The organism is Bacillus sp. NMCC4 (genome assembly GCF_002998555.1).
GTDB lineage: Bacteria > Bacillota > Bacilli > Bacillales > Bacillaceae > Bacillus.
On the sequence record NZ_PVRA01000001.1, the window covers coordinates 112,203 to 169,873 of the forward strand.

Consider the following 57,671-nt stretch of genomic DNA (forward strand, 5'->3'; position numbering starts at 1 on the left):
TTCACTTTCGCTCGCTCCCATATCTTCATTGACCACAGCAATATTACGTGTGGCATTCTTTTTCTGTTTTGCCGGGTCATCTCCAATGAGGTGGAAAAATAAAACCGGCAGAACAAGAATCAATATCATGGTCGATACGATTTTGATGGAGCTTTTTTGCTGCTCTGTCATTGAACACTCTTCCTTTCTACCGCACATAAAGGAACCTGGATTTTCTTCTCTTTCCCGTTTTCAACCAAATACCCGAACCCTGGCTGAATATCTGGTTCTTGTCTTGCATATGGAAGCGGTATGATGTTTTGCTCTGATTTTTTCATGAGTAACATGGCATGACGAACTTGTTTGATTTCGTTTGTGAGTGCATCATAGCCTTTACTGAATTCGGTATGATTCCCTGATGCGATCAGGCTAAAGCCTAGGTGTGCATATGACTTCATGAAATCAGCCAATTGATCTTGAAGACGCGGATCGATCGTCTGCTGAAAACGCGTAATGCCATCAATCACAAGCACAATTTGAGGGAACGACAACTGATCGGTCTCTCCCCTGCGTACAGCTTCGACGTACATCTCTTCCCGCACCTTGAATAAACGGTCTATTTCCTCTGCCCATTCGGTAATATCATCCTTTGTTTCAAGGTAATCGATATTCTCTTCCTTTGCATAATGGGAAAGACCCCGATCAATCGAATCAAACACGGCCAGTTTCTCAGGTTTTGCTGCTAAAAGCTGGTCAAGCATCAGTTTTGTCACATTTGTTTTCCCTCGCTGCGTTTGACCGATGATGAGGCAGTGTTTATTCTTTTTCAAGTCAAAGTAAACAGGTGCAACAGATTCCTCATCTAGTCCGACTGGAATGTCATACGGCTGTTTTTGTTCTTCTAAACGACTCTCTAGCTCCCAAATGGTCAGTTTATCAGGAAGCATTGGCACAGGCTTTGGTTTTTCAGCTGATTCAAAGCGATCATGAAGAAACTGTATCTCTTCTTTCAAATGCTCAAACAGTTCGAGATCGTTCTCTCCTTCAACTGGCAGGAACATTTGCGCAAAGTAAAGCTCTTCTTTATTGATAATGACTCGTCCTGGAATCGGCTCTAAGCTGAATTTCGGTCTGCCAATAATCGAGTACGCCTCTCCTTGATCCATTAAGTAATGGACGACCTTTGTTTTTAAGTTGTTCATAAGAGATTGGCGGACTGCGTTTACCCGAGTCGCTGTAATCAAGAAGTAAATTCCTAATGATTGTCCATCACGGCTCAGCTGGATAAATTCAGATTCAAGTTCATGCATTTCGTCTTTGACAATGTCAAAGTTGTCGATCACGATGAAAATGAACGGGAGCTTTTTCTCATTTAAGGCGTTGTACATTTTGATATGACTCATTTCTTGTTGCCTGAATAACCGCTTGCGGTATTCAACCTCTTCCCGCAAACGCGTCATTGACTTTTGAATCTTTCTCATTTGATCCATTAAGAAATAATCCGCCGTGTGCGGCAGCTTGGCTAACGGAAGCAATGTCCCGTTTCCGAAGTCATAAATATACGCATGCCATTCTTCAGGTGAATATCTCTCCGCAAAGCTCATGAGCAGTGTTGTCGCAGCAAGTGATTTGCCGTAGCCGGAGGAACCAAAGATGCCAATGTTCCCATCTTCCATCATTTGATAAGAAAGTGGATGCTGGCTTTGCTGATCTGGCTCATCGACAAGCGCAAAATGGAAGACATGCTCTTCACTCGACGCATAACGTGTTTTTGGAATCCGTTCTTCAAGCGGTGGAAGCCATGGACTTGGAAGCTTCTCAATCCCAAGCTCCTGCTGCATACGTTCAATTTCATCCACAACAGCAGAAATCTCCGATACTGTCTCTTTCTTCACTGCCGGCTCTGTGCTTACCCCTGATAACGGAATGAGTCCAGTATCTGTCACAATGGCAATGTCATCTTCTGATCCGTAGCCATCTTCCATATATGGCGCACCGCTCCAAGCTGATTGGAACAATTCATAAATTTCATTGTTCCCCACTTGTAAGTAGCCGCGGCCTGTAACGGTAATGGACGCCGCATCACTATTTTTCAAAATTTCCTTACTGTCTGACGCATCTTGTACTTTTAGTGCCACCTTAAAGCGGGAGTTACTCCAAATCTGATCATCGATGACCCCGCCTGGCTTTTGTGTAGCCAAAATGAGATGGACCCCGAGGCTTCGGCCGATACGTGCAGCACTGACAAGCTCTCTGATAAAGTCCGGCTCTTCACTTTTTAATTCAGCAAACTCATCAGAGATTAAGAATAAATGAGGCATTGCCTGTTCAGCCTTTTTCTCCTTATAGAGCTTCGTATAATCATTGATGTGATTCACATGATATTGATCAAACAACCGTTGTCTTTTCTTCAATTCACTTTTAATTGAGGCAAGCGCTCTTTCACTAAAGTTCTTACTGCCTTCAATATTGGTGATGGTGCCAAGTAAATGAGGAATATTTCGGAACGGCTGCGCCATTCCGCCTCCTTTATAGTCAATCAATAGGAAAGCGACTTCATGTGGATGAAAGTTTACAGCGAGCGATAAAATGTACGTCTGTAAAAATTCACTTTTCCCTGATCCTGTTGTTCCCGCCAACAGGCCGTGCGGACCGTGTGCTTTTTCATGCAGATTCAGATCCACAATGTCATTTTTCCCTTTATAACCGATTGGCACAGATAGTGATTTGGCCGTTTCCGATGTGAGCCATTTTTCACGAATGCCAATGTCGTCTACCTGTTTGGCATGAAAAAGATCAAGGAAGGAGACCGTTTCAGGAATCGAGTTGGTCATTCCAACTTGATGATCTAATGTTCTCAGTGTTCTGGCAAACAGCTCATTGTCCCCGCGCTCATGTGTATCAAGCTGAAATGGGATTCGGACGGCTTTCTTGTGCTGAATGAGAATATCTCCTTCTTCTTCGTTAATATAACGGACAAGCGTCGAGATATTTTCAGCTAAGCTTTCCTTTGTTTCAGCAGCAAAGATAATTGAGATGCCAAGGTCAGTCCGGCTGCCTTCTAAATATTCTAAAATCACATGTTCAGCAATAAGCTCGTGATTTGTCACGATAAACACAAAGTGAGGCGTAAAGATTTTTTTCTCTTTTTCTTCTTCTAAATCACGCTCACGTAAAATTTCATAAATCGAGGACAACAGCTGATCGCGTGTTTGTTCGTTGTAAATAAACCCTTTGCCGTATGTATGAGGCAGCTGGAAATGCGGAAGCCATTTCATCCATTCCCAATTCTCATACTCCTGCTCATGAAAAATAAAGACAAATCTCAAATCGTGATAGCTGTGCGAGAAAGCAAGCTGTCCGACAAGTTGATGAAGCTCCTTTTTCACAATGGCTGGCTTTCCAATCAAGCCTGTTGGGCCATCTGCAAGACCAAATGTAATGGGTACATCCTTCACTTCACGATAGACCTGTTGCATGTGCTGCGTTTGTTCCATTAAGTCATCCATGTCACGATTGGCCATATCGCCACCGCTCATCGATAATTCATAGCTTGATGGGACTGCACCCGTCCCAAGACGCAGCTGCAAGAAATCGTCACTCACAAGTGTTTTTTCCCAAATCCGGCCGCTAATTTCTGACGTTAAGTACTTCATTTGTTCAAATGACGGATAATGATACGTCAAAATATATTGCTGGCGGTCGTAGAGCTCTTGCAGCTCTTTTCGTTTATTTTCTAAGTATAGAGAATAGACTCGCTGCCGTTTCTCTTCCCGTCTTTTGCGTTGTGATTTCTCTTTAAAGTATTGAACGGACGATGTGATTAAGGTCATGATAAACATCGCCATCGACACGACAATAAAGATCCCGCGCGGCTGGACAAGAGCGACAATTCCCATCACAAGGAGCATCACAAGCGGCGGAAGGACAACAAGCCAAAGCCCTCTGCTGTTATTTTCACTCTCCTGCGAAGGAAAGCTAAAGGATACCCGGTCATCTGGCAGGTCATAAATTAAACGAGGTGTTCGTCTATATAAAGGATATTTTTGTTTTGTTTCTGTGCTTGGTGCTTTTGTTTTTTCCAAACGTGTTTGAAATGGTTCATATGCAGTCACCTGCAATAAATCATCATCTTTCAATGTCACCGTTAGAAAGTTCCAGAACAGTTCATCTCCAGCATCAATTGTCTCTGGACCGTGAATTTTTTTCCCGTTCACATAAATCGTTTCGTCCTGAGGCATGACATACCAAGATCCTTCGATTTTCTCTAAAGTAAATTGGCTCGCATCTTGAAACATGGAATGCACTTGTTCTTTCCACACATCGATCTCATCTTTGTTCTCACGTGAAAAAGACAGCTCGACTCTATTTCCTAGGTAATAAATGTGTTGATCATGATGTGCTTCCATTAAAATAAGTGTCAGTGTACCAAGCTTATATGGTTCATGTAGAAGTAATGTGCCTTTCTTCCCTTCACCCTGATAAATGGAAAAGCCATCATTCGGTTCATCGGGAGATAAACGGATGACCCCTTCATCAAACGAAAGTGTAGGGATTGTCACCGTATGCTCTATTTCAGGTCCAATCACAGCTTCTCGATTGAACTGCTCGTCTAAACGGACGGTTTGATAATCCTCCTCATAAAAAACCCAAAGAAGACTCAAACGCTCCACCTCCTCATGGGACAGCAGCAACTGTCAGTTGTATCGAAAGAATTATTTTTTCTCATCTTTTTTCGTCTGAGAGGTTTTCTTTTTCGCTTCAGATTCTTTCTCTTTTTTCTCTTGATCGGCTTTTGACTGCTCTTTTTGTTCAGCTGTTTCATCTGTTTGGCTTGCGCCCGAGGAGTCGTTGGTGCTTGTCTCCGTTGTTTCTTTTTCTTCATATTTCGCCATTTCCTTAATAATCGGGTCTAGCTGTTTTTGTTTTTCTTCTGCAGTAAGACTGTCATCGTTTTGAATGTCATTGCGGTAGGCGACGAGTGCCGTGAATATGTACCGGTCGTCTCCAAGTACACGTGCAATATCAAGTGCTTCCTTGCTATTGCCTTGTCCAATATGAATCCAGAAAAGGAAATATTGCGGATCAGTCTGTAATGTGTATGTATCTGTGATTTCTTTTTTATGCTGATCGAGTAACAGGTTGCCTTGATTCGTTTGTACATACGAAATGGCCAGTTCATATTGAAGAGAGACCGGCATTTGATTGGCTGAATATTTTTCTAACGTATCCACCACTTGGCTGTACTGTTTGTTGAGATAATATTTGTTTGCCTCGACATACGCTTCTTGTTTCGGCATCGCAAAAAAGAAGGTGTAAATGGTGTACACCAATGCCGGGATTAATAGGACAAGCAGACCTAGTCCGATATATCGTTCGATCTTCCATTTCTTTTTCGGAATGGTTAATAGCGTTTTCTCTTTCGTTTCAATCGCTTCGATTTTTTGCTGAGTGAGGGCAGACAATTCTTCCAAAGACTGCGTTTCGCTGATCTCTTTTGCCAGTTCAGATAGTTTCAGCGTTTCGCTGTAAGCCACATATTCTTGAAACTGATATTCATGGTCCACCACTCGAAGAATGACGGCTTTGACTTCTTTTAATAAACGATGTTCATCCGTTTCATATGGCGGGATGCTTTCTTTGACCCCGTAATGCAAAAATGCAGGAGCTAAGCCTTGATGAAAAACAATGTTTTCAGGAGAAACAATAGGATGCAGCCGCTTCACGTCGTGTTTGCAAACTGCATCGACAAGCTGGTATGAAAAAATCCATTTGCTTTTTTCATCCTTTGCATGGATGAAACGAAATTCCTGATAGGCAGGAGGCGGTTGAATAGAAATGATGACCTCATCTTCAGTTAATTGAATCTCTTTTTTGAATGAAGGATTGATGTCTTTGATCGGTGCCGCTTCTAAACCGTCTAAGAGTTTAATTGTCTCTCTTTGAAAAATGAAGCTGTAGGTGCCACCCTCTTTTTTCATCACTGCTTCTAATTGTTCTTCTAAATAGGAACTCTTTTTATCTGCCATTTACAAAAGTCCTTTCATAGTATTTCCAGCCTGTCTCCTGTGGTGATTCCACAGTCTGACAGCTTATATTCGCCTGAAAACACAGCTTTCTTATTGACTACTCGCACCCAGCCGCCTTCTCGCTTAGGAAGTGAGATTTGTTTTGCCTGCCAGGCGATATGGATGACTTGTTTAATATGTAAATAATTTGATAGTCTCAAATCAAACACACTGCCATCATAATTTTTTAAGTCGATGGTAATATCGATATACACAAATTTCCACCTCACAAAATAGAAAGAGCGCCGGCATCCATTGACACACTCGGCGCTTTTTCTGCTTTTCACACTTAGAAAGGAAATCCCTTTGATTAGCCGCGGATTTGGCTTGCGATGTCTTGGTCAGTGCTTTCAAGTGTATTTGCCGTTTGATCAAGCTGATTGCTGACATCTGTTAATAGATCAGACATTTTGATGAATGAAGGCTTTAACTGCTCGTATTGATCAGCAAATGCTTCACTAGAAGCACCTTCCCACATTCCTTTTAAATCAGAGATCATTCTATTTAGACGATCAACTTGGTTTAACACTTCTTGACTTTCAACACCATATTGCTTAGCGGTCGCTCTTAGTTCTTCTGGGGTTACGCGAATAATTCCTGACATATTCCTCATTACCTCCCGTGCATAGCCGCCATATAATGGGCTAATCCACTTATTTTTTGACGTTATTATTATAAAAACAGAAATGATACACAGTCAAACAAATCTGTTTTTATTTTACAAAATGAGTCTATGGAATTACTGTTTTTTCGCTTTTTATCTAGTATTTAACATTTTTTTGGTCATATATTCTTAATAAGTGTAGACACACTTCACTGAATCTTTCCGCCTATTGATTTATTACTACGTTATTATTGTACTATTTCTTTTTCGCCTACTTTTAGCATCGATGCGCTCGCTTCTCAGAGCGATCTCTTTTTTAAATTTATGGCATTTTGTTATTGATTTACGTACCTCTTTCTCTTCATAATGTAAGTACGTGAAATATTCGAAAAAGCAGGGGTTTTTATGACAAAAAAGACAGATCCATTTAAGTACAGCCTTGATCGTTTAGAGGATGTGGCAGACCAAATTAGTGATGTGCTCAATTGCCCTATTACTATAGAAGATACGCATCATCGATTGTTGGCTTATAGCACACATAATGATTTTACTGATCCCGCCAGAACTTCAACCATTATCTCCCGCCGGGTACCGGAAAAAGTCATTAATCGGCTTTGGAAGGACGGCATCATTCCTACACTCCTTAAAACAGACGAACCGCTTCGTGTCCCTCAAATTGCAGAGGTGGGTTTATCTAGCAGGGTTGCCATTTCAATCTGGAAGGACAAAGAAGTACTCGGTTTTATCTGGGCGATTGAGTCCACACAGCCTTTTTCAGAAGAAGAAATGGACCTTCTGAAGATGGCAGCACATGCTGTTAAAAACAAATTACTTAACTTACAAATTCGCAAAACGAAAACAGAAGAACGCAATCAGGAGCTTTTCTGGAAGATGCTCACAGGTCATATTCATGAAAAGGATGAGATGCTAGACCTATTTTTAAGACTTGGCATCAGATGTCCAGACACGTATGCCATCATCATCTTCCGCCTTCGTGACGAACTCACAGAAGACACAGAAAAAAAGCTATCTTACCTGCTTGAAACAACGCAGCAAGTCCAAGTGCTGTTAACAACTGTTGATTTTCACGAATTCATTATTCTTGTCTCACCCAAAACGGAACACCCGCTGCACGATATTAAACAATTCACAAGCGGCATGCTGCAGCAGCTGTCTGACCGTTATCATATCCATCACGTTCAAGCAGCGATTGGTGGAATTTACGATAACATCTCTTATATTCAGCCTTCCTATAAAGAAGCACTGGCTGTATTAAAAACAAAAGAGCGCTTTCCTGTTGAAACCGAACGTTTACACAGTTTTTCTGAACTTGGTATTTATCAATATTTAGATGTCCTCGCTGAAAAACGAAGGGGCTCATCTTACTCCAGTTACTCTTTATCAAAGCTGGAAGATTACGACCTGAGGCATCATTCCAACCTAGTCGAAACCCTTGAACGATTTATTGACTGTGACAGCAATGCCAATATTGCCGCAAAGCAATTAAACATCCACATCAATACCTTGAATTACAGATTAAAACGTATTACAGACATTGCAGAAATAGATTTAAAAAACATGAATGAGAAAATGACCATATACCTTGATATGAAGCTTAAAAACGTCCATTTGTGAAATTTCACAAAGAGGCGTTTTTTTATTTTTTATTTCAACCGAAGCATTTTTTAAACATTCAGGATACACTAGACATACAATATGAATAGATAAGCATGGGAGGAATAAACATGATCATCGGCATTCCGAAAGAGATTAAGAACAATGAAAACCGAGTGGCATTAACACCAGGAGCAGCTTCTCAATTACTTTCAGCTGGACATCAGATTTTAATTGAAACAAACGCTGGTTTTGGAAGCGGATTCACTGATGACGATTATGTATCTGTTGGTGCAGAAATTCTTGATCAAGCGAAAGATGTGTGGGCATCTTCTGATATGATCATGAAGGTAAAAGAACCATTACCTGAGGAATATTCATATTTCAGAGAAGGACTCATCTTATTTACGTACCTGCATCTTGCCGCAGAGCCCTCCTTGGCTGAAGCTTTAAAACAAAAAGGCGTCACAGCTATTGCTTATGAAACAGTAACGGACGGAACATCACTCCCTCTCTTAACACCAATGTCTGAAGTGGCAGGCAGAATGGCCGCTCAAATCGGTGCACAATTTTTAGAAAAGCCAAAAGGCGGTAAAGGCATCTTGCTCGCAGGCGTACCAGGGGTATCAAGAGGGAAAGTCACAATTATAGGCGGCGGTGTTGTTGGAACAAACGCAGCGAAAATGGCGATTGGGCTTGGCGCAGATGTCACTCTTATTGACGTAAACGCAGAACGCTTACGTCAGCTGGACGATCAATTTGGTCATCAAATGAAAACGTTAATGTCTAACCCTGTCAACATCGCCGATTCAGTCAGTGAGGCAGACCTTCTCATTTGTGCGGTACTGATCCCAGGTGCCAAAGCACCAACGCTTGTGACGGAAGAAATGGTGAAGCAAATGAAGCCCGGTTCCGTCATCGTAGACGTAGCCATTGACCAAGGCGGAATTGTTGAAACAATCGATCATATCACAACACATGATCAGCCTACTTATGAAAAACACGGTATTTTACATTATGCTGTCGCCAATATGCCTGGAGCCGTTCCACGGACATCGACTGTTGCTTTAACGAATGTCACCGTTCCATATGCGCTGCAAATTGCTAATAAAGGCGCTGCAAAAGCCATTCAAGAAAACAAAGCCATCGCAGAAGGTGTCAATGTCATGAACGGACATATCACATATGAAGCCGTCGCTCGTGATCTCGGCTATGATTATGTGCCTGTTCATCAAGCGATCGATGCGTCTTCTATGACAGAAGCTTAATACAGACCCGCCCTTTTCATGGGTGGTTTTTTTGTTAACCAATAATAAAAACAGGTTGACAAACACTTCTCATCCCCTTAATCTATTTGTACAGATAAGACAGGGGGAAACATCATGCAACAGAAAACAAGAACCGCTGATTTTGTGCTAGTCGGAATGTTTGCTGCACTCATGGCTATTGGAGCCAATATCACATCCATTGTGCCGTTTTTGCAGGTCGGCGGAATTCCACTTACGATGCAGCCGTTTTTTTGTGTACTTGCTGGTCTCTTGCTCGGCAGACGGCTTGGCGCATTGGCTATGATTGTATATGCCTTAGTTGGAATTGCTGGTGCACCTGTATTCGCACAGTTCTCAGCGGGCTTTGGGGTTATTTTAGGCAAAAGCGGTGGTTTTGTATTATCGTATATTCCTGCTGCCTGGCTAGCTGGATTTATTTTAGAAAAAAGAAAAAATCCTGGCTTTGGCCGCTTTTTGCTTGCAGCTATTGCAGGTACGACCGTCATGTATGTGATCGGAACGACTTATACGTACCTCGCATTAAATGTGTGGCTGAATGCCCCAATTTCTTATCAAACCACGTGGTTTTTTATGATCTGGTTTATGGTGAAAGATTACGCATTGACGATATTACTTGCGATGCTCGCACCTAAAATTTATCGCTCTGTTTCAAAAGCCACGTCCTTTCGAAAACAACAAGCCGCATCATAAGGGCAGACATCATCTACAAGTCGCATAGAAAAGAGCCTGTCTCCATTCAGGCTCTTTTTCCATCATTTATTCAGCGTATTGATCGATGATTCCTTCTAGCATTCCCTCAAGCACTTCTACATCTTCAAGATCTGCTGGACTGAAGCGGTAGCGTACCAGCTGTTCTCCATCGTTATACATCTCCTCAAGCCACCCTCTGAGGCCTCTTGCTCTGCGGTCGACTTCAAACACAATGTCTAAGCCGCCTTCATCTATCAGAAAAATCAGCTCTAGCTCATCAAGCATATAGCGATAGTCGTCTGATGTCGGAATAAACTCAAATTCTTGAACAAATGGCAGACGGCGCTGGAAGTAAGGCGCTTGTTCACAGTCTGCTTCGTTCAGGTGGAAGCCAAGATTTCTAGTGGCCTCCAGTACATTTCTCACCCAAGGATGTGCTTCAACGAAAATGCGGTCATAGTCAGATTTATCGATTCCTCCTTGGATATCAAGGTCTGTCATTACTGCAATTTCTACTTTTCCGATCGTCATCGGGGTATCGATAGGAAGAATAAATGAAAACGGAAATTCATGCTTTTCTCCAGGCTGGATGGTAAAAGAATCCGTCACCCGTAAAGTAAAGATATTCACATATTTTCTATGCTCTTCATCATCTTTCACAATCACATACTGTGTTTGAATCTTGACATTGATATAGCGGATGTCCTGAGAGATTTTCCCGCCCTTTACATGGACGGTTCCCCTTACCTCTTGTCCTGGATAATAGGCGTTTTTCTCCAAAATAGTATCTACTTTCGCTGCACCAATCCCAGCACTTGCCGCTAGCTTTTTAAAAAATGACATCTCTCATCTTCCCCTTTTCATTTTTATCAGCATATATACGTAAGAAAGAGAAAGAAAGATTCATTTAATTCATACTTTAGACCTAATTATTTTTCACCTTCAGAAAGTGAACAAATGGATAAAACATCACAAAAAAAGCTTATAGAAAAAACAACGTTTTCTCTACAAGCTTTCATGTTAAAGAATAATTGCCGCAAGCCAGCCGAACAGGACAAGCGGAACATTATAAAATACGAAGGTTGGAACACAAGTACCCCAAATGTGGTGATGCTGTCCATCCATATTCAACCCAGATGTCGGTCCAAGCGTACTGTCACTTGCAGGTGAACCTGCATCCCCAACAGCCGCAGCTGAACCAATAATGGCAATGGTGGCTAGTGGGCTAAATCCTAAGTGCATACATAACGGAACAAAAATGGTTGTAATGATTGGAATCGTCGCAAAGGATGAACCGATCCCCATTGTCACAAGTAAACCAACTAATAGCATTAAAATGGCCGCTACGCTTTGATTGTTTCCAATGAACTGAGAAGATGCTTTCACTAGTTGTTCAATATCTCCTGTTTTCGTTAATACGTTGGCAAATCCAGCCGCTACAAGCATGACAAAGCCGATAAATGCCATCATATTCATACCGGAAGTAATCAGCGCATCCGCTTCATCTCGTTTCATCATGCCTGTGGCAAACAGAACAAGAAGGCCTGCCAGTGCACCGAAGATCATTCCTTCCACGCCAAGGCTTTGAGATAAATAAAGCTGGACAATGAGTGATACTAAGATAGCCAGCACTGCGAACAATAAGCTCTTTTTTGTATAAGCTGATTTTTCTACGTCCGTGATATCTCGATCCTCATATACTCTTGGCTTCCGATACACAAAAAGGGAAACAAGCAACCCGAGCATCATGCCCCCTACAGGGATAAGCATGGCCAATGGAACATCTGTTAATTGAACAGTCAATCCTGCTTCTTTCATGTTATCACGGAGCATTCCGTGGAAAATCTGTCCAAAACCGACTGGAAGTAAAATATATGGTGCAGTGAGTCCGAAGGTCATGACACACGCTAGCAGTCTGCGGTCAATTTGAAGCTCGTTAAACACTTTTAATAATGGCGGAATTAAGACCGGAATAAAGGCAATGTGAACAGGAACGACGTTTTGTGAAAAACAAGATACGATCAAAATCACAAGAATGATCAGTACTTTTGATAATGTTTTTCTTCTTGAGTCGCCTTCTTTTCCTAGAAGCTTCACTGCTCCTTCAACCATGGCATCTGGAAGACCCGTTTTTGTCAGCGCCGCAGCAAATGCCCCTAAAAGTGCATAGCTAATGGCAACTGTCGCATTTCCTCCGAGCCCGTCAGTAAAGGCTTCCACTGTTCCTCCCAGGCCTAATCCACCTACAAGTCCGCCAGCTAAAGCACCGAGTGCCAGCGCAATCACGACATTGACCCGCAGCAAGCTTAATATCAACATTAAAACAACCGCTAAAACAACTGCATTCATGGTGAAACCCCCGAAATCCTTTAGTTTACTAATGTAGTAGATAATTAAAGTACCAACGTATGTTACCATAGAAAATTTTCTTCGTCAAATGGCGTATGTCCTACATAAAAAAAGCTCCGCCATTTGGCAGAGCCTGATCCTTTATTTCTTTCCTTCAAATCGTTCCACAAATGTGGCCAATGACCGTACCATCACACCTGTCGCCCCTGTTGGCCCAAAGCATGAAGGCTTTTCTGTTGTTGCTGTTCCTGCAATATCTAAGTGAACCCAAGGCGTATCCTCAGCGAATTCACCAATGAATGCTCCTGCCATGATCGCATGACCATCGCGGCCTGGTGAGTTATTGAGATCCGCCATTTTGCTGTTTCGTACGCGCTTTTTATCTTTTTCAGTGATTGGCAGCTGCCAAATCATTTCACCGCATTCTTCTGATGCCTCTTTAAACTGAGCATATAGTTCATCGTTATTCGTCATGACACCTGTTGTCTCATTTCCAAGTGCCACAATGACCCCGCCTGTTAATGTGGCCACGTCTACAAGGACAGAGGCACCGTGCTGCTTCGCATATGTCACACCATCTGCTAAAACAAGACGTCCTTCTGCATCCGTATTCAGCACTTCGATTGTTTTACCGCTAAGTGACACAATGACGTCATCCGGTTTCATGGCGTCAGCTGAGATCATATTGTCTGTCGAGGCAATGACAGCAATGACATTTTGCTCTGGGCGCAGTTCACCAATGATTTCCATGGCGCCTAAAACAGAGGCAGAGCCGCCCATATCTGTTTTCATCCCAACCATACTGGCTCTTGGCTTTAAAGAATAGCCACCAGTATCATACGTGATGCCTTTACCAACAAGCCCGATAACGTCTGTCCATTCTTCCTTGCCTTGATATTTCAGAACGATCAGCTTTGGTGGTTCTGTTGAGCCTCTATTGACAGCTAGAATCCCGCCCATGCCGAGCTCTTCCATCTGTTCTTTATCTAAAATTTCAATCTCAAATTCGTATTTATACGCAAGCTCTGCCGCGTACGAAGCCAGATCAGAGGATGTGAGCATGTTCGGCGGCATATTCACAAGGGTACGGGCCGAATTGACGGACTGTCCGTAGACCTCGCCCACTTTCAGACTTGCCTGAATTTCAGCTGTATCATGATCCGTCGTTGCATAAACAAACTCGATGAAGCGATCCGGTTCATTTGTTTTATGTTTAAAATCTTGTAATTCATATGTAGCTAAAAGGCAGCTTTCAGAAAGGGCATGGGCTGCATCTTGGGCAGGCAGATTCTTTCCAATAAACGTATCCAGCAAGACCGAAACCGCTTGCTTTTTATCTTGATGGAGCTTTTTAAATAAATGGGCAAACCCTTCTTTTGCCTCTTCAAACGTGTAATCTGATTCCTTCCCAAGTCCGACAAAATAAATGCGTTTGATGCCTGTCTCAGGGGATGGGAAAAACTTCGAAAGCTGATTTCGTTTAGAAGAGATATCGCCTTCTTTTAATAATTCAGTGATTCGTCCTTCAAGTAATTCATCCATTTCTTTTGCTTTTCCTGATAATTGGCTCTTTTGAAAAAGTCCAATCGCCAGTGTATCTTTATGTTGCAATTCATTTGTCGAGAAAAACATATTTATCACACGCTCCTTCAATGAACTCCATTTTTCACATTGGAACTTCTATTATATCAAAATTTGCGGGTCTATACGATCATTGCCAATCTGTCTTTTCTTGATGAACATTTATATTTTCACACGCGGAAGGGCATCATGAAAAAGCGATGAAAACTTGTACAGCCCGCCTGCACTCTCCTCGTTCCACATCTACTTTCTTTAATGTTATAATTGAACATGGACTTGGCAGCTTTTGAATCTGCTATCATTTTTTCATCATACTAGGGTACACAGTCCATCATTTTGCACGATATTTTTTCTTAGAGAGGATGTTTCTTGTTCATGAGCGTACTGACGAATTTTCCGCTGCTTGCCAGCCTTGCAGCCATCTTTTTTGCTCAATTTGTAAAAGTACCGATTCAATTTATCATTTCTAGACGACTAGATTGGTCGCTCATTACAAGCACAGGCGGAATGCCAAGTTCACACTCCGCAGCCGTAACAGCACTCTCAACAGCAGTGGCTTTAGAGCACGGGCTAAATACATCGATCTTTGCGATTTCCGCCATCTTTGCGATTATTACCATGTTCGATGCGACAGGTGTACGCAGACAGGCAGGAGAACAGGCGACTGTACTGAACAAGCTCGTAACAGATTTTAACCGATTTGTTTCTGAAGCAAAGAATTTCCCGAGTGCGGAAGAAAAAGAAAAGCAAAAGAAATTGAAAGAGCTTCTTGGTCATAAGCCGATTGAAGTCTTCTTTGGAGGCTTAACAGGGATCTTACTGACACTCATCTTAGACTATTACTTCATGTAGAAGCGAAAAAAGCTTTGGACATAAAACTTGTCCAAAGCTTTTTTTATTCTTTATTGGCTTGAAACTGCTGACGGAATACTTGCATTGATTTTGCTTCATTCAGCTGGTTAAGGTCTTTTTCCGTTAACGTTCCTTCGCCCTTTTTGATGATATACACATCGAGCACTTTTTTACCCCATTCTCTATACACATCATCTACGGTTTCATAGTATAAATCAAGCTTATGACCTTTAATGGCTTTTCCCGTATCTGCGACCACTCCGTAGCCATAGTTTGGGATAAAGAGAACAGTTCCAATTGGAAAGACTGATGGATCTGCAGCCACAGTTGAATATAAATCACGTTTCACTTTGACCCCTGAATATGTAATGCCATATGCATGGTGTTCCTTCGTTTTACCTGTTGATTCCACACCTGCTGTATAACCTGTGGCAACAACCTTTTGCTTCGGGTAATCATTCCAATTAAACGCTTCTTCGAGAGAATTAGCCCGCAAATCATCACTTTTGAGTGCCATCGTTTCCCTTTTTTGCTGTTGGAAAAAAGAAGATACTTGCTTGCCAGGGTCAGTCTCTTTCACCCAGACAGCTACATCACTTGGTTCAACTCCAGATATGCCCGTAAAGCTTGTCAAGAGAGCAAGCATGAAAAGGGCTGTCATGAACAATCGTTTCATCCATGTTTTCATCTTTATTTGTCACTCCTCTACCCATCTATTTGTTTCCAAACAAAATGGAAACTATGCAAAGGAGAAACAAAAAAACCCACTTGCATGTCTACAAGTGAGTTAAAACATTTGATACCCTCTTTTTCGAAGTGCATTGATGACAAAACCTGATGCAATTGCACCAATCAGACCGCTTAACAAGATAATGATATCTGCCGCAGCGAGAGAGACAATGCGTTCTCCTATCCCTGAAAAAGCAATGCCCGGTTCTCTGACATAAGCGATCATCTTTTGATTATTGATAATGAAAAGGCATACAATTGGATATAAAATAGCCATAATCCATGACATTCTGAGCAGCATATTGAGCAAAAAGCCAATGCCGAAGAATAACACGAAAAATAAAATAACAGAAATGATAACGACTGGTAAACTGATCACTTCATCTCCACCCCCAAATATCCCATCATTAGTTTAACTTGGAAATAGAGATGAAGTCAATCAATGGAAAAAGCAGATGGATTAAAGCTTCTTTCCTGTCCCTTTACATTCCTCACATGTTTCAGATCCGCCGAGCAATAGCTGAAAATATCCTTTCCCCGAACAATATTGACAGGTAGACTTCTTTTCTTTTGTCTGTGCATTCATATTGCTCACTCCCTTAATCTAAATTTTCTGATAATTTATCATACCATACTTTACTGCCGATGACCAAGTAAGAAAATATGCCATATATCATAAAAAAACGTGTATCACGAGGATACACGTTTTTGTCTATTAAAGTTTAGAAGAACTTGAATTTTCCTTTTTTCAGAACAAGTCCTGGGCCGCCAACCATGAATAAAGAACGGTTGTCGATGATTTTCTTCATTGCAGAAGCTTTTGTTCCTTGAAGTTTTTTACCAAACGCAACACCTACAGCGTCGTGTTCACCAAGAGAAGCAACTGTTCCTTTGATGTCTGGCTTAAAGCTTTCAAGAGAACCACCTTTAACTAGTGCTGCAAGGTTTTTCGCTACTGTTTCACCTTGCTGCATCGCGATTTGTGCAGTTGGTGGGTATGGACGGTTGATTTCTTCATTGATGATCAATGAACAGTCACCGATGATGAATACATCATCATTTTCTGGTACACGAAGATCTGGAGACACTTTTACGCGGCCGCGCATGTTTTCAAATCCAGCTTCTTCAACGATTGGGTTACCGCGTACACCAGCAGCCCAAACAACAGTTTCAGCTTTGATTTCTTCTGTATCATCGTCTTTTCCAACAATGATGCCTTCAGGCGTACATTCTTTGATCGCTGTACCAATTTTGAACTCAACACCTTTACCTTGAAGGTAGTTCATTGCATAGTCGATCAATTCAGGATCGAATCCTGGAAGAGCTGTTGGTGCAGCTTCTACACAGATGATACGTACGTCTTTTTGATCAATATCATACTCTTTGCAAAGCTCAGGCACACGGTTTCCAAGCTCACCAAGGAACTCAATACCTGTGAAGCCTGCACCGCCGACAACGATTGTCAAGCGCTCTGGACGTTTTTCAGCTTCCGTATTATACGTCGCAAATTGAAGCTCAATGTGCTCACGAAGCTGACGAGCAGAGTTGATATTAGAGATTGAGAATGCATATTCTTTCAGTCCTGCAATACCAAATGTTTCAGGAACAGCACCAAGTGCAACAACAAGGTAGTCGTAAGAAAGTTCGCCATCTGATGTCACAACTTTCTTTGCTTCCTTATTAATGCTTTCAACTGTTGCTTGTACAAAGTTGACACGGGAACTGTTAATCACATCTTTGATTTGATAACGACAGCGGTCATGATGAAGTGTACCTGCACTTGCTTCATGTAACCATGTTGTTTCGTAATGATAATTATGCTTGTTCACAAGAGTAATGTCCGCATCATTTGTGCCAAGCTGTTTTGTTAATCTTGTTACAGTCATTAATCCGCCATAACCTGCACCTAATACAACGATTTTCGGTTTATTCACTGGAATCACATCCACCTTTTTTAAATTTGCTGTAAAACGGATAAAGAATTACATATTGCTATTCTCAACCGCTTTCCGGCATTTTATGAAATTTAAACAAAAAAATAAGTATGTGAAAATCTGAACTTTCACCTACATAAAACGAAAGCATTTGACCGTATCCGACAAAAATTCATAAAAAATTAATATTTAGTTCCCTTAACAATAATAGCGAGTTCTGCTCCTTTTTTCAAGGCTTTAAACTGAAAATCCTTATGATAAACGGTCTTTCTCGCTTTTTCCTCTTTTTCAAAGCTTCGGCATCAAAAAACGACAAGTTTTTCAAAACAAGTCAAACGACGATATGTGGTATGATATGATATAGTGATAACAATTTTCATTTGGGAGGATTAAAGGAATGCAAGAAGATTCTAAGGTATATGACATTACCGTTATCGGGGGCGGCCCAGTAGGATTGTTTACTGCGTTTTACGGTGGCATGAGACAGGCAAGTGTGAAAATCATTGAAAGCCTTCCTCAGCTCGGCGGTCAATTATCCGCTCTTTACCCTGAAAAATACATTTATGATGTGGCTGGTTTTCCAAAAATCCGCGCACAAGAATTAGTTGATAACTTAAAGGAACAAATGGATAAATTTGATCAAACCATTTGCTTAGAGCAAGCAGTTGAAACGGTTGAAAAGCAGGCAGATGGCATTTTTAAACTTGTGACAAATCAAGAGATTCATTATTCTAAAACGATCATCATCACAGCTGGTAACGGTGCATTCCAACCGAGAAAGCTTGAGCTAGGTGCAGCAGAATCATTTGAAGGAAGCAACCTGCATTACTTCATTAATGATTTGAACCAATTTGCCGGCAGACGTGTGGCCGTTCTTGGCGGCGGAGACTCTGCAGTGGACTGGGCTCTGATGCTTGAACCTATCGCAAAAGAAGTATCCATTATTCACCGCCGTGATAAATTCCGCGCCCATGAGCACAGTGTAGAAAACCTGCACAATTCGAAAGTCAATGTAGTGACGCCATTTGTCCCAACTGAGCTCATTGGTGAAGACCGCATTGAACAGATTGTGCTGGAGGAAGTCAAAGGCGACAAAAAACAAGTGCTTGATGTGGACGACGTGATCGTCAACTTCGGTTTTGTTTCCTCCCTTGGACCAATTAAGCAATGGGGTCTTGAAATCGAAAAGAACTCGATCGTCGTGAAATCCACAATGGAAACAAACATTGAAGGCTTCTATGCGGCAGGAGACATCTGTACGTATGAAGGAAAAGTCAAATTGATTGCCAGCGGATTTGGTGAAGCACCAACGGCTGTCAACAATGCGAAAGCCTACATGGACCCGAAAGCCCGTGTACAGCCTCTTCATTCCACAAGCTTATTTGAAAACAAATAAAAACGGATCAAAAAAAGGAGTTCCCACTAGCGGAACTCCTTTTTCGTTTATTTAAAAACCCCAATATAGGCATTCGCCATTCCAAGTACCATTGCAGCAAGCAGCACCACAACAATCCCTGCCACAACCAAAATCACCCGATCCTTCACACGTTCCTTTTTCGGAAGCGGCTTCTCAATCCCGCAAGCTGGACACGTTTTGGAACGATACGGAATCAGTTCATGACAGTTCCTGCAATTGATTTGTTCACTCAAACCTCAGCAACCTCTTTTCTCTACCTACAGTTTATGTTTGGTTATCATGATACTCTTTTTGGGTGGAAATAGCCAGTTGTGAGGGCAAGCTGTAACAAAATTGAGCGATTTACGCGTACATATCTCATGAACTCAATACTCAACTATTCCGAGAGAAAACCATCATCAAGTTGAAGCACAAATGAACAATCCTTGATTTAAAATTTTTAAATGATGATTGACCCTAACGTAACGTCATATTTTATAGTAGATATCAAGAGAGGTGAATTGAAATGAAAGTAAAGGAAGTCGCTGAATTGTTTGGTATTAGCATTCGTACACTTCATCATTACGATCAGATTGGTTTATTGATTCCGAAAAAAGTCACAGATAATCATTATCGACTCTATTCAGAAGAAAACCTTGAAACATTACAGCAGATATTATTTTTTAGAGAACTTGGATTTCCATTGAAGGAAATAAAAAAGATGATGCACAATCCTTCATTTGACAAGAAAGAAGCATTTATTTTACAAAGAAACATGTTACTAGAGAAACGAAATAAATTCGATAAAATGATCGAAAATATTGATAAGACGCTACAGCATTTGTTGGGGGAAACTCACTACACCTATAAAGAAAGGTTCGAGAATATGAATATGAAATTTAGTCAATATGGAGAAGAAGCTCGTCACCGTTGGGGAAATCAAACTGTTGATGAAGTCAGCTCAAAATTAAATAATTTGTCTAAAGATGAACAAATTGAATTATCTAATAGATGGAATAGCATATTTAATAAACTAGCCTCTCTTCGCAATCATTCCCCTAAATCCAAAGAGGTACAAATCGTAATCAAACAATGGTACAACTTTTTAAACGAAAACTTTAGTTACTACTCTCTTGATGCTTTTTACGGTTTAGGTCAACTCTATATTCAAGATGGACGTTTCACAAAGAATATAGATCGATATGGTGAAGGCTTGGCATCATTTGTGAGCGAAGCAATGAAAGTTTTTATCACTCTTTATAAAAGGGAGCATAACAATGAGGATGATAATTGAGGATACAATTGATCAATACGAAAGGTTATTTTCAACTCAACACAACAAAGAACATTTTTTCCGACACACCATGATGAAACCTTTTGAAAAGATGTGGAATATGATAAACGTTCCGCTAAAAGCTAAACAGCAAAATGGATATGATGTAATAATGGCAACCAAGATGCTTGGCTATCTTGATGTAACAGATACACAAACTGGACAACAGGCATTAAAGAGACTACAAGAAATTCAGGCTCTTCAAACAGCAGATATCACCTTAAACCATTGTATGGATTTCATAGAAAAGCACAACCTTCAAATAAATGCTGATGAGTTGAGATTCGGTCTATATCTAGGTGATCCGAAAAAGCTTGAACTGCAAAAAGGATATTGCGGTTTTGGAGGAATTCCTGGATTTATTCAAATATCACTATATCCAACTGCATATAATATCCCAAGAATTCCTGCTCTCATTGCACATGAATTCCACCATAATATCCGTTTTTCATATTTTGAATGGGATTATGGAAACGTGACAGTTGGAGATTATTTAATTATAGAGGGTTTAGCTGAATCATTTGCAAAAGAGCTTTATGGTGAACATGTGTTAGGACCTTGGGTCACTTCTTTTGATAAAGAGGAATTAAACTATTCAAAAGAAGTGATAAAAGAGGCTTTACATACAAAAGGATTTGCTGAGGTCAGCAGTTATATGTTTGGTGATATCATTGCCAAAGAACAAGGCTTTCAACCAGTAGGATTATCACCCTTTGCTGGTTATGCAGTAGGTTATCAAGCTGTACAATCTTTCATGAGAATTAATAATGTAGGAATTGAAGAAGCGACCTTACTTGGTACAGATGAAATATTAAGAAATTGCGAACTTTTTTATACTTAAATACCCTTACAAAGAAGGACGGTGCTGAGTGATTTAAGTTATCTTCTCTTTTCACATCTTTAAACAACACAAAAAAACCTCCTCGAATCATAATCAATTTGAGGAGGTTTTAAATATCCAATATGGATTTACAAAATTAATTGATACTAACCTTAACACTCTTCCGGCGTACCGGTATTCGTCGCTGTTCGGAAAGAAGAACCGCATCCGCATGAAGCAATCGCATTCGGATTGTCGATGGTGAAACCGCCGCCCATTAGTGATTGTTTGAAATCAATAATGGTGCCGTTCATGATATCAAGGCTTTCGGAGTCGACAAGGACCTGGATGCCTTGCTGTTCGAACTGCGTGTCTTTCTCTGAAACTTCATGGTCAAAGCCCATGCCGTATGAAAGACCACTGCATCCGCCGCCTTTTACGCCCACTCGCAGGAACGCATTTTCTTCTTCATGTTCTTTCATCATATCTTTAATCTGCAGTGCAGCAGCTTCTGTAATGGTTACTGGTGTACTCATGATCATCCCTCCTTTTGACTGGATGTTTCTTTTCAATTATAAACGTGATGGTGCCTTTTCTCAAATAAATGGTTTACAGATAAAATGTGCCGTCACAAATCGTTTCAGCAGGCCCTGTCATGAGCACATGGTCGTTGTCTTTCCAGCGAATGATGAGATCTCCGCCTGCTAAGTGAACCGTCATGTCCGTTTCTTTTTTCGCCTGTCCATTCACAATCGTGGATACAGCCGCAGCGCAAGCACCCGTTCCGCAGGCTTGAGTAATGCCAGACCCTCTTTCCCACACACGAAAATGCAGTTCTGTTTCACTGACAACTTCTACAAATTCTACATTGACGCCTTCTGGGAACATGTCATGCTTTTCGATGATTGGCCCAAGTGTATCAAGCGGTGCTTTTTCAATGTCCTCTAAATAAAAAACGATGTGCGGATTTCCCATTGAAACAGCCGTTCCATTTAAAGTCACAGTGCCAAAATCAAGTGCTTCATGAATCGTTGTGCTGGCCGGTTCACCAAGCATCGGCATCGCTTTTTTTTCAAAACGAGGTTTCCCCATATCTACTGTCACTAAATGAACGTGACCATCCTGCACGTGAACGGTAGCTTCAACGAGTCCTGACAATGTCTCAATATGGAACGTTGTGTCTGTTACGATTTGATGCTCATACACATATTTTGCGACGCAGCGTAGACCGTTGCCGCAGTTTTTACCCTCTGATCCATCATTGTTGAAAATGCGCATTTTCACAGGTGCAACATCTGATGGGCAAATAAGGATCATTCCGTCTGAACCGATTCCTGTATAAACAGAAGAAACGCGGATCGCTATCTCTGATAGCTGCTCTTCTGGAAGCTGTTCCTTCATCTGATTGACGTATATATAATTATTTCCTAATCCGTGCATTTTCGTGAATTGAAATGATGTCATGAGCTTCCTCCAAAAATGTTGTTTCTTTATAGTATAAAAGGAGTCGATTCAGGAGACAATCTTATCATCCCCCGTTTTTCATACATAGAAGCTCTTTGCTGCCATGGCAAAGGGCTTTTATTATGCATATGCCTCTTTTTCTCTCGTGTGATGCTTCATTTTGATGATATTTTATTAGCATAACATATTGGATGCGCTTTCTATTAATTCTCCTTAAAAATGGAAGCTTAAAGTGTGAAAAAAATGCACCCCATGACCCATGTGGTGCATTTAAAACATCTCATTTTCCTCTATAAAAGCATAAATACGCTCGACTAGCTGCTCTGCATTTTCTCCTGAAACAAATTCTCCATTCACAAGTGCAAATGGGGAGTCCATACATTTGCCGCAATAGCTTAAACAGCCGTATTCCATAACGTCTAGGTTTGGGTCTTTATCAAGCTTCTCTTTTGCTTCTTGAGACCCTTGTGCAAGATTACTTACACAAAATTCGATCAGTGGGAACACTTTGCTTCACCTCACATTGCCTTACCATCCTACCGAAATTCCTTCTATTAGTCAAAACATGAGCTTCATCTGTATCGTTACGCCTATTCCTCGTAAAATGTTTTACTATTTAGGACTAACTAATGAATATGTAGGTTATTTTGAAACAATTATTGTGGTTTCACAGTAAATTCGATATAATTTTATTTGGTATTTTAACTTAAAGTTTTTTAGTATAAGTGTTTTTCAATGTCTACGGGGAAAAGGAGAATCGTCATGAAAAATTTAGTCTTGATCGGCGGAGGTTACGGGAATATGCGGGTTCTCCACCGCTTATTGCCAAATCAATTACCTGATGATGTTACTATCACATTAGTTGATCGAAATCCTTACCACTGTTTAAAAACAGAATATTATGCACTCGCTGCTGGAACAATCTCTGATCATCACATCCGAGTATCTTTTCCAGAGCATCCGAAGCTGGATATTCAATATGGGGAAGTAGAAAAAATTGATATTGAAAACAAACAGATCTTATTCAGCGACCGTGAACCCATTCCTTATGACGACACGGTGATTGGACTCGGCTGTGAGGACAAGTATCATAATGTCCCTGGTGCGAAAGAACATACATACAGTATTCAAACCATTGATCAGTCAAGACATACGTATAACAAATTAAACAATTTGGGTGCAGGTGCAACGGTTGGTATCGTCGGTGCTGGACTTAGCGGGGTAGAGCTAGCCAGTGAATTAAGAGAAAGCCGTGCTGATTTAAACATTATTCTTTTTGACCGCGGAGAGCTGATTCTATCAAGCTTCCCAAAAAGATTAAGTTTATATGTGCAAAAGTGGTTTGAAGAAAATGACGTAAAGATCATTAACTGTGCCAATATTACGAAGGTTGAAGAAGGTGTTGTTTACAACCATGATGACGCCATTGAAGCAGAGGTCATCGTATGGACAGCAGGCATTCAGCCAAGCAAAGTGGTACGGGAGATGGATGTTGAAAAAGACGCACAAGGCCGCGTCGTATTAACACCTCATCACAATCTCCCTGGAAATGAGCATGTCTATGTCGTGGGTGATTGCGCAAGCTTGCCGCATGCCCCAAGTGCACAGCTTGCCGAGGCGCAGGCAGAACAAATTGTCCAATCTCTGCAAAAACGCTGGAAAAACGAGCCGCTTCCTGAGGCTTATCCTCAGTTTAAGCTAAAAGGTGTCTTAGGATCTTTAGGGAAAAAAGCCGGCTTTGGCTTAGTAGCAGATCGTCCACTTATTGGCCGTGTACCAAGACTTCTAAAATCCGGACTCCTTTGGATGTACAAGCATCACAATGGCTAACATCATGTGAATTTTTTCTCAAAGCTCCTTCATGACGAGGGAGCTTTTTTTCTATGAAACGGCATGTGCCGATGAACGGGTCAATTTGATCGGAGCAAGGGCAAGGATGCTGTCTTTACGAAAAGTTCTCATCGTTTTCTTCGATAAACAATACGCTTGGATGAGCTGGTCTGTTTGACGGTGGACAATGATTTTACGCTTCGTGCACTCTCCGTTTTTCTTCATATAAATCATCTCAATTGGTATTTGCTGATGAAGAGATTGTTTCAGTAAATAATTCATGATGCTCACGCTCCTTTCATTTGATTATAATCGAACAAACGTTCTTTTTCAACCTAAAAAGGAACATTTGTTCTGTTTGTTTTCTCAAAAAAAGAACAGTTTATTCACTGCTCTCCGTGTAACCGTATTTCTCCATTTCTTGATAAATGTCTTTTAATTTTGGATTGCCCTCTCCAACAATTTGATCCTCCACTAAGACAAGCGGATAAAAGAATTCATCATCAAGAATTCGTTCAGACAATTCTTTTTGGCCTTCGTTTTCTGGCGGGTGCTCAATATCAATATATGTGATACGAAACGGCTGATTCGGATATTTTCGTTTTAACGCTGCATCTAACCACTCAAATGTGTCTTTTGAAGAAGGCAGATTCACGCAGCTAGCGCACAGTACATCTCTTCCATATACATAAAGATCAACGGTTTGTTTCATTTGGCAAGCCCCCTATTCTTTCTTTATTTTAGCTGAATTTTCTGTATGAAAAAAGTCAAAATCACTTTTTGTTTCAAGATGAGATTGTGCTATAATGAGAAGGAAACTTTGAAACCAATCAATAGATTTTTATCGTCCAGATGAATATAATGGTGATATGTTGTGAAAGGAGCGATTATATCTAATGACTGAAGTCGAAATGAAAGACCAAGTACAGGAAGTACTGGACAAACTTCGTCCATTTCTATTACGTGATGGTGGAGACTGTGAGCTTGTAGACATTGAAGATGGCATTGTGAAATTACGTCTTTTAGGTGCATGCGGCAGCTGCCCAAGTTCAACCATTACATTGAAAGCCGGTATTGAGCGCGCATTATTAGAAGAAGTGCCTGGCGTTGTAGAAGTTGAACAGGTTTTCTAATTCATATATGACATGAAAACGACCCGAATTCGGGTCGTTTTTTTCATTATTAACTTAACTTCTCTCTAAACCAGTCCTTCATAAAGGTCAGTCTTTGAATACGCTGCCCCGGATGGCCGCTTCTGGATAAATCATGAGATGCCTTCGGGAATTTGACGAGCCTTGTGTCTTTCCCAAGCTCCTTCAGTGCTACAAAAAGCTGTTCTGCTTGATCAACTGGGCAGCGATAGTCTTCATCGCTGTGCAAGATGAGAAGTGGCGTCTTCACCTGCTTCACATACTTTAGCGGCGAACGATCCCATAGCTTATCGGCCGAATCATAAATATCCCCATCAATCTGCCATCTTGTGAAGTAATAACCAATGTCACTAATGCCATAAAAGCTAATCCAGTTTGAAATGGACCGCTGTGAGACGGCTGCGCGAAAGCGGTCGGTTTGCCCGACAATCCAGTTTGTCATAAAACCTCCATAGCTGCCGCCTGTTACTCCGAGCCTCGTTTCATCAAGGAAATCATAGGCTTTGAGCACATGATCAACAGTCTGCATGACATCCTTATAATCAACGCCACCATAGCTTCCTCTCACACGGTCGCTAAACATCTGTCCGTATCCATGACTGCCATGAGGATTGATATATACGATGGCATAGCCTTCAGCAGCGAGCATTTGAAATTCATGAAAATACGTATAACCATACATCGCATGCGGTCCACCATGAATCTCTAAAATGAGCGGATATTTCTTCCCGTCTTCCATTTGGGAAGGCTTCATAAACCAGCCATGCACCTCATCGCCTTCTTTTGACTGAAACGAAAATGGCTCTGGTACCGATAGGACATGCTCCTTAAGAAAGGTGTCATGCTCGAACGTGATTTGCTTTAGATCCGCCTCCCCTAATGTCAGCTCATACAGCTCACTTGGTGAAACGTGCGTAAGCCGGCTGAGCAGCAATTTGGATTCATCTGGATGAAGGCTGAAGTTTGTGATATGTTCTGCCTCTAATCGAACTGGATAGGCTAAGCCTTCAACGGAGAAATAATAAATCCCTGTACTGCCTTGATCAGAAACAAGCGCATAAAATCCCAGGCTATCCTTTGTCCACTGCGGAAGCTGATTGGCTTCGCCCATGACGCTATCTCCTGCCATACAGTTGCCCACATACATATCAAGCATTTCTGACAGCTGAACTACTTTTTCTACCTTCAGATCATACAGCCATAATGCTGGGAAGGTAGCATTTTGAAATTCGCGCTCATGTCCGATATACACGAGGCTCTCTCCATTTGGAGAAAAAGACACGGTGGAATAAGCGCCAGCTGATTGTGTGATTTTCTTTGTCGTACTGTCCTCTAATGACAGGAGGCACACGTCACTTATGTAAGGTATCTGAGGATTTGATTGAATATAGGCAAGCCATTTCCCGCACGGAGAGACCGTGTGACTCACATGATGATGATGCCCGCTCGTGACAGCCTCTACCTCTCCTGAGTGGGTATCCACTTGAATGATCTGCGTGAAACGCCCATCTAAATAACCTCTGCCATCTGCTTTATAGGTCAAATCATCATATACCGCAGGAGCGAAATCATCTCGCTCTTCCTTTTTTTCATCATGAACAGATTCTGATTGTTTCAGTGACACAGCCGCATAAATGAAAGCTCCATCTGGTGAAAAGACAGGATGAGATACCCCGTATGGAATCGCCGTTAAGGTGCGCACACCGCCTCCCTGACTCTGAATCAGTGCCAGCTGAGGAACTTCCTTTGGCTTTTGCAAAATAAAAGCAAGCTGCCTGCTGTCTTTTGACCACACTGGCTGATGATGCTTTCCATCCTCAAATGTCCATTGTAACAGCTCCTCTGTCTCTTCATCTCGAACCCATAAATGGATGTTGTAATCATCTTTTTTCTCATTCACCGTGACTTTTGTAAAAACCGCCTTTTTTCCATCTGGTGAATAAACCGGATGAGAAACAGAAACAATCTTCGTTAAATCTTCTGCCGTCATCAATTTCTTCATGAATGTATCTCCCCCTTTTACGCATAAAAAATAGTTCGATCCTCTAAATAATAATCCCTGCTTCATCCTATAAAAACAAGGATAAAAAAAAGAACGTGCATTTTTACAGCACGTTCTTTACTTGATTGACTGGATCATGCTCCACGACAACACCTGCTACCGGTACCGTCAGCAAATCTACTTCGCAATGCGGGAAGTTTTGGGCAAGCTGCTTTTTCAGCGCTTCTCCCTTCCCTTTTTCAACTAAGGTTAAGATCGTCGGTCCAGCACCGCTTAATGCCGTTCCATACGCTCCTTTTAGCGAAGCGACATGCTCTACCTTCGACAGCTCTGGGACGAGCATTATGCGGTAAGGCTGATGAAATAAATCCTTATTCATCATTTCTCCAACAAGCGGCCAGTTCTGCGTCATTAATGCCGCTACAAGCACGTTGCTCACAGCACTCGCACTGACAGCATGTTTATAGGAAAGATCCTCTGGCAGGACATCACGGGCATCCTTTGTCAGCATTTCATAAAAAGGAATCACGACGACAACATCTATATCCACATGCTGCACTTTGACGGCATGTGTCTTGTCTTCTTCATGAAGACCAATCAGTAAACCGCCGAATAAAGAGGCACCCGCATTATCTGGATGACCTTCTACCTCACTTGCAAAAAAGAGCTTTTGATCATCCGTCATATTTAATTCGAGAAGCTGATTGGCCAGCTCAATGGCTGCCACAATTGCAGCAGCACTGCTTCCCAGCCCCCGTGCCAATGGAATATCACTCCACACTTTGACATAAACAGGCGGGAGTGTTTTTCCAAAGTGATCTGCGACCTTTTTGGCTGTTTGATAAATTAGGTTGTCGGTGCCTGATGGAATCCCGGACACGACATCTGTTTCTGCTTCAAACAGCCAGCTATCATGGTCATAGACCGATAGCTTTAAATAGCGGCTGAGCGCCATTCCAACTGAATCAAAGCCTGGTCCTAAATTGGCAGTGCTTCCCGGTACTGTGATTGTAAAAAGCATGGAGGCTTTACTCATACGCGCGCGGCCTTTTCTAAGTGTTCAAGAATTTGATCTTCATCTGCATCGAGTGTGACCGGCTTGATTTGTGAAATATCAATTGCCGTATTCGGATCTTTCAATCCGTTGCCTGTTAATACCGCAACAACTTTACTGCCTGGCTTGATTTCTCCGGATTTCACCTGCTTTAGCACACCTGCGATAGACGCACAAGAGCCCGGTTCTGCAAACACGCCTTCTTCACGTGCAATCAATTGATATGCATGAAGAATTTCCTCGTCAGTCACTTCATCAATCTTTCCGTTTGATTCATCTGCGGCTGCCACAGCTTGCTTCCAGCTCGCTGGATTTCCGATACGGATGGCAGTTGCCACTGTTTCTGGCTGTTCAATCACTTCATTTCGTACGATTGCTGCTGCACCTTCTGCTTCAAAGCCGCGCATGACTGGCAGTCCAGTTCCTTTTTTCTCATGGTATTCCTTGAAGCCTTTCCAGTAGGCGGTGATGTTTCCTGCATTTCCAACAGGAATCGCCAGTACGTCCGGGGCCGAGCCTAGCTGCTCACAGATTTCAAATGCCGCAGTTTTTTGTCCTTCAATTCGGTACGGATTGACAGAGTTAACAAGAGCAATCGGCGCTTTTTCACAGATGCTGCGGACGATTTTCAGCGCATCATCAAAGTTGCCGTCAATCGCAATGATCTCTGCTCCGTACATCACAGCCTGTGCAAGCTTCCCGAAGGCAATTTTCCCGTCTGGAATGATGACGATACATTTCATATCAGCACGGGCTGCATAAGCCGCTGCCGCCGCAGAGGTATTCCCTGTCGAAGCACACATGATCGTATCATTGCCTTCTTCTTTTGCCTTTGCAACAGCCATGACCATTCCACGATCCTTGAAAGAGCCTGTTGGATTGACGCCTTCTGTTTTCACATGAAGCTCAATCCCCAGCTTTTCCGAAAGTTTGGCAAGGTGGATCAGCGGTGTATTCCCTTCATTTAATGTTAGTTTTGGTGTTGATTCGTTTACTGGTAAGAATTCTTGGAATTCCTCAATAAGTCCATTCCACTTCATCAGCTTAAACCGTTCCCTTCTACTCGGTACGTGCTCTTCACTTGAACCACCACGTCGAGATCGTTTAATTTTTGCAGGATATTTGAGAAATCTTCTTCTGAGGTCCGGTGTGTAATAATCACAATTTCAGCCAGCTCATCATGCCCTTTCACAGGAAGCTGAAGGATCTTTTCAAAGCTGATGCCTCTTTCAGAAAAAATAGATGTAATGCGGGAGAATGCCCCGACTTGATCTCTGACATGAATTCTTAAGAATTGCTGAGCAAATACTTCCGATGGCGATTTGATCTTTTTCTCAAACTGCGGTGCGATAAATCCGCTTCCGTTCACGCCAAGGCGCATGTTTTTCATCACTGCGACTAAGTCTGATACAACAGCTGTTGCCGTTGGGAGACTTCCTGCTCCAGGGCCGTAAAACATCGTTTCTCCTACAGCACTTCCATAGACATACACCGCATTGAATTCATTGTTGACCGATGATAGCGGATGGTGATCAGGGAGTAAGGTTGGCTGGACACTGACTTCCACTTTCTCTCCGTCCCGCTGGGCAATTCCGATCAGCTTCATTGTGTAGCCAAATCGTTTACTGAAATTAATGTCTTCATCAGAAACGTCAGAGATGCCTCTGACCTTCACATCCTCTAATTCCACATTCATGGAAAAACCGAGTCTTGCAAGAATCGCCATTTTCCTTGCTGCATCAAGTCCTTCTACATCAGCTGTCGGGTCTGCTTCTGCAAAGCCAAGATCCTGCGCTTCTTTTAAGACATCTTCATATGCGCTTTTATCGACGTTCATTTTCGTTAAAATAAAATTCGTTGTGCCGTTCACAATTCCCATCATCTTCGTAATTCGGTCAGAGGCCAATCCTTCCTCCAGCGTACGCAGAATCGGAATTCCTCCGGCTACACTTGCTTCATAATAAAGATCACAGCCATTTTCTTTCGCAACATGTAAAAGCTCTGTTCCGTAAAGCGCCATTAAATCTTTATTGGCTGTAATGACATGCTTCTTCTCATTTAACGCATCTATTAAATATTGTTTTGTCTCTTCAATGCCGCCCATCACTTCAATAATGACGTCGACCTCTGGATCTCTAATCACATCGTATACTTCAGTTGTGAAGACCTCTCTTGCCACATCCACATCTCTCTTTTTATCGGGATTGCTCACAAGCACTTTTTGTATTAATACCGGACAGCCGATCTGGTGCATTAATTTATCCTGGTGATCTTGGATAATCTTGACGACACCGCTCCCCACTGTTCCTAATCCTAATAGTCCAACTCGAATTGCCTTCACCTGAAATTCCACCTTTCTCCGTCAATGTCCTCTCTAAAAAGACATTTGTTAACCTAACACAGACATTCAATGTACACACATTATAAAGGGGTATCCTCATTTTGACAAGGTAATAAAATAAGAGATTGTCAGAATGAAACCGCTTAACAGCTATTTATATCAAGATTCTATATTTTCAAAATATTTTTGTCAGAAAAGCTCCCGAAACTCAGGGAGCCTTATATGATGAACGAACCGGCGTTTTGGCTTGCTGACCTTGTAAGACAAGCGCAATATTTTCAGCACACAAACGCATCATCGTTTTTCTCGTTTCGACACTTGCACTTCCAATATGAGGGAGAACCGTGACGTTAGGTAATGTTGTTAACGGATGAGACGGGCTGACAGGTTCCTGTCTAAATACATCCAGACCGGCTCCGGCAATTTTTCCTGTCGTGACCGCCTCATATAAAGCATCCTCATCCCACAGTCTGTCCTCTTGATACATTAATAAAATAGGCTGAGTTCTTCATCAGATCAAATGCTTTTTCATTAAACATGTCTTTTGTTTCCGGGGTTAAAGGGGTCAGACAGACGATGAAATCAGACTGCGTAAGCAGTTCCTCAAATGGCGCATAAGTCACGCCGAGCTGCGCTTCTGCCTCTGGCTTTCTTGACCGGTTATGGTACAGCACCTTCATGTCAAAGCCTGCTGCCCGCTTGGCAAGCGCTGTTCCGATGCTGCCCATGCCAACAATTCCAAGGGTTTTGTGATGAATATCAGCGCCGGCAAGAAGAAGAGGCCCCCAGCCTGTCCAATTTCCTTCCTTAATCCAATCACTCGCCTCGACAATCCGTCTAGCTGACGCCATCAGAAGGGCAAAGGCTAAATCAGCCGTGGATTCTGTTAATACATCCGGTGTATGACAAATAGTGATATTGCGCTTTTCAGCCGCCTCAAGATCAATATTGTCATAGCCAACAGCAAGGTTTGCGATCACCTTAACATTTGGAGTTTTTGATAAAAGGGCTTCATCTACTTGATCTGACAGCATGGTGAGAAGCGCATCCGCTTTAGCTGCTTGTTTTTCTAATTCTTCTCTTGGACATGGCTCATCCTCGCTCGGCCACATCTCAATATGAGCGACTTCTTTTAATGGTGTAAGTGATGCTTCATCCAGCTTTCTTGTGATATAGACATAAGGTTTCGGCAAGAAGAACACTCCTTTGATTGATTTCTTTAAGCATAACGAAAAACGCCTCAAGAGAAAAGAGACGTTTCATCTGTTCACTGAAACTTCAAATCCGTGGACCTGTGATCCAGCCAACTGCCGGTATCGGGCTCTCGCCGCTTCGCATGGCACTCATTTCTTGAAAGACCTTCAGAAAGTATTCATAGCGATTGGCATCATTTAGGACGTAATCTAACCGCTCTTCATAATATGATTTTTCATTTTCTCCTGACATGTAGTAGCCTTCCACAATTTCAAAATAATGAAGCGGGAACAACAAGCGGCTGTATAACAAACGCTTAGAAAAGGAAGAAAGAGGTGTCACCTGCTCATATTGCTGAAGAAAGGAGAAGCCTTCTTCAATTAAATCTTCCTTATGCTGGACAAAGGTTTCTCTTAAGTATTCGGCAATATCCCGGGTTGGATGATCAAAGACCCAATCTACAGGTAAACGAAGCGGCTGCTCATGCGGCCAAGTCCTCCGCGAAAAACGCTGGTGGCAGACAGTGCCTGAGTCACATTCCCTCGGTTCATCATCAAGCTCAGTATCCACTAAATATTGAATGGCATTTTCCGTTAATCCAAGATAATACGGAAAGGATTCGATGAATTTTTTTTCAAACTGTTCCAGTGGTTTTTGGTGCATTTGCTGCATCCAAAAGCCTTCAAGCTGATCTAACCGTTTTGCCCACAATTCCTTCCAGGCTCCCACACGTTTTGTTTCAGATACCTCATATGGAAATCCTCTTCCCCTGACATGAAAGGCCGCCAGCTCTGATGCCTGCTGAAACGATCTGCTTGAGATCGGCGGTGCTGCCTTTAATAAAGCATACAGCTCCTTTCCATGAGTAAAGGTGGGCTTCTCTTCATTTGTTAATTCAAACACAGCGACGTATGGGTCTCCGGCATTCAGTAAATACTGACTGATATGATACAGCTCTGTGAGTTCTTCTTCTCGCAAATGAGACACAGGAACAATGATAAAGAGAGCCTCCGACGTTTGAAAGCTCTGATAACTGCCATATGGCATAAATTGACGCACATCAATACCAAATGTGTGATAAATGGTTTCTTTCATGTTTTCACCTGCGTTCATATGATCGTCTCTTATCATATCGTAGTCGCAGGTTGAGGGATTTATGAATACTATTTACTATCCGAAGCTTTTTACACGTTGTGGACCAAATTACGAGGATTGGGTGAGGAATATATGCCGCATCATCATGAGATGAACGAAGTAGAAAAAACAGCAAGACGCCGTTTACAAGAACGAGGCGTATCCATTCAAGATATAGCAGACCTTGTCTACTTTTTACAGGAAAAATATCATCCTGGCTTAGACATGTCAGAATGCATCCACAATGTGGAGCGTGTCATCGCAAAACGAGAAGTCCAAAATGCGATATTAACAGGCGTCGAACTAGACGTACTAGCCGAGCAAAAAAAGCTAACCGAGCCGCTTCAGTCCATTTTAGAAACAGACGAAAGCCTGTATGGTGTTGATGAAATTCTATCCTTTGCTATCGTCAATATTTATGGTTCGATCGGCTTTACGAATTACGGATATATCGATAAAGAAAAACCAGGGATTCTCGGGAAACTCAATGATAAATCCACAGGCGAGTGCCATACCTTTTTAGATGACATTGTCGGCGCCATTGCTGCTGCAGCATCAAGCAGGCTTGCACATAGTACGAGAAATGCGGAATAAAGCAAAAAAGAGGACGCGCGCGTAACGCTTGTCCTCTTTTTTTTATGATAATCGCTCAATCCACTCGGTTAATGAATCAATGACATAGGTTGGCTGTTTGTCATACTTCTGAAGCAGTTCTTTTGTTGTCACGCCTGTATGAACGAGTAATGTGTCCATTCCTGCATTCATCCCTGCCATAATATCCGTATCATAGTTATCACCCACCATAAGCGTCTCAGACAGATCTGTCCCGAGCACCCTCATCGCTTGTTCCATGATGATGGATTCTGGCTTCCCGATAAACGTTGGCTGGACCGTAGTGGTGACGGTCAGCACAGATGTTAATGAGCCGTTCCCTGGCAGAAGCCCTCTTTCTGTTGGTATGGCGATGTCTCCATTTGTTGAGACAAATTGTGCGCCTTGACGGATGGCAATCGCACCTACTGCGAATTTTTCATATGTAATGTCTCGGTCAATTCCAACAACAACGAAATCAGCGTCTTCCTGACCGAACATTAGCCCTTTTTCTTCAATGGCCTGCTTGATTCCTTCTTCACCGATGACGTAAACAGACGCGTCTTTCTTTTGCTCGGCAATATAATTGGCTGTCGCCATACTTGTTGTAAAGACTTGTTCTTCAGTTGCTGGAATATCGAATGAAACAAGCTTTTCTGCTACCTGCTTCGGCGTGCGTGACGAGTTATTCGTGACAAACAAGTAAGGAATGTTTAGCTCATTTAACTTTTGAACAAATTGACCTGCTTCTTCGATCTTTTCTGTTCCTTTATACATTGTTCCGTCTAAATCAATTAAGTAGCCTTTGTATTTCATGATGCTCACAACTCCAATGGATTATTTAAACGCTGATACTGGGCCAAGCTCCTGCTCCAAGTAGGTACGGATGCGGCTTGGGAAAACCTCTAGCGCATGCTCAACCTCGCTGATCACCTGCAGCAAGTCGTGATGAACCACTTCCTGGTATTGCTGCACAAGTGTTTTACGACACGAGACAAGCTTTTTCAGCTGACTGCCTTCCTCTTCGGGTACAACCTTTTCATCAACAAGAATATCCATGATGTCATCATAGCTTCCTGGATCACGCATAATAAAGCCATCAATCATATCATTTCCCGTATCAAGAATACATTCGACGAGCAAATGAACAATTCGTTCCAGCGCTTTTTTCTCTAGTGGACTTGTCCATGTTTGATGACTGCGCATCAACTCATATTGCTCCTCGAAAAAACGTAATGTCTCTTCAATTTTTTTTCTGTCTACGAAATACATCATGACGCTCCCCTTTGCGTTATTTTCTGATTCGTTTTAAGACAAAATAGGCACAGCCAAAATTACAGTATTCATAAATGTATTCATCGAGTGTGCTGATTTTTGTATCAAATGTGGCCTTTTGGTTTTGGTCATCAAAGAACCCCTTCAGTCTCAGCTGATTGTAGCCCCAGTCCCCCACAATATAATCGTACTTATTTAAAATATCTGAGTACCTTGCTTTAAACGCTTCTTCATCAAAACCGTCTTTAATATCTCTTACAAGATCAAAAGTAGCATTCTGAATGACGATCATCTTCTCACCTCTTTTTAAACGATCCATCTTTAATGATAATTCATTGGAAGAACTCCATCAATTGCTAAAGCATGTTTTTTCCGTTTTAGCCGAAGCTAAAGAAAAAAGGAGGTCACATTTATGAAGAAACAACTGACAGCCGCGATTCTCCTCAGCATGCTTTTAGGCGGGTGCGGCTTTCAATCAGGTATGAACCGGCAAGTGGATGAAGATTCTTCAAGTAAAACCATCCGTCTATCGGATCGTCATGAAGGAAATAATTCCAACATGCCAGAAGCAGACACAAACAGAGCAGGATATGTTCGTTATCAGCGCCAGCAAGTAACGGATCAGAAAGAAAGAACACCTGCTTTAAATCGCGAGCATCTTGCCCACGTCATTACAAGTTTAACTGTGCAGCTCCCAAACATCAAAGATGCAGCCACACTTGTGACAGATGAGGATGCACTGATTGTATATCGAACAGGAAACAAAAACCGGGATGAATCTGCCGATCAAGTAAAGAAAACGGCGGTTTCTGTACTCCCTCGTTATTATCATGTATACGTCTCTGATAATCCAGAGCACTTTCAATCCATTGCCAATTTTTCACGTCTTCAAACCAATTCACGTGATTTTGATCAAATTTTAACCAAAACGATTCAACAAATGAAATATTCCCCTCAAGGTGGAGATATTTCTACGAAAGAAGATGCAAATGGTATGACGAATTCCGACCGTACCATGAGAAGAAACGCCCCTTACGGCCAAAATTAATATGAGAAAAAACGCCAGAGAGCTCTGGCGTTTTCTTTGTTATGCTTGCGCCTGACGCTTTTTAGACGCTTCGTTTACTTGTTCATCTGCATGGTAGGAAGAGCGCACAAGCGGTCCAGCTTCACAATGGCTAAAGCCTTTTGACATCGCAATTTCTTTCAGCTCTGCAAACTCATCCGGATGGTAGTATTTTTGAACTTTCAAATGCTTTTTCGAAGGTTGTAAATACTGACCAATCGCCATAATATCCACGTTGCTCGCAAGAAGATCATCCATGACTTCAATGATTTCTTCCTTCGTTTCACCTAGTCCAATCATAATGCTTGATTTCGTTGGAATGTCGGGCTGCATTTCTTTTGCGCGGCGCAAGAATTCTAATGAACGATCATATGTAGCACGTGCACGAACCCTTGGCGTTAATCTGCGAACTGTTTCAATATTGTGATTTAAAATATCAGGACGTGTGTCCATTAACGTCTTCAAATTATCGTAATTGCCGCCCATGTCTGAAGGGAGAACTTCAATTGTCGTGAATGGACTTTTTCTTCTAATGGCACGAACGGTTTCAGCAAACACACCTGCTCCGCCATCCTTTTGATCATCCCTTGCAACCGCTGTTATCACAGCATGCTTTAAGTTCATCAAAGCCACTGAATCTGCCACGCGTTCTGGCTCTTGCAGGTCAAGCTCAGTTGGAAGTCCAGTTTTCACCGCACAGAAACGGCATGCGCGCGTACAAACAGATCCAAGGATCATAAATGTAGCAGTTCTTCTCACCGCCCAGCATTCATGAATATTCGGACATTTTGCTTCCTCACAAACGGTATTCAGGTTGTTTTCCCGCATCATTTTTTTCAAACCGGTATAGTTTTCATTCGTATTCAGCTTAATTTTAAGCCAGTCCGGTTTTCTTACGTGCTCTTCCTTCTTTGCCAATTCCATCATCTCCATATGAATTCGTTAAAGGTGCATCTACAAAAATCTTCCTGCTATATACGATGGATGCAGCTAAGAAGCTGCAAAAAATTGAATCTTTGGCCTAAAGCCTTTTCTTTAGACACTTTAACATAGTACAGATTGAACAACAAGGGAATGAGCTGCAAAAATACCCAAAAGCCTCCTAAAAAAATCAGAAGAAAATTACTAACATTTTCTTCTTATGAAATAGGGTGATCTAACCACACTAAACGGTAGAAGACGATGCTTGATGAAAGGAGATGGACGTTTGTGAAAGTGGTTTTAGCCATCATGATCGCTCTTTCAATGCTCCCTTTACCTGTTCATGCACAAGGGGAAGGCAAGCAGCCAGACGAACTGAAGCAGCGAATGGCACTATACGAAAAAGTCGCCATCACGACACAGGTTCCATGGTATGTACTTGCTGCGGTTGATCAGTATGAGCACAATATTCGAAAAAGCAGAAGAGATTTACCGAAACAAAAAGGCATCATTGGTATCTACATTCCCCGGGAAATGTGGATCGGCCCTGAAAACCCGAATCAGCAGGATACCTCTCCTTTAAGCATTAAAGTGTTTGATGGAATTGGACTTGATGGAAACGGGGATGGAAAAGCGAACAGCGATGACGATGAGGATGTATTATTCACGTTTGCTCAATACTTGCTTCACTACGGCAGCAGCATTGATCAATTAAAAATTGCTTTATGGGACTATTATGGACGAGATCAAACCGTTGGAATTATTTCATCTTTTATGAAGCTATTTCAGCACTACGGCCATCTTGACCTCGGAAAGCATGCCTTCCCTCTTCCGGTCGGAGCTGACTACAGCTACCGGAGTACATGGGGAGATGCGAGAGGGTTTGGCGGCAGAAGAATTCATGAGGGCACGGATTTATTTGCCCATTATGGACTTCCCGTTCGTGCGACATCGTATGGCGTGATTGAAATGAAAGGCTGGAACCGCTTTGGCGGCTGGCGGATTGGTATTCGAGATATTCATAATCATTATCATTACTTCGCTCATTTAAATGGCTTTGCAAAAGGACTCAAAACAGGTCAAATTGTTGAACCCGGACAGGTCATTGGATCCGTCGGAAGCTCCGGTTATGGCCCCCCAGGCACAGCAGGAAAATTTCCGCCGCATCTTCACTATGGCATGTATAAAGACAACGGCAGAACTGAATGGTCATTTGATCCATACCCTCATTTAAGGGCGTGGGAAAGAGCTGAGCGGAAACGCAAATAGAAAACAGCCCAATCATTCCTTGGGCTGTTTTTCATTATTCTTTCTTCTCCTTTTTCTCTGGGAGAACAATCGATGGAGCGCCTGAGTTGGTTCCGCTGCCATTGTAATAATCTGGTACATCCCCTTGAACGGCTTGGATGGAGACGGGTACTGAGTTTTTGACCACGATTGTTTCAGATGCAAACGGGATGATGACTCTCACCTTGACCTCGATCAGAACACTAATATCAATCAAGGCATTGTTGATGCCATAAGGCTTAATGTTTTTTTCAACGTCCGTATGCGGGTCACCAATGACACTAAAGCGTACAGGTACTTTTGGCCCTAGATTGGCGATGAGTGCATTTCCGGACGCTTGCCCAAGCGGAATGTTATATATAATGCCGTCATGTCCATCTGTTTGATCCTTTAACGCTTCTTTTGCCTCTTTTTGAAAGTTCCCCTTTTCAATGTCCTCTAAATTTTTTTGAAGATGACGTGACAGGTCAGCCATTGCTTTCGATGTTGCCTGCGCATTAAAATCGATGGTCGTTACTTTTCCGTTCTCACTTGTATTCATGACCACCATATCCTTCATATTCTCCTGATCGTCTGCAAAGTCTTGAACAGAATATTGGATCAGATGATTGGCGATACGCTCTGTTTCTAGTTCCGCAATGTGAATAAGGGTTGGTTTAATTGAACGGTTAATAAAAAATAGACTAATGACGGTTGAGAGTACAAAGAATAAGATTGCAAGCAGCATGACGTATCGAAATGGCAAAGGGCCCTTTTTATAGGGGCGATAACGGCGGTTCATTCTCAATAAAAAATCCCCCCTTCTCCACTACAAGTGTATGCAGACAGGCGGGGGGATAGGAATCATCTATCCATTTTATTTCACCATTTTTAATAATGCGTCTCTTCCATTGGTTCCAGCTGTAATGCCTAGCGCTTCTGCGGCGTATGTCACAGATTCTAAAGGGGCATCAAGCAATTGCTCAATGGTTCTCACACCAACTGCTCTCCCTGCGATAATTCCTCTATCTGCAAGCTTTTCATTTAAGAGCCCGACATCCAGTGCACCGCACATAATATACCCATGTTCATTTGTTACCGCCATAAAATTCGTCTTCGGCAGTTTGACGGTGACGGCTGTAAAGGAATGTCCATCAATTTTAATAGGTGTTAAATTCACCAAATCCCTTCACTCCTCTCATCACAATCTATGTGACAAGAGGGCGAGTGTTGTTAGGCTAAAGCGGATTTCATGTGGTTTCCTTCAGGCGCCAAGTAAGCACATCACGTAGAAATTCCGGCATGAAATATTCAATGTGTTCATGGTCACGGATATGAGGAAATAGAGAGCCTAATGTATACATATCGACTGTGCCAACCGTATAGGAAGCGTCCTTTTTGATCAATTGATCATGTACAAAGACATCCTTTACCCGTTTGGTTTCGCCTTCTTCTACTGTATAGGTGAGGCCGCTATACAGCATTTTCCCCATCAGCTCACCTCTAAAGCCGAAGCCCTTGATGCGCAGCTGTTCCATTTTTTCTTCACAGGCACGCCGAACGGTTTCGATGAGCTGTTGACCGGTAAGCGTCACCCGAATGGGATTAATGGGATGCGGGCAGATTCGGTGGACTTCTTCTCTTGTCACGATTCCTGCCTCTAATGAATCAAGCACCATACCTGCATTCATCATGCCGATATCTGCCCCGCACCAATCTTTAATGGCATCTGTTAAGAGCTGCGGAAGCGGGGATTCATCAAACCACTTCGTTTCTAACCTTGACTCAATCGCTGTTACTTTTTCCTGCATGAGGGCTTTGGCTCTTCTTTCTGCTTGCTGTAAGGTAGTGATGGCTTCATCTGATTCACTGATCAGCTGATCCACTGACTGCACCGTTGCTTTTTTCTCGATCAGCTCTTTGCGCGCTATGTCAATTGTCAGCTCGACACAGCCAATATAATGCCCATACTTTTCAGCGCATGCAAGCAGCACCCCATTGTCCATTTCACCCTGCTCTAACAAATGATGCGTGTGTGAGCCTAGGATGATGTCGATGTCAGGAAAATCACGGGCGACCTCCCGATCATGGATGATACCAAGATGGGATAAGAGTACAATGACATCTGCCTGTCCCTTCACTTCCTGCAGTATGTCCCGTATGCTGTCAAACGGATCTGTAATGTCCCAGCCCAGCTTTTCATAGACGGGTGTATACGCAATGGTCACGCCTAAGAGACATATTTTCAGTCCGTTTTCCATTTGGATCATATGATAGGGCTTTGCCCACGATGGCCTTTTGCCTTTCTCAAATAAATTAGACAGAACCACTGGAAATTGTGCATGCTCGTACAATTGATCGAGTTGATCATGAGGCAGCGTAATGCCTTCATTATTTCCAATCGTGACCCCATCATAGCCAAGTTGATTGAGAAGCTTGACGTTTACCTTTCCATAATCAGCTTCTGACACAAGGTTCACTCGGTCCATATGGTCGCCAATATCAAACAAGAGCATCTGATCGTGAACTTGACGCTTTTCCTCAATATAAGCTGCGATTTTTGGCCAGTTCTCAAAGTGGCTGTGCAAGTCGTTTGTATGATATAACCATAGCTTCTGCAGCATGTTGATCTCTCCCTCAAGTTGTCACTGAACCGTCATTCAGGTTGAAAGCCGCAGCTCTCAATTAACTAAATAAATCTAACTGCTTCGGAGAAAGGCTTGAATACGTAATATCCAGCAAATCAATCATCTGCTGGCCATTCGCCGCTGCATCTCCGCCGGAGTTATTATTAAACACGACATAGACATCTTTTGATTGCTGATGCAGAATGTCGAGATTCTTTTTCCACTCTTTTAATTCAGCTTCATTATATAAATATAAGTATCGCACTTCACGCCAATTCTCATGGTCTGCTGGGTGAAGCCAGCCTTGTTTATTTCTTCCGTGAAAACGGACCAATGTTTTATCACGGTGCGTAGCTTGTATGACTGGCGGAATGGAGCCTTCTCCAACTTGCGGCTCATCACAAACAGAATGAATCCATCCTTCTTTTTCCATAAAGGACAAGGTCTGCTCATAAAATTCATCTGAGAACCATGTGCGGTTACGGAATTCGAGGGCACATGGAATGTCACCCATCTTCTCTTTACACCATCTTAAATAGTGGACGTGCTCTTTTTTGCAATCAAACCATGGTGGAAATTGAAACAAAACCATGGCAAGTTTCCCTTCTCGAATGAGCGGAGTTAATGAAAGAATAAATGCGTCAAACATCTCTTCCTTCGAAGCAAACGGAATTTCGCCCCTCTGATGCCCGGTCATTCCTTGATATGCTTTCACGACAAATTGAAAGGTATCTGGCGTATCCTTGATCCACTTTTCATGATTACGCTCAGGCTGAACCGCATAAAAGCTGGCATCCAGCTCCACAATGGGAAACGTTGACGAATAGTGAAACAGCTTTTGAGCGCTGCCGATTTTCGGCGGATAAAGACTGTCATGGTCTCCCCAGCCAGTTAATCCGATATAAATCATGTTTCTCACCTCTTGCCACTCTCATGTATAGACGGCTTCCTCACATGAAAGCCTTTTTCTCTTGTGATACCCATATTTCTGAAAGAAATTCTTCTGTCTACAACATATCATATTTGCCCGTAATTCTGAATGAAGATGACTGACGGTACGTGATTTTGTCCTGACGCTCTGTTTGTTTGTGATATTAGTTGACAACTTTCTATCTAAAATGATTTGAGCTGATAACATAAATTGCATATCAGAGAAGTTAACAGTGATTGTCCATTTATTTATTCATCTTCACCAAGAGCTTTAGTTCTCAATAAAGGAGACTTAGTGGATATGAAAATAGACGATAACCAGTTTGAAGCATTGCAAAAAATCGCCGAAAGGATTCACAAGCCTGTCTATTTGTGTAACCAGCATGGACGTATTCTCTGCAACTCGCACACCATGATCACGAGCCCAGATTGGATTCGCATTCTCCCCTTTTTCCAAAGAAGGACACCCCATTATTTTTCGATGATATATGCGAAGCAAACCTTTTCCGTCTTTCCGATTGATCTAACCGAACAAACATGTGAGTATGTGGTCATCCCTTCCTTCATCCCTCCGCTGGATGAAACACTGCAAGTCTTCATTGCACAAGCAGTAAACGAAATCTCAATTGCGCGAATGAGACAATATACTGCCCAGCAAACGGCCAAGCGTGCAAGAAATGAAGGGTTTCGCAGATGGATAGAGGGTGCATCGTATTCTCAGCAAGACGCTGCATACATTGCGAAGACGTTTGGATTAAACATAGAAAACAGCTATCTATGTATGATCTGTCAGCTTGATCATTGTCATGAGACCACTCATTTTTTGAACCAGCAACTGATGTTAGATCAAGTCGTTGATCTACTTGACAGCGCACTTCCAAGCTCTCCTTTTCCTTCCTTTCTGTTTGTCAAAGGTGATATGGGCATTGTATTAATGGAAGAGACAGGCAGTTGGTCAAAGATGAGTGGCAGACTCCTCTCTTTTTTGAAACAGTTGCAGATGCTCGTTAGCATACAAGCGAATCACACCATTTCCTTTGGCGTGAGCTTGACTAGTTGTCGCACCACCCATCTGTCTGAGGGCTACAGTGAAGCATTAGAGGCTCTTCAAGCCGGACATCTCTCGTCGCAGGCGGAATATATTCAGTTCTATCAGGCAAAGGATGTGCCAGATTTATTGAAGCTTATTCCAAGAAAGGATTTAGTCACGTTTCACCAGATGCACCTTCACCCGGTATATGAAGCTGATCAAAACCTCCTCCACACCTTATCTGTCTATTTAGAAACGCATTGCCACATTTCAGAAACAGCGAAACGTTTGTCTATTCATCGCAACACGGTCATTTATCGATTGGAGAAGTGTGAGGAGCTGCTTCGGATCAGCTTAAAAGACCCTGAAGCCACATTAAGGCTGCGCTTAGCATTACGTATTCAGATGCTTCTCTCACCCCATCCTGATTGAATGTTTTCTTCCGAAGCTTCATATAGTTTGGAGGAGAAAAGTGATACACGAGGAGGCAAAAATCGCTTTGCAGATATTTCGTTGAATCAGTGGATGGCCTTATCCCCTCCTCAATTAGTGAAAGAGCATTTACATGTAGATGATGCCATGATTCGTGCGCTTCATAAAGAAAAATCACCTGTCGTTACATATAAAAGGTGATGACCATTATAATAAAACCGATCAATCTGTGCTGATCGGTTTTTTTATAAACAAATTTTAAGAAATTGCAGAAGTATGCTGCACTTTTTTCCCCCACACGATGGATGCAATGAAGCTTATGCAAAGCACCAATGTTCCGAGCATAAAAGGAAACTCAATATTCACATCAAATAAAATCCCAGCAAGGCTCGGTCCGACAATATTGGCAAGGCTCATAAAGGATGTATTAAGGCCGCCCGCTACTCCTTGCTGATTACCTGCCATTTTGGACAGCAATGTATTGAGAGCTGGACGAACAAATGAAGTAGCCGACAAAAATAAAATAGAGCCTGTAAAGATCAGCCAAAAGGACGGCGCAACACGGCAGACGATGAGCATCAAAGCCGCTCCTAGCAGTGCATAACGCACGACGCGCATTTCACCAAATCGTTTCACACAGGCATTCACCAACGCACCTTGGACAAGCACGCCAGCAAGACCCGCAACCGTAATCACAAACGCAATATCCTTCGGTGTAAATCCATGTTTTTGGTCTACATATAAGCCGAAAATCGATTCAAAGTGAATAATGCCAAAATTGAGGACAAACGCCAATATAAACAAAAAACCGTAGGATGTCTTTAAAGCTTGCATCATTTGCACAAAAGGGTTGAAATGAATGTCTTTGTTTAACCGCGCTTCTTCCTGCTTTTCCTTTGTTAAAGTTTCAGGTAAAAACAGGATGGATAATAGGGTAGAAAGAGCTGCAAAGGAACCTGCGATGAGAAAAGGAAAAGCGATCCCATACTCGACCAAATAGCCGCCTACGCCTGGTCCAATAACAAAGCCTAACGTCATTGCTGCACTAAATAGCCCCATTCCTTTCCCTCGGTCCTTCTCACTTGTGATATCAGCAATGTATGCAAACATGGCTGGCATGAGTAAAGCTCCGGCCGCACCGCCTAAAAAACGTGATACAAACAGCATCCACAGCTGATCAGCAAATGCAAAAATAAACTGGGCAATGGTAAAGCCGGCAATCCCGGCAATGATCAATTTTCTACGTCCAAATCGATCGGTCAGTGCGCCTGCGACCGGCGATAAAGCAAACTGTGTGAGACCTGTTGCAGCGACAAGAAAACCGAGTGTTTTTCCTGTTGCGCCAAAGGCTTCAATATAACTTGGCATGACAGGGACAATGAGGCCAAAGCCAAGCATGGCAATAAAAATATTGAGCATCAAAATGTATAACCTGCCCATTTTCTTCATATCAAAAAACCTCTTTCTGCAAAATAAATGAAAATGATGTCAAAAACTCAGAACTTCTTCAGTATAGCGATATCACTATCTATAAGTCTAGTTTTTCAAAAATTAGTTTTCTTTTCCAAATAAAAAATACCCGCAAATAGCGAGTATCCGTATGACTTTATTCACCTTGTTCATAGATAGAAAGAGCCGCCTGAAGCCCTGCTCCGCAATGGATGGATGCACCGTGTTTGATTAGAATCGCTTCCAGCCCTGCTAACACAAACAGCACGTTTTCTTTTCTACAGCTATAGCCCATTGTGCCAATTCTCCATATACGTCCGGCTAGCGGTCCAAAGGAGCTTGCGATTTCAATGCCAAAATGCTTAAGCAGATCGGCACGTACCGCTTCTCCATCAACACCATTTGGAATCTCAATACATGTCACAACTGGCATTTTACAATGTGGATCACCGAACAATTCAAGTCCCATCGCTTCAAGACCTTTTATCAAGGCTTTCTCGTGATATGCGTGCCTTTGAAAACGCTCAGACAGTCCTTCTTCCAGCACAACACGAACCCCTTCACGAAGTGCATAGAGCATCGTTGTCGCTTCTGTATGATGATTTAATCGTCTAGGGCTCCAATAATCCTGGAGCTGGCTGAGATCAAAGTAATTGCTTTTAATTGGAGAAATATCCATTTGCTCCTGCAATTCATCCTGTGTCGCAATTCCCTTTTCCACTTTCTTTCTCGATTCAACGACAGCTGCCACCCGGTCATTATACGTGATAGGTGACATGCCTGATGGAACAGACAAGCACTTCTGCGTACCGCCAATCGCCGCATCAATCTTCCATTCGTCCACTTTCACCTGGGCCCCGCCAATGGTTGCTACAGCGTCTACAATGAACAGTGCATCGAGTTCTCGGCACGCTTCACCAATTTGCTCAAGCGGCTGCAACCGCCCCGTGGATGTTTCACCATGGACCATCGCAACGATTCTAGGCTTGACCTGCTTCATTTCCTGAATGATATCGCTAGGATCAAAAACCGTTCCCCATTCACATTCCATTGTATGTACCTCAGCACCATAGCGCTGTCCTATTTCAATGAGCAGATGACCGAAGCGGCCAAAGACAGGCACAAGCATTGAATCACCCGGCTCAATGACACTGGCAAGCACAGCTTCAAGCCCTGAACGAGACGTGCCGTCAATCGGAAAAGCCCATTCATTTTCTGTTTGGAAAAGCGACCGCAATAAGGTCATCGTTTCATTCATGATATGTGTAAATGCTGGATCAAATTGACCGAGAATTGGGGTACTCATCACACGGAGCACTCTCGGGTCTACTTCAACAGGTCCTGGTGTCATAATCGTTCTTGAAGGTATTTGCAGTTCTTTCACGTTATCCATCCTCTCCCTTGCCGCCATCCTATATGCCCACTTATACAGCAATGCTGTTAAAATAGCAATCTCATTTCCTACGAATTCATTACATAACATTTACGATAAATCCATTTATTTCTTTCTGACAATATGATAGAAATAAAGAGAATACATTCCCTATTAAGGAGGAAATCGAATGAAGAGAACCTTATTTGGAACTGTGGCTGCCGGAATCATGATATTCGGCACGTTAGCCGCCCCGCTGCCTCCAGCTGCGAATGCTCAAAGCTTTACTCTGAATGAACCGAGCCAAACCATCACATTTTCCCCGTTACAGCTTCAAAACGAAACATCTGCACAACAAGCGAAAACAGCCGCTACAAGTCAAATCGATTCCTATTATCAATCTGCTAATGGCAAATCAGGACCCGCTCTAAAGAAAGCTTTACACGATATTATTGATGATCATAAGCAGCTATCCTACAGCCAGGTTTGGGATGCCTTAAAGAAAACAGATGAAGATCCAAAAAATCCAAGCAATGTGCTCTTGCTCTATAGCGGTGTCTCTCGCTCAAAGCAAGCGAATGGCGGAAATGTTGGCCAGTGGAACCGGGAGCATGTCTGGGCTAAGTCACACGGCAATTTTGGGACAAGCCAGGGCCCAGGTACAGATCTCCATCATCTGCGGGCAACAGACGTGCAAACGAATAGCACACGAGGAAATTTAGATTTTGATCTGGGCGGAAATGAATACAAGGGAGCACCGGGTAATTTCTACGATAGCGACTCATTCGAACCTCATAGCCGGGTGAAAGGGGATGTGGCAAGAATGCTCTTTTATATGGCGGTGCGGTACGAGGGCGATGACCGCTTTCCAGATTTAGAATTAAACGACAAAGTGAATAATGGAAGCGCCCCTCTCCATGGCAAAATGTCCGTACTTCTCAAGTGGCACAAACAAGATCCAGTCGATCAAATCGAACGGAACCGCAACGAGATCATTTATGAAACGTATCAGAACAACCGCAATCCCTTTATCGATCACCCAGAATGGGCAGGCGCGATTTGGGAATAAAAAAGAAGGGCACTGCTATGAGCAAGCAGTGCCTTTCTTTTTTTCAAGCGGACAGACAAGACAATAATCGAGACTCTCCGATTTTTTCTCGAGCTTATAATACATACAGCAGGTCTTTCGGTCGGATGTTTCTAGTAAACTGTCATCTAAGTTTAAGCTGTGATGAAATGGATTTTGTTTTGCTCCGAATACATCACCAGCCGCTTGCTTCAGATACAGATAATCCTCCCGCACGCGCTGCTTCACCGCAGGCTCTTCGGCTTCCCGCATCATGCTGCGATAAAGAGAATTGATACGAACCGCTATATTCTCCCACAAAATGGTATACGGAAGTCTTGAAGTGCGCTTCAGCACGTCTAAAAGAGGTGTAACACACTCCGTAAACAGCGCATGCACAACCTGCTCTCTCCATTCATGCCGATCTCCTTCTAGTGGAACAAACGAACACAATGACTCATCAATTTCAATTTTCCGATCCTCTCTAAAGGCACATGCCTCCGGTGGAAACTGATAGACACCGTCATACAGCGTCATCATGTACAAAGAGGAACTGACGGCTAAGTAGGCATAACGCTTTGAAAACATCGACGCTGCCACCGCCACATTCGGTGCATGCATGGCTTCCTTTTCAGCCTCTAATAAACGCAGGACAGATGCTTCTGAAAAAAGCGCAGCAAGTGTGCGGTCAGATGTCATTGGTCCATTTGTGATGTGTACCCCGAAATCAAGTAATTCTCTCTCAACCCACTCTGGCCTCATATCAAAACCTCCATCTTTCGTTTATCGATTTCGCTGCTGGTATAACAAATAAATAAAGAACGGTGCACCAATTGCAGCCGTGAATACACCTGCTGGTACATCTAACGGTAGAAAAGCCGTTCTAGCGACTAAATCTGCCAGCATCACGAGAATACTTCCAACAAGCGCAGATGCCGGCACCAGCGCAATGAAGGAACGGCCGATGATCATCCGTGCGACATGCGGCGCCATCAGTCCAACAAATTCAATACCGCCTGCAAAGGCAACGGCAATCCCCGCCAATGTCACACTCATCAGTAGAAAGAATAACCGTTTTGCCTGCACTTTTACCCCGAGGCCTGTTGCGAGATCATCTCCAAGCTCCTTCACATTCATCGTTCTTGCTAACACCATGACAATCGGTAAAATGATCATGATCCAAGGAAGCATCGACGTGACGTCCTTCATCGTAGAACCATATAAACTGCCCGTCAGCCAAATATATGACTTTGTCGTCGTCATCGTATCACTAAGAACAAGAGTAAACGTCACACACGCCTTCATAATAGCAGAAATCCCAATTCCCATTAGGACAAGTGTGATCGGCTTGACTCCTTTTTTCCATGAAAGCAAATAAATGAGGCACGATACGGCAAAAGCCCCTGCAATCGCCCATAGGGATTGGTACGCAATAGGCACAGTGCCCATCCAAAAGACAATAAACATAATCGCCCCAAACGAAGCACCACTCGTAATCCCAATGATGTCAGGCGATGCAAGCGGATTGCGGATTAATCCTTGCAAAATAAGCCCTGATACCGCAAGCGCGGCCCCCACTAAGACAGCCAGCAGTGTTCTTGGAATCCTCAGCGTATTGAGCACAAAGGTGTTTCCCTCTCCCTGACCGATTAAATGAAGCAGCACATCCATCGGCTGAATAAACCGGCTGCCCATACAGAGACTGAGAATAAATAATCCAAAAGCAACGGCCGTCAATAAAAGTAAAATCAAAAACGTCCGCTTTGAAAATTGAAATGATATGCGTCCGCCCTTTGAACGCACTGTATATGTTTTAGCCACCTGTCTTCAACCCCTTGCGCACGAGATAAACAAATAGAGGCGCTCCTGCTACCGCCGTCATTACACCAATCGGCACTTCCTGCGGCATGATCAGAAAACGAGCCGCAAGGTCTGCGACAAGTAAAAGCGACGCCCCCACAACGGCACAATACGGAAGTACCCAGCGGTGGTCAGGTCCGACAAGCTTTTTCACAATATGCGGCACTAGAAAACCAACAAACCCAATCGATCCTGCGACAGCGACGGAACCACCCGCTAAAAAGACGACGAGAACTCCCATCGTGATTTTCAGCAGCAGCGTACGCTGTCCGAGCCCCTTGGCAATATCATCTCCTGACAAAAGGACATTGATGGAGCGTCCAAGAAGCAGCGCCACAACTGTTGCCCCTAAAATATAAGGCAAAACAGGAATTAACATATCAATGCTTCTTCCAGACACTGAACCCGCCATCCAGAACAGGATGCTTTGAATCGACTGTTCATTCACGATTAAAAGACCTTGTGTAAAGGACGCAAACAGTGCAGATATCGCCGCACCTGCAAGGACAATTTTGACCGGTGTCAATCCATCTCTTCCAATGGAGCCCAAGAGAAAAACGAGCATCCCTGCAATCGCAGCACCTAAAAAGGCAGTCCACATATAGCCTGTTAATGACTCTGTTGAAAAGAAAACAATTGAAATGACGATAAAAAATAGTCCACCTGCATTAATGCCTAACAAATCTGGCGCCGCAAGCGGGTTTCTCGTTAATGCCTGCATGAGTGCACCTGAAATGGCTAGACTTGATCCAACAACCGCTGCGATTAAAGCTCTTGATAATCTGGATGTCATGACAATGACACTGTTTGGATCCGATTCATCAAAATGAAGAAACGCATGGATGGTGGCTTTGAGGGAGATTGAGGTTTGCCCAAGAGATATGCTCAGCATAAAAAAGACCAACATCAATACAACGAATCCAGCAAACAGCAGCGCCTTGCTCGAATCCTTTTTTAATAAACTTCTCATCTGATTCCCGCTTTCAATCTGTTATGGAAAAAGGAGAAAATGGTTTTTCACATTTTCTCCTCTGCTATCCTTATTTATCAATTCCGAGACGATCATAAATATCATCAAGCATCATGTTTGCAGCAGTGATACCGCCTGCCATGTTCCAAGTGATTTCATCGACTTTATGCACTTGTTTCGCTTTCACTGCGTCAAGCTGCTTCCATAAAGGATGACTCGTCCACTCTTTATATGCTTTTTCAACCGCTTTATCCTGATCATCCATGAAGTAATAGATCACATCTGCATCCATTTGTGGAATGCTCTCTTTGTCTGTAAGTGTAATGATGTCTTGCTTTTTATCTTTAACATTCTTAGGTCCTTCAAAGCCTAGCTCTGTTAAAATCGACCCTGCGAATCCAGTTTGATAGATTCTAGCATGATCTGCCCGGAAGTTCACCACAGACACACTCATTGGCCAGTTTTTGATGTCTTTTTTCGCTTTTTCTTTGAAATCAGCGACACGATCATCCCACTTCGTTAGCAATTCTTTTGATTTGTCTTGCTGATTTAACGCTTCACCCATTAATTTCACTGTATCTTTAAAAGTGAATACTGTTTCTGTTGCTACAGTTGGAGCGATTTCTTTCAGCTGATCAAAAATTTGCTCGTGGCGGATTTTTGATGCAATGATTAAATCTGGGTTAAGCTTTTCAATTTCCTCTAAGTTTGGCTGAGTTTCCTGCCCAACAATTTTGACATCTTTTAAGTCATCTCTTAAATATTTATACGTAGGTGCTTCAAGCCATGATTCAACAACACCCACTGGTTTAATGCCCATAGCGACTGCTGCATCTGTTGCTCCTTGGTACAGCGTCACCACACGTTTAGGCGATCCTTTTATTTCAGTTGAACCGATAGCGCTTTCAACGGTTCTTGTTTTTTCTTTACTAGCTGACTTGCCTTCACTGTTATTGCTGCCGCAAGCTGCAAGTAAAACGATGGAGAGCACAACTATTAGCGACCAAAAAGATTTTTTGAACATGTACCTCACCTATCCATTCTATATGTAGTCATATCGTTTGATAACGATTCTCATTATCACACTATGATTTTATCATAGAAAAGGAGGGTGTCAATGTAAATTTTTAAGAAAAAGGGAGAGTGTTGACTAGTTGTTCTCATTATTGGAATGATTGGCCTCTCTTATGTTCCTCTGGATAATCATTTACATTGAATTCCTTTTTCGTACTCTACTCCATTAATGACGACTTATTGTTCATAATCAGACTTTCTCTATCAACCTAAAAAAGACGAACGGTCATCGTTCGTCTTCTTCCCTCACTTCACTTCTTCAGGTATGTCGTTTATTGGCGATAAAGAGTGCACAAGTCATCGCAAGAATGGCCAGCGCCCACCAGAACGTCGATACAGCCTCTTCATGATCGATGATAATCAAACGAATGACAGCTGTGATGCCGATATAAATAAAGTAGCGAAGCGGAAAATGAAAGTTTGATTTAAAGTATTTAATAATTAAAGCTATAAACTCAAAATACATAAAGAAGATCAGCAGTTCTCCAAGCATCCCATAATAGCTTTCTCCTTTGTTAAACAAAGTCTTGTAGACGAATTGGACAATATACCAAGTTTCACTAATTAAGAGGACGCTTAAAGCAATCGCTAGAAAGAATAGACAGATATTCAGTAGGCCTTGCAAGAGATCGGGTACCTTTTGGAAGTTGTTGAATCGTTTCATTAGATTGTCTCTCCATTCCATATTATTTATTTGTGATTTATATTTTGATGTGCCAGAATCGCAGCACGATGTAGTAAACGCCGTTCTTTTCCATCTTTTCAAACTGTCCGTGCATGCGGCACATCATTCGTTTGATGCTTCGTTCACCAAGTCCAGTGCTTTCCTGCGTGTCATCTGTCTCTTTTATCGCATTGCTGACGTGGATCTCAAAGATTTCTTGATCGGATAGAAACGTAAGATTGATATCTTTTTTCGGATCGGCGTATTTCAGTATGTTCGACATCAGATTATCAAACACTCGGCCCAGCTCCTCGACATTCACATTGATATAGCTGTCTGGCAGCTCTCCTAAAAGATGAACCTTGAATGTCTCTTGTTGCAAGATCGCCACCTGATCTGATAAGAGATCGTAAATGACCTCTTTGACTGCAACGGTCTCAAGCTCAGGTTCATGTTCTTTATCAAGTAGAAAATAGGCGAACAGATTATCAGATAGATTTTTCAATTGCAGTGCTTTTTCATAAGCACTTGCTATATATTGATCTTTACGGGTATCCGCTCCAGCCTCCTCTTTTTTCGCAAACTCTAAATTCATCATCAGCGACGTCAGCGGTGTTCTCATATCGTGTGACATTTCAGTAACCAAGCTGCGGCTCTCTTCTTGTAGCTCGTCGATGGCTTGAAGCTTGTCCAGAAAAGCTTTACGAAGATCCTCAATACTTTTGGCAATCATCGCTAATTCGTCATGACCTTTCACCGTCATCTCATAGTCCAGCTCGCCGCCTTCAAGAATATGAATGTCTTGGTGAATCGTTTGCAGGTAGCGTAAACTTTTGCGAATACCGAGAAGAACAATAAGGAGAAAAATAAGTGTCGCTCCGAGCAGCTCAAGTGTAAAGGCAAGATCGTGGTAACGAGATGAATAGAAACCATCCACCATGACGCAGCCTTCACCGTCGCTAAACTGAACCGGAAACGAATGATGCTCGGCGTACTGGGTCACCTTTTCTTTTCCATACGCCGATTCATCCGCAGCCGAATAGATGGAGTCATATTGTAGCACTTCATCCTTGAAGATGGTCAAATTAATGTAATTCTCTTTTTTCACCCACTCACCAAACGCTTGTCGATCTGTTGAAGACAGCTTATTCTCAGAAACATAACGACTGAATTTTTGAATATATTTAGCTGACTCCTCCTCGTAATACTCGTCCGAACTCAAATATCCGTCAATGAGCTCATTGGTGATCTTTTGCAGCGTCATAAAAACAAGACCGCTCACAATGGCAGCCGCCAAAATCAGCAATGCCAGCTTTTTAGCTAGCGTATATTTACGATGTGCCAAATCGGTATCCTCTTCCCCATTCGGTTTTGATATAGACAGGACGTGCCGGATCATCCTCAATTTTGGCACGTAGCTTTCGAATATGCACCATCACCGTATTGTTAGAACAATAGAAATAAGGCTGTCCCCACACGCTCTCATAAATATTTTGGGCTGAAAAGATTTTGTTTCGCCTGCTCATCAGCAGCTTCAACATTCGATATTCTAAATCAGACAGCTTGATTTGCTGACTTTCTTTCCACACTTCATTAAATTCTTCGCTCACCCTCAGCTTGCCCCCAACAAGAAAAGTTTCTTCCTGCTCCTTCTTTTCCTGATAGACGGTATACCTGCGTAATTGTGCAATCACTCTAGCATGGAGCTCCTCTTGTGAAAAAGGCTTTGTCATATAATCATCCCCGCCGGCGAGTAAGCCTTCGGTTTTATCGAATGTACTTGATTTGGCTGTCAGAAATAGAATCGGAACGTTAGAGGAGGCTCTCATCTGCTGGCACGTTTCGATGCCTGAAATGCCTGGCATCATCACATCCAAAATCACCAAATCGAGCGAATCGTTCACAAGCTTCAATGCTTGCTCGCCATTCATCGCTCTCAGCACCTCATATCCTGCGCGTGTAAGGGATTCCTGCAAAAGGTCTCCAATATCCTGATCATCTTCTACGACTAATATTCGATGGTTCATATCTCTCTCACCTCATGATACGTGATGTACTTTCTTTTATGTCTTTACTATATATCATCTAGCTATGTGAAAAGATACAGCATAAATCTTAACAGTTTATGAATATGACCATCTGCCATCAATTTGTCACATTCATTTTCAAAAAATTGGATCTTCATAAATTGTTAAGAATTGGGCCGTATATTGATTCATTGTAAGGATCGATGTGTTGATCCGAATGACATTTATCATAACAAGAAAAGGAGCATGGATATGAATGCAAACAAAGTAGCACACGGACAACCGATGAGTCTGCGGGATCGGGTTCATTTCTTAGACATTGTACGGGGATTTGCCTTAATGGGGATTATTCTCGTCAATTACTTTTTGATCGTGGATTCGGCGAAGGGGTTCGATGTGGAAGCAAATGATGTTTTTCACAACTTGGTGAATTGGTTTGCCTCAGGGAAATTCATTACGCTGTTTTCCTTCCTATTCGGGGTTGGTTTTATGATTTTTATGGATCGAGCTGCTCAGAAGGTGGACAGCCCAAACAAGCTGTTTGCACGCAGGTTAACCATTCTCTTAGGAATTGGCCTTCTGCATGTCACCTTTGTTTGGATTGGTGATATTTTAACCCATTATGCTGCCGCTGGCTTTTTGTTACTTTTCTTTTACAAACGTAGAGCTAAAACCATCCTATACTGGCTGATCACACTCTTTGTCATACAATTGCTCACTCCTTTTTTCGCGATGCTGTTCAATACCATTAACACAGTATCCTCAGGCAAGCCAGATTTTGCTGACTTCGAGCTGGCCAGCCACAACAGCCTGACTTATCTAGCATCTATTGGTGATCGGTGGGCAGATTTGGCCACAATGGCTTCTGGTTCATTTTCTATCATCTATTCTATGTTCCTCATGTTTTTGCTTGGTGTGTATTTTGTGAAAATGGAGTTTTTCAAGAACATGGAGGCGAAAAAAGCAATTTGGAATCGCATTTGGGTCATTTTCACTATCGCGTTTATGATTACACAGAGCAGTACGATCATAGCAGCGGTCAATCCTGTTGAAAATACACTGTGGATGGACATGGCCTCTGCCCTTGAACAAAACGGTGGATTAACGGGCAGTATGTTCTATATGAGTACACTTGCGATGCTGTTTCTGCATGTTCCTCAGCTGCGAGGTGCTTTGATGATCTTTACAAAAGTCGGACGGATGTCACTGACCTGTTATTTGCTTCACTCGATCATTGGAACCATGCTATTTCTAAAGTATGGAGCGGGGCTTGCCGACCATCTTCAGCCGGCTGGTACGTTCTTCATGGCTATTGGCGTGTATGTCTTCCTTGTGCTTTTCAGTACGTTATGGTTAAAACGGTTTAAGTACGGACCGATGGAGTTTATCTGGCGTCAGCTGACGTATGGAAAGGTACATGATCAACCGAAAACAAATACAGTCACTGCGGTGAAGTAACTCACCGTGATAAAAACAGGCGAACTGTAGTAGTTCGCCTTTTCTGGAGTCTTTTATGGTTCAATACTGGTCGACCATTTCTTGCAATTGATTCAGATAACTTTCTTTTAATTCATCAGGGTATTCAATTTTCACATGTTTCCCAAATGAGATCAAATAGTGAGTCATATACGATAATTCTTCTTGGTTGTATCCACCCACAATATAAGGAGTATTCTCAATGATCTCCAATCTCATATTTGGGTAATGATTCTTCAAAAACTTTTCTTTTCCTTGTTCCGTTAATCGACATTTAAATGAGATATCATGATAAGTTTTTTCGTACTCGAGCTGCAGTTCTTTTAATTCTTCCTTCGTAAAGGTGTCTCTGATTTCTTCTTCAATCATCACGTCCTTCATAAAGTCACATCTATAGATGCCCCACTTTTTATTTCGAACATCATATGCTTTGGTGAACCAAATCCCATTTCGATAAAACAACTCAAGAAATTGCAGCCTGATCCTTTTATTTTCATTTTGAGTATAAGTCATCTTCACGATTTGATCTTCCATCATCGCCTGTAAAATCAATTCCAATTGATTTTGTTCACTGACTGGTGCGACATTATAGTAATGAATCACATCCAAAGTCTCCGTGATCATTTGTTTTCTCTCATCAGACATTGTGGCAAACAGCTTTTGCAGAATTTGTGAGTAGGATTTTTTAAATGGTGTTGCTGACACTAGGTCTAGCGCTTTAAGCGCGAAAAAAATAGCTTGAACTTCATCGATATTGAAATAAATAGGAACCAATGGAGATTGATTCACCAGTCGATATCCCCCATGTCTTCCATTTTCAACATAAAAAGCTAAGCCCATCGACTCTAGCTCTTCCATATCTCTCAAAGCCGTGCGTTTAGATATGCCAAATTCAGTTTCTAAATCCTTTAGCTGAAATGAGTATTTATCACTTAAAAAAATAAGCTCTTGGTTTAATCGTTCTGATTTTTTCATTTTGACTTTCCTTTTGAAAAAGGTGACATGTTTTGTCACCTTTATATTTTATACTCAGTTTATCAAAAGAAAAGGAGCATGTATATGCAAACATTAATCATTAACGCGCACCCTGATTTCACTCATCGAGAAAGTTATTCAAACAAACTGCAAACACTATTTTTAGAACAGTTTAAAGAAAGGTTTCCTCATGAGGAACCAACGATTTTACATTTACATGAAACTGAAATTCCTCGTATCGAAAAAGACCAGCTGCTACGTATTTGGGATAAGCAAGCATCTGAACAAACATTAACAGCTACGGAAGAAAAAATTGCTGCTGCTTCTTCTGCTTTATTGGCTCAATTCAAAGCACATCATCGAATTGTGATTGTGTCACCTGTTCATAATTTCAATGTGACTTCACGAATGAAAGATTATATAGATAATATCTTTATTGCTAGAGAAACGTTCAAATATACAGAAGCTGGTTCAGTTGGTCTGATGACTGACGATTATCGTGTACTTTTGCTTCAAGCAAGCGGCTCAATTTTCACAAATAACGATCGATATACACCTCTGGAATTTTCACATCATTACCTAAAAGAAATATTCCAAAACTTGATGGGCTTTCAACAATTTCATATTGTCCGAGCACAAGGAACAGCGATTTTAGAGGAAGAAACGATCTTGACATCTGCAGCTGACGATTTGTCTAAAGCCTTTGATGCATTTTACTCTCCTAGCGGGATGTAAGTTGTATTTTTTCAAAAACAAAAAGACCAAAAACGTTTGATATCACGTTTTTGGTCCTTTTTTTATTAACCGATAGAACCTTCCATTTCAAACTTAATCAAGCGGTTCATTTCAACGGCGTATTCCATTGGCAGTTCTTTTGTGAATGGCTCGATGAAGCCCATGACGATCATTTCTGTTGCTTCTTCTTCAGAAATTCCGCGGCTCATCAAGTAGAATAGCTGTTCTTCTGATACTTTTGATACCTTCGCTTCGTGCTCTAATGAAATGTTGTCGTTTAAGATTTCATTGTAAGGGATCGTATCAGATGTTGATTTGTTATCCATGATGAGTGTGTCACACTCGATGTTTGAGCGTGCACCCTCTGCTTTACGTCCGAAGTGAACGATTCCGCGGTATGTGACTTTACCGCCTTGTTTGGAAATCGATTTCGATACGATCGTTGAAGATGTGTTTG

At 42.2% G+C, this 57,671-nt stretch carries 57 protein-coding genes and 3 pseudogenes (2 of these 60 cut by a window edge); 17 read left to right on the plus strand and 43 right to left on the minus strand.

Translation table 11 applies throughout. The features are described from left to right. The 5 genes from esaA to C6Y02_RS00685 all read right to left on the minus strand — a co-directional run. Positions 1-171 carry the 5' portion of a type VII secretion protein EsaA gene (gene esaA / locus C6Y02_RS00665; protein WP_106030442.1) on the minus strand. 2,727 nt of this gene lie to the left of the window's left edge, so only the first 171 of its 2,898 coding nucleotides appear in the window; the start codon lies at positions 169-171; its stop codon lies off the left edge, out of view. Next, positions 168-4,643, minus strand: a complete 4,476-nt coding sequence (essC, locus tag C6Y02_RS00670) for a type VII secretion protein EssC (RefSeq protein ID WP_106030443.1) — start codon at positions 4,641-4,643, stop codon at positions 168-170. Before essC ends, esaA begins: the two co-directional genes overlap by 4 nt. 51 nt (positions 4,644-4,694) lie before the next feature. After that, entirely contained in the window at positions 4,695-6,008 is a 1,314-nt protein-coding gene (gene essB, locus C6Y02_RS00675; protein ID WP_106030444.1) for a type VII secretion protein EssB, read from the minus strand. A 14-nt stretch (positions 6,009-6,022) separates the two neighbouring features. Further along, positions 6,023-6,262 carry an ESX secretion system protein YukD gene (gene yukD / locus C6Y02_RS00680; RefSeq protein WP_003213579.1) on the minus strand — a complete coding sequence of 80 codons (240 nt, stop codon included), beginning with the start codon at positions 6,260-6,262 and terminating at the stop codon, positions 6,023-6,025. 95 nt (positions 6,263-6,357) lie between these two features. Continuing rightward, positions 6,358-6,651, minus strand: coding sequence for a WXG100 family type VII secretion target (locus tag C6Y02_RS00685; protein ID WP_003213769.1), 294 nt, complete (start codon positions 6,649-6,651; stop codon positions 6,358-6,360). Positions 6,652-7,056: 405 nt separating this feature from the next. Here C6Y02_RS00685 and adeR point away from each other — a divergent pair, with 405 nt between their 5' ends. The 3 genes from adeR (at position 7,057) to C6Y02_RS00700 (ending at position 10,244) form a co-directional block, all read left to right on the plus strand. Then, positions 7,057-8,286, plus strand: coding sequence for a sporulation transcriptional activator AdeR (gene adeR, locus C6Y02_RS00690; protein WP_034659848.1), 1,230 nt, complete (start codon positions 7,057-7,059; stop codon positions 8,284-8,286). 110 nt (positions 8,287-8,396) lie between these two features. Then, on the plus strand, positions 8,397-9,533 hold the full coding sequence (gene ald, locus C6Y02_RS00695) for an alanine dehydrogenase (protein ID WP_060597226.1): 1,137 nt from the start codon (positions 8,397-8,399) through the stop codon (positions 9,531-9,533). A gap of 114 nt (positions 9,534-9,647) precedes the next feature. Further along, positions 9,648-10,244 carry a biotin transporter BioY gene (locus C6Y02_RS00700; RefSeq protein ID WP_003212636.1) on the plus strand — a complete coding sequence of 199 codons (597 nt, stop codon included), beginning with the start codon at positions 9,648-9,650 and terminating at the stop codon, positions 10,242-10,244. A 66-nt stretch (positions 10,245-10,310) separates the two neighbouring features. Here the strand turns inward: C6Y02_RS00700 and C6Y02_RS00705 are convergent, their stop codons facing one another. The 3 genes from C6Y02_RS00705 to C6Y02_RS00715 all read right to left on the minus strand — a co-directional run bounded on the left by C6Y02_RS00705 (position 10,311) and on the right by C6Y02_RS00715 (position 14,225). Next, positions 10,311-11,087: a sporulation protein gene (locus tag C6Y02_RS00705; protein ID WP_066030458.1), complete on the minus strand. Its 777-nt coding sequence runs from the start codon at positions 11,085-11,087 to the stop codon at positions 10,311-10,313. 177 nt (positions 11,088-11,264) lie between these two features. Next, the gene (locus C6Y02_RS00710) at positions 11,265-12,593 is read right to left on the minus strand and encodes a Na+/H+ antiporter family protein (protein WP_060597228.1); all 1,329 of its coding nucleotides are present in this window, start codon (positions 12,591-12,593) and stop codon (positions 11,265-11,267) included. A 141-nt stretch (positions 12,594-12,734) separates the two neighbouring features. Then, on the minus strand, positions 12,735-14,225 hold the full coding sequence (locus C6Y02_RS00715; protein ID WP_106030445.1) for a leucyl aminopeptidase: 1,491 nt from the start codon (positions 14,223-14,225) through the stop codon (positions 12,735-12,737). A gap of 324 nt (positions 14,226-14,549) precedes the next feature. Between C6Y02_RS00715 and C6Y02_RS00720 the strand changes: the two genes are divergently transcribed. Next, positions 14,550-15,026 (plus strand): divergent PAP2 family protein, encoded by a 477-nt coding sequence (locus tag C6Y02_RS00720; protein WP_003212726.1) that lies wholly within the window; start codon positions 14,550-14,552, stop codon positions 15,024-15,026. Positions 15,027-15,069: 43 nt separating this feature from the next. On the opposite strand, the gene C6Y02_RS00725 is transcribed toward C6Y02_RS00720, so the two are convergent. From C6Y02_RS00725 to C6Y02_RS00735, 4 genes are all read right to left on the minus strand, one after another. Continuing rightward, positions 15,070-15,714 (minus strand): 3D domain-containing protein, encoded by a 645-nt coding sequence (locus C6Y02_RS00725; RefSeq protein WP_106030446.1) that lies wholly within the window; start codon positions 15,712-15,714, stop codon positions 15,070-15,072. 99 nt (positions 15,715-15,813) lie between these two features. Continuing rightward, complete coding sequence (locus C6Y02_RS00730) at positions 15,814-16,134, minus strand: YuiB family protein (RefSeq protein ID WP_034659859.1); 321 nt, start codon at positions 16,132-16,134, stop codon at positions 15,814-15,816. 81 nt (positions 16,135-16,215) lie between these two features. After that, positions 16,216-16,341 carry a YuiA family protein gene (locus C6Y02_RS19225; RefSeq protein WP_159049984.1) on the minus strand — a complete coding sequence of 42 codons (126 nt, stop codon included), beginning with the start codon at positions 16,339-16,341 and terminating at the stop codon, positions 16,216-16,218. Between the two features lie 136 nt (positions 16,342-16,477). Next, positions 16,478-17,695 (minus strand): NAD(P)/FAD-dependent oxidoreductase, encoded by a 1,218-nt coding sequence (locus C6Y02_RS00735; protein WP_161937191.1) that lies wholly within the window; start codon positions 17,693-17,695, stop codon positions 16,478-16,480. A 391-nt stretch (positions 17,696-18,086) separates the two neighbouring features. Here C6Y02_RS00735 and yumC point away from each other — a divergent pair, with 391 nt between their 5' ends. Continuing rightward, positions 18,087-19,085: a ferredoxin--NADP reductase 2 gene (gene yumC / locus C6Y02_RS00740; RefSeq protein ID WP_034659862.1), complete on the plus strand. Its 999-nt coding sequence runs from the start codon at positions 18,087-18,089 to the stop codon at positions 19,083-19,085. A 47-nt stretch (positions 19,086-19,132) separates the two neighbouring features. On the opposite strand, the gene C6Y02_RS00745 is transcribed toward yumC, so the two are convergent. Further along, on the minus strand, positions 19,133-19,339 hold the full coding sequence (locus tag C6Y02_RS00745) for a hypothetical protein (RefSeq protein ID WP_012011136.1): 207 nt from the start codon (positions 19,337-19,339) through the stop codon (positions 19,133-19,135). Between the two features lie 272 nt (positions 19,340-19,611). On the opposite strand from C6Y02_RS00745, the gene C6Y02_RS00750 reads away from it, so the two are divergent. Together C6Y02_RS00750 and C6Y02_RS00755 are read left to right on the plus strand one after the other, a co-directional pair. Next, the gene (locus C6Y02_RS00750; RefSeq protein WP_189318226.1) at positions 19,612-20,379 is read left to right on the plus strand and encodes a MerR family transcriptional regulator; all 768 of its coding nucleotides are present in this window, start codon (positions 19,612-19,614) and stop codon (positions 20,377-20,379) included. Further along, positions 20,363-21,259 (plus strand): DUF2268 domain-containing putative Zn-dependent protease, encoded by an 897-nt coding sequence (locus C6Y02_RS00755; protein ID WP_066030452.1) that lies wholly within the window; start codon positions 20,363-20,365, stop codon positions 21,257-21,259. The genes C6Y02_RS00750 and C6Y02_RS00755 overlap by 17 nt, the downstream gene beginning before the upstream one ends. Before the next feature lie 152 nt (positions 21,260-21,411). On the opposite strand, the gene erpA is transcribed toward C6Y02_RS00755, so the two are convergent. The 3 genes from erpA to C6Y02_RS00770 all read right to left on the minus strand — a co-directional run bounded on the left by erpA (position 21,412) and on the right by C6Y02_RS00770 (position 23,209). After that, the gene (erpA, locus tag C6Y02_RS00760) at positions 21,412-21,774 is read right to left on the minus strand and encodes an iron-sulfur cluster insertion protein ErpA (RefSeq protein WP_012011138.1); all 363 of its coding nucleotides are present in this window, start codon (positions 21,772-21,774) and stop codon (positions 21,412-21,414) included. Positions 21,775-21,847: 73 nt separating this feature from the next. Then, on the minus strand, positions 21,848-22,702 hold the full coding sequence (gene dapF, locus C6Y02_RS00765; protein WP_106030448.1) for a diaminopimelate epimerase: 855 nt from the start codon (positions 22,700-22,702) through the stop codon (positions 21,848-21,850). Between the two features lie 270 nt (positions 22,703-22,972). Further along, positions 22,973-23,209, minus strand: coding sequence for a YuzB family protein (locus C6Y02_RS00770; protein ID WP_003213414.1), 237 nt, complete (start codon positions 23,207-23,209; stop codon positions 22,973-22,975). A 255-nt stretch (positions 23,210-23,464) separates the two neighbouring features. Here C6Y02_RS00770 and C6Y02_RS00775 point away from each other — a divergent pair, with 255 nt between their 5' ends. Continuing rightward, positions 23,465-24,532: an NAD(P)/FAD-dependent oxidoreductase gene (locus C6Y02_RS00775; RefSeq protein ID WP_060597234.1), complete on the plus strand. Its 1,068-nt coding sequence runs from the start codon at positions 23,465-23,467 to the stop codon at positions 24,530-24,532. Positions 24,533-24,583: 51 nt separating this feature from the next. On the opposite strand, the gene C6Y02_RS00780 is transcribed toward C6Y02_RS00775, so the two are convergent. Together C6Y02_RS00780 and C6Y02_RS00785 are read right to left on the minus strand one after the other, a co-directional pair. Beyond that, positions 24,584-24,814: a WYL domain-containing protein gene (locus C6Y02_RS00780; RefSeq protein ID WP_106030449.1), complete on the minus strand. Its 231-nt coding sequence runs from the start codon at positions 24,812-24,814 to the stop codon at positions 24,584-24,586. 100 nt (positions 24,815-24,914) lie between these two features. Then, positions 24,915-25,244 (minus strand): YuzD family protein, encoded by a 330-nt coding sequence (locus C6Y02_RS00785; RefSeq protein WP_106030450.1) that lies wholly within the window; start codon positions 25,242-25,244, stop codon positions 24,915-24,917. A gap of 121 nt (positions 25,245-25,365) precedes the next feature. Between C6Y02_RS00785 and C6Y02_RS00790 the strand changes: the two are divergent. Beyond that, a pseudogene (locus tag C6Y02_RS00790) lies at positions 25,366-25,665 on the plus strand (NifU family protein). 49 nt (positions 25,666-25,714) lie between these two features. Here the strand turns inward: C6Y02_RS00790 and C6Y02_RS00795 are convergent. The 6 genes and pseudogenes from C6Y02_RS00795 to yutH all read right to left on the minus strand — a co-directional run bounded on the left by C6Y02_RS00795 (position 25,715) and on the right by yutH (position 33,387). Beyond that, positions 25,715-27,685 carry a S9 family peptidase gene (locus tag C6Y02_RS00795; RefSeq protein ID WP_106030451.1) on the minus strand — a complete coding sequence of 657 codons (1,971 nt, stop codon included), beginning with the start codon at positions 27,683-27,685 and terminating at the stop codon, positions 25,715-25,717. Between the two features lie 103 nt (positions 27,686-27,788). After that, a complete protein-coding gene (gene thrB, locus C6Y02_RS00800; RefSeq protein ID WP_106030452.1) occupies positions 27,789-28,721 on the minus strand; it encodes a homoserine kinase in 933 nt (310 codons plus the stop codon). After that, entirely contained in the window at positions 28,718-29,779 is a 1,062-nt protein-coding gene (gene thrC, locus C6Y02_RS00805; RefSeq protein WP_024423361.1) for a threonine synthase, read from the minus strand. The genes thrB and thrC overlap by 4 nt, the downstream gene beginning before the upstream one ends. Further along, positions 29,779-31,080, minus strand: coding sequence for a homoserine dehydrogenase (locus C6Y02_RS00810; RefSeq protein ID WP_034659873.1), 1,302 nt, complete (start codon positions 31,078-31,080; stop codon positions 29,779-29,781). Before C6Y02_RS00810 ends, thrC begins: the two co-directional genes overlap by 1 nt. Before the next feature lie 208 nt (positions 31,081-31,288). Continuing rightward, a pseudogene (locus C6Y02_RS00820) lies at positions 31,289-32,273 on the minus strand (2-hydroxyacid dehydrogenase). An 85-nt stretch (positions 32,274-32,358) separates the two neighbouring features. Continuing rightward, entirely contained in the window at positions 32,359-33,387 is a 1,029-nt protein-coding gene (yutH, locus tag C6Y02_RS00825) for a spore coat putative kinase YutH (RefSeq protein WP_106030454.1), read from the minus strand. A 114-nt stretch (positions 33,388-33,501) separates the two neighbouring features. Here yutH and C6Y02_RS00830 point away from each other — a divergent pair, with 114 nt between their 5' ends. Then, the gene (locus C6Y02_RS00830; RefSeq protein ID WP_034659876.1) at positions 33,502-34,002 is read left to right on the plus strand and encodes a phosphatidylglycerophosphatase A family protein; all 501 of its coding nucleotides are present in this window, start codon (positions 33,502-33,504) and stop codon (positions 34,000-34,002) included. Positions 34,003-34,044: 42 nt separating this feature from the next. Here the strand turns inward: C6Y02_RS00830 and C6Y02_RS00835 are convergent, their stop codons facing one another. Genes C6Y02_RS00835 through C6Y02_RS00845 form a run of 3 tightly spaced genes read right to left on the minus strand, consistent with a single transcriptional unit; the run spans position 34,045 to position 35,566 of the window. Continuing rightward, positions 34,045-34,818, minus strand: coding sequence for a TIGR01457 family HAD-type hydrolase (locus C6Y02_RS00835; protein WP_095285818.1), 774 nt, complete (start codon positions 34,816-34,818; stop codon positions 34,045-34,047). A gap of 18 nt (positions 34,819-34,836) precedes the next feature. Then, positions 34,837-35,271 carry a DUF86 domain-containing protein gene (locus tag C6Y02_RS00840; protein ID WP_034659878.1) on the minus strand — a complete coding sequence of 145 codons (435 nt, stop codon included), beginning with the start codon at positions 35,269-35,271 and terminating at the stop codon, positions 34,837-34,839. A gap of 19 nt (positions 35,272-35,290) precedes the next feature. Next, a complete protein-coding gene (locus tag C6Y02_RS00845; RefSeq protein WP_003213192.1) occupies positions 35,291-35,566 on the minus strand; it encodes a YutD family protein in 276 nt (91 codons plus the stop codon). Between the two features lie 120 nt (positions 35,567-35,686). Here C6Y02_RS00845 and C6Y02_RS00850 point away from each other — a divergent pair, with 120 nt between their 5' ends. Further along, entirely contained in the window at positions 35,687-36,322 is a 636-nt protein-coding gene (locus C6Y02_RS00850) for a YhcN/YlaJ family sporulation lipoprotein (RefSeq protein ID WP_034659879.1), read from the plus strand. Between the two features lie 39 nt (positions 36,323-36,361). On the opposite strand, the gene lipA is transcribed toward C6Y02_RS00850, so the two are convergent. Next, positions 36,362-37,258, minus strand: coding sequence for a lipoyl synthase (gene lipA / locus C6Y02_RS00855; protein WP_034660686.1), 897 nt, complete (start codon positions 37,256-37,258; stop codon positions 36,362-36,364). 327 nt (positions 37,259-37,585) lie between these two features. On the opposite strand from lipA, the gene C6Y02_RS00860 reads away from it, so the two are divergent. After that, positions 37,586-38,530: a M23 family metallopeptidase gene (locus C6Y02_RS00860; protein WP_223256482.1), complete on the plus strand. Its 945-nt coding sequence runs from the start codon at positions 37,586-37,588 to the stop codon at positions 38,528-38,530. A 34-nt stretch (positions 38,531-38,564) separates the two neighbouring features. On the opposite strand, the gene yunB is transcribed toward C6Y02_RS00860, so the two are convergent. From yunB to C6Y02_RS00880, 4 genes are all read right to left on the minus strand, one after another. Continuing rightward, positions 38,565-39,329, minus strand: a complete 765-nt coding sequence (gene yunB / locus C6Y02_RS00865) for a sporulation protein YunB (protein WP_034282711.1) — start codon at positions 39,327-39,329, stop codon at positions 38,565-38,567. Between the two features lie 75 nt (positions 39,330-39,404). Continuing rightward, positions 39,405-39,710 carry a YunC family protein gene (locus C6Y02_RS00870; protein WP_034659881.1) on the minus strand — a complete coding sequence of 102 codons (306 nt, stop codon included), beginning with the start codon at positions 39,708-39,710 and terminating at the stop codon, positions 39,405-39,407. Positions 39,711-39,777: 67 nt separating this feature from the next. Continuing rightward, positions 39,778-41,151: a bifunctional metallophosphatase/5'-nucleotidase gene (locus C6Y02_RS00875; RefSeq protein WP_034659882.1), complete on the minus strand. Its 1,374-nt coding sequence runs from the start codon at positions 41,149-41,151 to the stop codon at positions 39,778-39,780. Between the two features lie 61 nt (positions 41,152-41,212). Beyond that, a complete protein-coding gene (locus tag C6Y02_RS00880; RefSeq protein ID WP_034659883.1) occupies positions 41,213-42,064 on the minus strand; it encodes a DUF72 domain-containing protein in 852 nt (283 codons plus the stop codon). Positions 42,065-42,385: 321 nt separating this feature from the next. Here C6Y02_RS00880 and C6Y02_RS00885 point away from each other — a divergent pair, with 321 nt between their 5' ends. Beyond that, positions 42,386-43,546 carry a PucR family transcriptional regulator gene (locus tag C6Y02_RS00885; protein ID WP_106030456.1) on the plus strand — a complete coding sequence of 387 codons (1,161 nt, stop codon included), beginning with the start codon at positions 42,386-42,388 and terminating at the stop codon, positions 43,544-43,546. A 60-nt stretch (positions 43,547-43,606) separates the two neighbouring features. Beyond that, positions 43,607-43,747 (plus strand): annotated as a pseudogene (locus C6Y02_RS19405) (oxalate decarboxylase); the annotation flags it as partial. Between the two features lie 57 nt (positions 43,748-43,804). Here the strand turns inward: C6Y02_RS19405 and C6Y02_RS00895 are convergent. Both C6Y02_RS00895 and C6Y02_RS00900 read right to left on the minus strand, forming a co-directional pair. Beyond that, on the minus strand, positions 43,805-44,995 hold the full coding sequence (locus C6Y02_RS00895; RefSeq protein WP_034659885.1) for a tetracycline resistance MFS efflux pump: 1,191 nt from the start codon (positions 44,993-44,995) through the stop codon (positions 43,805-43,807). 157 nt (positions 44,996-45,152) lie between these two features. Beyond that, on the minus strand, positions 45,153-46,388 hold the full coding sequence (locus C6Y02_RS00900; protein ID WP_106030726.1) for a pyridoxal-phosphate-dependent aminotransferase family protein: 1,236 nt from the start codon (positions 46,386-46,388) through the stop codon (positions 45,153-45,155). A 169-nt stretch (positions 46,389-46,557) separates the two neighbouring features. Here C6Y02_RS00900 and C6Y02_RS00905 point away from each other — a divergent pair, with 169 nt between their 5' ends. Next, positions 46,558-47,436, plus strand: coding sequence for an endonuclease I family protein (locus C6Y02_RS00905; RefSeq protein WP_106030457.1), 879 nt, complete (start codon positions 46,558-46,560; stop codon positions 47,434-47,436). A gap of 15 nt (positions 47,437-47,451) precedes the next feature. On the opposite strand, the gene C6Y02_RS00910 is transcribed toward C6Y02_RS00905, so the two are convergent. The 7 genes from C6Y02_RS00910 to C6Y02_RS00940 form a co-directional block, all read right to left on the minus strand. Next, positions 47,452-48,195 carry an IucA/IucC family C-terminal-domain containing protein gene (locus C6Y02_RS00910; RefSeq protein ID WP_106030458.1) on the minus strand — a complete coding sequence of 248 codons (744 nt, stop codon included), beginning with the start codon at positions 48,193-48,195 and terminating at the stop codon, positions 47,452-47,454. A 21-nt stretch (positions 48,196-48,216) separates the two neighbouring features. After that, positions 48,217-49,254, minus strand: a complete 1,038-nt coding sequence (locus C6Y02_RS00915) for a FecCD family ABC transporter permease (RefSeq protein WP_106030459.1) — start codon at positions 49,252-49,254, stop codon at positions 48,217-48,219. Further along, complete coding sequence (locus C6Y02_RS00920) at positions 49,247-50,263, minus strand: FecCD family ABC transporter permease (protein WP_106030460.1); 1,017 nt, start codon at positions 50,261-50,263, stop codon at positions 49,247-49,249. Before C6Y02_RS00920 ends, C6Y02_RS00915 begins: the two co-directional genes overlap by 8 nt. Positions 50,264-50,333: 70 nt before the next feature. Beyond that, positions 50,334-51,287: an ABC transporter substrate-binding protein gene (locus tag C6Y02_RS00925; protein WP_106030461.1), complete on the minus strand. Its 954-nt coding sequence runs from the start codon at positions 51,285-51,287 to the stop codon at positions 50,334-50,336. A 309-nt stretch (positions 51,288-51,596) separates the two neighbouring features. Further along, positions 51,597-52,001, minus strand: coding sequence for a phosphate-starvation-inducible protein PsiE (gene psiE, locus C6Y02_RS00930; protein WP_106030462.1), 405 nt, complete (start codon positions 51,999-52,001; stop codon positions 51,597-51,599). A 37-nt stretch (positions 52,002-52,038) separates the two neighbouring features. Beyond that, positions 52,039-53,346 carry a HAMP domain-containing sensor histidine kinase gene (locus tag C6Y02_RS00935; RefSeq protein ID WP_106030463.1) on the minus strand — a complete coding sequence of 436 codons (1,308 nt, stop codon included), beginning with the start codon at positions 53,344-53,346 and terminating at the stop codon, positions 52,039-52,041. Beyond that, complete coding sequence (locus tag C6Y02_RS00940; RefSeq protein ID WP_106030464.1) at positions 53,333-54,028, minus strand: response regulator transcription factor; 696 nt, start codon at positions 54,026-54,028, stop codon at positions 53,333-53,335. The genes C6Y02_RS00935 and C6Y02_RS00940 overlap by 14 nt, the downstream gene beginning before the upstream one ends. A gap of 252 nt (positions 54,029-54,280) precedes the next feature. Here C6Y02_RS00940 and C6Y02_RS00945 point away from each other — a divergent pair, with 252 nt between their 5' ends. Continuing rightward, entirely contained in the window at positions 54,281-55,486 is a 1,206-nt protein-coding gene (locus C6Y02_RS00945; RefSeq protein WP_106030465.1) for a DUF418 domain-containing protein, read from the plus strand. A 60-nt stretch (positions 55,487-55,546) separates the two neighbouring features. On the opposite strand, the gene C6Y02_RS00950 is transcribed toward C6Y02_RS00945, so the two are convergent. After that, positions 55,547-56,479: a helix-turn-helix transcriptional regulator gene (locus C6Y02_RS00950; protein WP_106030466.1), complete on the minus strand. Its 933-nt coding sequence runs from the start codon at positions 56,477-56,479 to the stop codon at positions 55,547-55,549. An 84-nt stretch (positions 56,480-56,563) separates the two neighbouring features. Between C6Y02_RS00950 and C6Y02_RS00955 the strand changes: the two genes are divergently transcribed. Then, complete coding sequence (locus C6Y02_RS00955; RefSeq protein ID WP_106030467.1) at positions 56,564-57,214, plus strand: FMN-dependent NADH-azoreductase; 651 nt, start codon at positions 56,564-56,566, stop codon at positions 57,212-57,214. A gap of 65 nt (positions 57,215-57,279) precedes the next feature. Here the strand turns inward: C6Y02_RS00955 and sufB are convergent, their stop codons facing one another. Continuing rightward, positions 57,280-57,671, minus strand: partial view of a Fe-S cluster assembly protein SufB gene (gene sufB / locus C6Y02_RS00960; RefSeq protein ID WP_034659904.1) — the final stretch only. The gene runs 1,006 nt beyond the window's last position; the window shows 392 of its 1,398 coding nt (coding positions 1,007-1,398); its start codon lies beyond the right edge, outside the window — the gene reads right to left on this strand; its stop codon occupies positions 57,280-57,282.

What these genes read in the sequence shown, in the direction of transcription:
- essB (WP_106030444.1), bottom strand. Translation starts at nt 6,008, where the DNA reads ATGGCAGATAAAAAGAGTTCCTATTTAGAAGAACAATTAGAAGCAGTG.
- C6Y02_RS00685 (WP_003213769.1), bottom strand. Translation starts at nt 6,651, where the DNA reads ATGTCAGGAATTATTCGCGTAACCCCAGAAGAACTAAGAGCGACCGCT.
- adeR (WP_034659848.1), top strand. Translation starts at nt 7,057, where the DNA reads ATGACAAAAAAGACAGATCCATTTAAGTACAGCCTTGATCGTTTAGAG.
- ald (WP_060597226.1), top strand. Translation starts at nt 8,397, where the DNA reads ATGATCATCGGCATTCCGAAAGAGATTAAGAACAATGAAAACCGAGTG.
- C6Y02_RS00700 (WP_003212636.1), top strand. Translation starts at nt 9,648, where the DNA reads ATGCAACAGAAAACAAGAACCGCTGATTTTGTGCTAGTCGGAATGTTT.
- C6Y02_RS00705 (WP_066030458.1), bottom strand. Translation starts at nt 11,087, where the DNA reads ATGTCATTTTTTAAAAAGCTAGCGGCAAGTGCTGGGATTGGTGCAGCG.
- C6Y02_RS00710 (WP_060597228.1), bottom strand. Translation starts at nt 12,593, where the DNA reads ATGAATGCAGTTGTTTTAGCGGTTGTTTTAATGTTGATATTAAGCTTG.
- C6Y02_RS00715 (WP_106030445.1), bottom strand. Translation starts at nt 14,225, where the DNA reads ATGTTTTTCTCGACAAATGAATTGCAACATAAAGATACACTGGCGATT.
- C6Y02_RS00720 (WP_003212726.1), top strand. Translation starts at nt 14,550, where the DNA reads ATGAGCGTACTGACGAATTTTCCGCTGCTTGCCAGCCTTGCAGCCATC.
- C6Y02_RS00725 (WP_106030446.1), bottom strand. Translation starts at nt 15,714, where the DNA reads ATGAAAACATGGATGAAACGATTGTTCATGACAGCCCTTTTCATGCTT.
- C6Y02_RS19225 (WP_159049984.1), bottom strand. Translation starts at nt 16,341, where the DNA reads ATGAATGCACAGACAAAAGAAAAGAAGTCTACCTGTCAATATTGTTCG.
- yumC (WP_034659862.1), top strand. Translation starts at nt 18,087, where the DNA reads ATGCAAGAAGATTCTAAGGTATATGACATTACCGTTATCGGGGGCGGC.
- C6Y02_RS00750 (WP_189318226.1), top strand. Translation starts at nt 19,612, where the DNA reads ATGAAAGTAAAGGAAGTCGCTGAATTGTTTGGTATTAGCATTCGTACA.
- C6Y02_RS00755 (WP_066030452.1), top strand. Translation starts at nt 20,363, where the DNA reads ATGAGGATGATAATTGAGGATACAATTGATCAATACGAAAGGTTATTT.
- erpA (WP_012011138.1), bottom strand. Translation starts at nt 21,774, where the DNA reads ATGAGTACACCAGTAACCATTACAGAAGCTGCTGCACTGCAGATTAAA.
- dapF (WP_106030448.1), bottom strand. Translation starts at nt 22,702, where the DNA reads ATGACATCATTTCAATTCACGAAAATGCACGGATTAGGAAATAATTAT.
- C6Y02_RS00775 (WP_060597234.1), top strand. Translation starts at nt 23,465, where the DNA reads ATGAAAAATTTAGTCTTGATCGGCGGAGGTTACGGGAATATGCGGGTT.
- C6Y02_RS00780 (WP_106030449.1), bottom strand. Translation starts at nt 24,814, where the DNA reads ATGAATTATTTACTGAAACAATCTCTTCATCAGCAAATACCAATTGAG.
- C6Y02_RS00785 (WP_106030450.1), bottom strand. Translation starts at nt 25,244, where the DNA reads ATGAAACAAACCGTTGATCTTTATGTATATGGAAGAGATGTACTGTGC.
- C6Y02_RS00795 (WP_106030451.1), bottom strand. Translation starts at nt 27,685, where the DNA reads ATGAAGAAATTGATGACGGCAGAAGATTTAACGAAGATTGTTTCTGTT.
- thrB (WP_106030452.1), bottom strand. Translation starts at nt 28,721, where the DNA reads ATGAGTAAAGCCTCCATGCTTTTTACAATCACAGTACCGGGAAGCACT.
- thrC (WP_024423361.1), bottom strand. Translation starts at nt 29,779, where the DNA reads ATGAAGTGGAATGGACTTATTGAGGAATTCCAAGAATTCTTACCAGTA.
- yutH (WP_106030454.1), bottom strand. Translation starts at nt 33,387, where the DNA reads ATGAACGCAGGTGAAAACATGAAAGAAACCATTTATCACACATTTGGT.
- C6Y02_RS00830 (WP_034659876.1), top strand. Translation starts at nt 33,502, where the DNA reads ATGCCGCATCATCATGAGATGAACGAAGTAGAAAAAACAGCAAGACGC.
- C6Y02_RS00840 (WP_034659878.1), bottom strand. Translation starts at nt 35,271, where the DNA reads ATGTATTTCGTAGACAGAAAAAAAATTGAAGAGACATTACGTTTTTTC.
- C6Y02_RS00845 (WP_003213192.1), bottom strand. Translation starts at nt 35,566, where the DNA reads ATGATCGTCATTCAGAATGCTACTTTTGATCTTGTAAGAGATATTAAA.
- C6Y02_RS00850 (WP_034659879.1), top strand. Translation starts at nt 35,687, where the DNA reads ATGAAGAAACAACTGACAGCCGCGATTCTCCTCAGCATGCTTTTAGGC.
- C6Y02_RS00860 (WP_223256482.1), top strand. Translation starts at nt 37,586, where the DNA reads ATGCTCCCTTTACCTGTTCATGCACAAGGGGAAGGCAAGCAGCCAGAC.
- yunB (WP_034282711.1), bottom strand. Translation starts at nt 39,329, where the DNA reads ATGAACCGCCGTTATCGCCCCTATAAAAAGGGCCCTTTGCCATTTCGA.
- C6Y02_RS00875 (WP_034659882.1), bottom strand. Translation starts at nt 41,151, where the DNA reads ATGCTGCAGAAGCTATGGTTATATCATACAAACGACTTGCACAGCCAC.
- C6Y02_RS00880 (WP_034659883.1), bottom strand. Translation starts at nt 42,064, where the DNA reads ATGATTTATATCGGATTAACTGGCTGGGGAGACCATGACAGTCTTTAT.
- C6Y02_RS00885 (WP_106030456.1), top strand. Translation starts at nt 42,386, where the DNA reads ATGAAAATAGACGATAACCAGTTTGAAGCATTGCAAAAAATCGCCGAA.
- C6Y02_RS00895 (WP_034659885.1), bottom strand. Translation starts at nt 44,995, where the DNA reads ATGAAGAAAATGGGCAGGTTATACATTTTGATGCTCAATATTTTTATT.
- C6Y02_RS00900 (WP_106030726.1), bottom strand. Translation starts at nt 46,388, where the DNA reads ATGGATAACGTGAAAGAACTGCAAATACCTTCAAGAACGATTATGACA.
- C6Y02_RS00905 (WP_106030457.1), top strand. Translation starts at nt 46,558, where the DNA reads ATGAAGAGAACCTTATTTGGAACTGTGGCTGCCGGAATCATGATATTC.
- C6Y02_RS00910 (WP_106030458.1), bottom strand. Translation starts at nt 48,195, where the DNA reads ATGAGGCCAGAGTGGGTTGAGAGAGAATTACTTGATTTCGGGGTACAC.
- C6Y02_RS00920 (WP_106030460.1), bottom strand. Translation starts at nt 50,263, where the DNA reads ATGAGAAGTTTATTAAAAAAGGATTCGAGCAAGGCGCTGCTGTTTGCT.
- C6Y02_RS00925 (WP_106030461.1), bottom strand. Translation starts at nt 51,287, where the DNA reads ATGTTCAAAAAATCTTTTTGGTCGCTAATAGTTGTGCTCTCCATCGTT.
- psiE (WP_106030462.1), bottom strand. Translation starts at nt 52,001, where the DNA reads ATGAAACGATTCAACAACTTCCAAAAGGTACCCGATCTCTTGCAAGGC.
- C6Y02_RS00940 (WP_106030464.1), bottom strand. Translation starts at nt 54,028, where the DNA reads ATGAACCATCGAATATTAGTCGTAGAAGATGATCAGGATATTGGAGAC.
- C6Y02_RS00945 (WP_106030465.1), top strand. Translation starts at nt 54,281, where the DNA reads ATGAATGCAAACAAAGTAGCACACGGACAACCGATGAGTCTGCGGGAT.
- C6Y02_RS00950 (WP_106030466.1), bottom strand. Translation starts at nt 56,479, where the DNA reads ATGAAAAAATCAGAACGATTAAACCAAGAGCTTATTTTTTTAAGTGAT.
- C6Y02_RS00955 (WP_106030467.1), top strand. Translation starts at nt 56,564, where the DNA reads ATGCAAACATTAATCATTAACGCGCACCCTGATTTCACTCATCGAGAA.